This window comes from Paenibacillus sp. FSL L8-0470 (assembly GCF_038008625.1).
Lineage (GTDB): Bacteria > Bacillota > Bacilli > Paenibacillales > Paenibacillaceae > Paenibacillus_AQ.
This window is the reverse complement of record NZ_JBBOZM010000001.1, coordinates 7,074,339-7,131,273: the sequence shown is the minus strand read 5'-3', so window position 1 is coordinate 7,131,273 and position 56,935 is coordinate 7,074,339. Positions and strand designations below refer to the sequence as shown.

General features: G+C 50.1%; 59 protein-coding genes and 1 pseudogene (2 of these 60 only partly in view). 35 read left to right on the top strand and 25 right to left on the bottom strand.

What is annotated here, in order from left to right:
* From NST99_RS32500 to NST99_RS32475, 6 genes are all read left to right on the top strand, one after another.
* Positions 1–689, top strand: the 3' portion of a protein-coding gene (locus NST99_RS32500) for a hypothetical protein (protein WP_341097225.1). The gene continues 49 nt to the left of window position 1, outside the view; only the last 689 of its 738 coding nucleotides appear in the window; its start codon lies off the left edge, out of view; it ends in the stop codon at positions 687–689.
* Entirely contained in the window at positions 690–890 is a 201-nt protein-coding gene (locus NST99_RS32495) for a DUF4177 domain-containing protein (RefSeq protein WP_341097224.1), read from the top strand.
* Positions 891–1,141: 251 nt separating this feature from the next.
* Positions 1,142–2,059 carry a polyprenyl synthetase family protein gene (locus NST99_RS32490; protein WP_341097221.1) on the top strand — a complete coding sequence of 306 codons (918 nt, stop codon included), beginning with the start codon at positions 1,142–1,144 and terminating at the stop codon, positions 2,057–2,059.
* A 178-nt stretch (positions 2,060–2,237) separates the two neighbouring features.
* Positions 2,238–2,411, top strand: a complete 174-nt coding sequence (gene comX, locus NST99_RS32485) for a competence pheromone ComX (RefSeq protein ID WP_341097219.1) — start codon at positions 2,238–2,240, stop codon at positions 2,409–2,411.
* 26 nt (positions 2,412–2,437) lie between these two features.
* A complete protein-coding gene (locus NST99_RS32480) occupies positions 2,438–4,813 on the top strand; it encodes a sensor histidine kinase (RefSeq protein ID WP_341097216.1) in 2,376 nt (791 codons plus the stop codon).
* Positions 4,791–5,450 (top strand): response regulator transcription factor, encoded by a 660-nt coding sequence (locus NST99_RS32475; RefSeq protein WP_076113545.1) that lies wholly within the window; start codon positions 4,791–4,793, stop codon positions 5,448–5,450. The genes NST99_RS32480 and NST99_RS32475 overlap by 23 nt, the downstream gene beginning before the upstream one ends.
* A gap of 5 nt (positions 5,451–5,455) precedes the next feature.
* Here the strand turns inward: NST99_RS32475 and NST99_RS32470 are convergent, their stop codons facing one another.
* Positions 5,456–5,911 (bottom strand): VOC family protein, encoded by a 456-nt coding sequence (locus NST99_RS32470; protein ID WP_341097215.1) that lies wholly within the window; start codon positions 5,909–5,911, stop codon positions 5,456–5,458.
* Positions 5,912–6,069: 158 nt separating this feature from the next.
* Here NST99_RS32470 and NST99_RS32465 point away from each other — a divergent pair, with 158 nt between their 5' ends.
* Positions 6,070–6,504 carry an Lrp/AsnC family transcriptional regulator gene (locus NST99_RS32465; protein ID WP_341097212.1) on the top strand — a complete coding sequence of 145 codons (435 nt, stop codon included), beginning with the start codon at positions 6,070–6,072 and terminating at the stop codon, positions 6,502–6,504.
* A 659-nt stretch (positions 6,505–7,163) separates the two neighbouring features.
* Positions 7,164–7,535 (top strand): RidA family protein, encoded by a 372-nt coding sequence (locus NST99_RS32460; RefSeq protein ID WP_341097210.1) that lies wholly within the window; start codon positions 7,164–7,166, stop codon positions 7,533–7,535.
* Between the two features lie 66 nt (positions 7,536–7,601).
* Here NST99_RS32460 and tlp read toward each other — a convergent pair whose 3' ends face one another.
* From tlp to NST99_RS32445, 3 genes are all read right to left on the bottom strand, one after another.
* Positions 7,602–7,826 carry a small acid-soluble spore protein Tlp gene (gene tlp, locus NST99_RS32455; RefSeq protein ID WP_341097209.1) on the bottom strand — a complete coding sequence of 75 codons (225 nt, stop codon included), beginning with the start codon at positions 7,824–7,826 and terminating at the stop codon, positions 7,602–7,604.
* A gap of 139 nt (positions 7,827–7,965) precedes the next feature.
* A complete protein-coding gene (locus NST99_RS32450) occupies positions 7,966–9,258 on the bottom strand; it encodes a sensor histidine kinase (RefSeq protein ID WP_341097207.1) in 1,293 nt (430 codons plus the stop codon).
* Positions 9,258–9,935, bottom strand: a complete 678-nt coding sequence (locus tag NST99_RS32445; protein WP_341097206.1) for a response regulator transcription factor — start codon at positions 9,933–9,935, stop codon at positions 9,258–9,260. The genes NST99_RS32450 and NST99_RS32445 overlap by 1 nt, the downstream gene beginning before the upstream one ends.
* A 252-nt stretch (positions 9,936–10,187) precedes the next feature.
* Here NST99_RS32445 and NST99_RS32440 point away from each other — a divergent pair, with 252 nt between their 5' ends.
* From NST99_RS32440 to NST99_RS32430, 3 genes are read left to right on the top strand one after another with little or no spacing between them, the layout of a single operon-like run.
* Positions 10,188–10,931: a polyphosphate polymerase domain-containing protein gene (locus tag NST99_RS32440; RefSeq protein WP_341097205.1), complete on the top strand. Its 744-nt coding sequence runs from the start codon at positions 10,188–10,190 to the stop codon at positions 10,929–10,931.
* On the top strand, positions 10,924–11,607 hold the full coding sequence (locus NST99_RS32435; RefSeq protein WP_341097204.1) for a DUF4956 domain-containing protein: 684 nt from the start codon (positions 10,924–10,926) through the stop codon (positions 11,605–11,607). Before NST99_RS32440 ends, NST99_RS32435 begins: the two co-directional genes overlap by 8 nt.
* A gap of 22 nt (positions 11,608–11,629) precedes the next feature.
* A complete protein-coding gene (locus NST99_RS32430; protein ID WP_341097203.1) occupies positions 11,630–13,786 on the top strand; it encodes a carbohydrate-binding domain-containing protein in 2,157 nt (718 codons plus the stop codon).
* 68 nt (positions 13,787–13,854) lie between these two features.
* On the opposite strand, the gene NST99_RS32425 is transcribed toward NST99_RS32430, so the two are convergent.
* A complete protein-coding gene (locus tag NST99_RS32425; RefSeq protein WP_341097818.1) occupies positions 13,855–14,769 on the bottom strand; it encodes a phosphatidate cytidylyltransferase in 915 nt (304 codons plus the stop codon).
* 96 nt (positions 14,770–14,865) lie between these two features.
* Between NST99_RS32425 and NST99_RS32420 the strand changes: the two genes are divergently transcribed.
* Positions 14,866–15,408 (top strand): hypothetical protein, encoded by a 543-nt coding sequence (locus tag NST99_RS32420; protein WP_341097202.1) that lies wholly within the window; start codon positions 14,866–14,868, stop codon positions 15,406–15,408.
* 34 nt (positions 15,409–15,442) lie between these two features.
* Here the strand turns inward: NST99_RS32420 and NST99_RS32415 are convergent, their stop codons facing one another.
* Positions 15,443–16,339, bottom strand: a complete 897-nt coding sequence (locus tag NST99_RS32415) for a diacylglycerol/lipid kinase family protein (RefSeq protein ID WP_341097201.1) — start codon at positions 16,337–16,339, stop codon at positions 15,443–15,445.
* Between the two features lie 101 nt (positions 16,340–16,440).
* Positions 16,441–17,298: an alpha/beta fold hydrolase gene (locus tag NST99_RS32410; RefSeq protein ID WP_341097200.1), complete on the bottom strand. Its 858-nt coding sequence runs from the start codon at positions 17,296–17,298 to the stop codon at positions 16,441–16,443.
* A 225-nt stretch (positions 17,299–17,523) separates the two neighbouring features.
* Here NST99_RS32410 and NST99_RS32405 point away from each other — a divergent pair, with 225 nt between their 5' ends.
* The gene (locus tag NST99_RS32405; RefSeq protein ID WP_341097198.1) at positions 17,524–18,282 is read left to right on the top strand and encodes a MerR family transcriptional regulator; all 759 of its coding nucleotides are present in this window, start codon (positions 17,524–17,526) and stop codon (positions 18,280–18,282) included.
* Positions 18,283–18,583: 301 nt separating this feature from the next.
* On the opposite strand, the gene nudK is transcribed toward NST99_RS32405, so the two are convergent.
* On the bottom strand, positions 18,584–19,546 hold the full coding sequence (gene nudK, locus NST99_RS32400; protein ID WP_341097196.1) for a GDP-mannose pyrophosphatase NudK: 963 nt from the start codon (positions 19,544–19,546) through the stop codon (positions 18,584–18,586).
* A 38-nt stretch (positions 19,547–19,584) separates the two neighbouring features.
* The gene (locus tag NST99_RS32395) at positions 19,585–20,793 is read right to left on the bottom strand and encodes a MerR family transcriptional regulator (RefSeq protein ID WP_341097195.1); all 1,209 of its coding nucleotides are present in this window, start codon (positions 20,791–20,793) and stop codon (positions 19,585–19,587) included.
* Positions 20,794–21,107: 314 nt separating this feature from the next.
* Here NST99_RS32395 and NST99_RS32390 point away from each other — a divergent pair, with 314 nt between their 5' ends.
* A complete protein-coding gene (locus tag NST99_RS32390) occupies positions 21,108–21,320 on the top strand; it encodes a hypothetical protein (protein WP_341097194.1) in 213 nt (70 codons plus the stop codon).
* A gap of 348 nt (positions 21,321–21,668) precedes the next feature.
* Here the strand turns inward: NST99_RS32390 and NST99_RS32385 are convergent, their stop codons facing one another.
* Together NST99_RS32385 and NST99_RS32380 are read right to left on the bottom strand one after the other, a co-directional pair.
* Complete coding sequence (locus NST99_RS32385; protein WP_341097192.1) at positions 21,669–22,715, bottom strand: C40 family peptidase; 1,047 nt, start codon at positions 22,713–22,715, stop codon at positions 21,669–21,671.
* Between the two features lie 95 nt (positions 22,716–22,810).
* A complete protein-coding gene (locus NST99_RS32380; protein WP_341097189.1) occupies positions 22,811–23,239 on the bottom strand; it encodes a MarR family winged helix-turn-helix transcriptional regulator in 429 nt (142 codons plus the stop codon).
* Positions 23,240–23,359: 120 nt separating this feature from the next.
* Between NST99_RS32380 and NST99_RS32375 the strand changes: the two genes are divergently transcribed.
* Complete coding sequence (locus NST99_RS32375) at positions 23,360–23,947, top strand: NAD(P)H-dependent oxidoreductase (protein WP_038597923.1); 588 nt, start codon at positions 23,360–23,362, stop codon at positions 23,945–23,947.
* A 68-nt stretch (positions 23,948–24,015) separates the two neighbouring features.
* Here the strand turns inward: NST99_RS32375 and NST99_RS32370 are convergent, their stop codons facing one another.
* Entirely contained in the window at positions 24,016–24,564 is a 549-nt protein-coding gene (locus NST99_RS32370; protein WP_341097187.1) for a hypothetical protein, read from the bottom strand.
* Between the two features lie 264 nt (positions 24,565–24,828).
* Here NST99_RS32370 and NST99_RS32365 point away from each other — a divergent pair, with 264 nt between their 5' ends.
* Positions 24,829–25,695 (top strand): SDR family oxidoreductase, encoded by an 867-nt coding sequence (locus NST99_RS32365; RefSeq protein WP_341097186.1) that lies wholly within the window; start codon positions 24,829–24,831, stop codon positions 25,693–25,695.
* Positions 25,696–25,856: 161 nt separating this feature from the next.
* On the opposite strand, the gene NST99_RS32360 is transcribed toward NST99_RS32365, so the two are convergent.
* The 3 genes from NST99_RS32360 to NST99_RS32350 form a co-directional block, all read right to left on the bottom strand.
* Positions 25,857–26,528, bottom strand: coding sequence for a hypothetical protein (locus NST99_RS32360; protein ID WP_341097185.1), 672 nt, complete (start codon positions 26,526–26,528; stop codon positions 25,857–25,859).
* A gap of 66 nt (positions 26,529–26,594) precedes the next feature.
* Positions 26,595–27,182 carry a hypothetical protein gene (locus NST99_RS32355; RefSeq protein WP_341097184.1) on the bottom strand — a complete coding sequence of 196 codons (588 nt, stop codon included), beginning with the start codon at positions 27,180–27,182 and terminating at the stop codon, positions 26,595–26,597.
* A 175-nt stretch (positions 27,183–27,357) separates the two neighbouring features.
* On the bottom strand, positions 27,358–28,461 hold the full coding sequence (locus NST99_RS32350) for a UvrB/UvrC motif-containing protein (RefSeq protein WP_341097182.1): 1,104 nt from the start codon (positions 28,459–28,461) through the stop codon (positions 27,358–27,360).
* 203 nt (positions 28,462–28,664) lie between these two features.
* On the opposite strand from NST99_RS32350, the gene NST99_RS32345 reads away from it, so the two are divergent.
* The 6 genes from NST99_RS32345 to NST99_RS32320 all read left to right on the top strand — a co-directional run bounded on the left by NST99_RS32345 (position 28,665) and on the right by NST99_RS32320 (position 35,459).
* Complete coding sequence (locus tag NST99_RS32345; RefSeq protein WP_341097181.1) at positions 28,665–29,471, top strand: MerR family transcriptional regulator; 807 nt, start codon at positions 28,665–28,667, stop codon at positions 29,469–29,471.
* 201 nt (positions 29,472–29,672) lie between these two features.
* On the top strand, positions 29,673–31,661 hold the full coding sequence (locus tag NST99_RS32340; protein ID WP_341097179.1) for an FAD-binding protein: 1,989 nt from the start codon (positions 29,673–29,675) through the stop codon (positions 31,659–31,661).
* A 197-nt stretch (positions 31,662–31,858) separates the two neighbouring features.
* Positions 31,859–32,554, top strand: a complete 696-nt coding sequence (locus NST99_RS32335) for a DUF6033 family protein (protein ID WP_341097177.1) — start codon at positions 31,859–31,861, stop codon at positions 32,552–32,554.
* Between the two features lie 71 nt (positions 32,555–32,625).
* Positions 32,626–34,038, top strand: a complete 1,413-nt coding sequence (locus tag NST99_RS32330) for a hypothetical protein (protein ID WP_341097817.1) — start codon at positions 32,626–32,628, stop codon at positions 34,036–34,038.
* Between the two features lie 78 nt (positions 34,039–34,116).
* Positions 34,117–34,398 (top strand): hypothetical protein, encoded by a 282-nt coding sequence (locus NST99_RS32325; protein ID WP_341097175.1) that lies wholly within the window; start codon positions 34,117–34,119, stop codon positions 34,396–34,398.
* A 224-nt stretch (positions 34,399–34,622) separates the two neighbouring features.
* Positions 34,623–35,459, top strand: a complete 837-nt coding sequence (locus NST99_RS32320) for an EcsC family protein (protein WP_341097172.1) — start codon at positions 34,623–34,625, stop codon at positions 35,457–35,459.
* Positions 35,460–35,579: 120 nt separating this feature from the next.
* Here NST99_RS32320 and NST99_RS32315 read toward each other — a convergent pair whose 3' ends face one another.
* Together NST99_RS32315 and NST99_RS32310 are read right to left on the bottom strand one after the other, a co-directional pair.
* Positions 35,580–35,891 (bottom strand): putative quinol monooxygenase, encoded by a 312-nt coding sequence (locus NST99_RS32315; RefSeq protein ID WP_340896028.1) that lies wholly within the window; start codon positions 35,889–35,891, stop codon positions 35,580–35,582.
* A 36-nt stretch (positions 35,892–35,927) separates the two neighbouring features.
* Positions 35,928–36,158 (bottom strand): SunI/YnzG family protein, encoded by a 231-nt coding sequence (locus NST99_RS32310; RefSeq protein WP_341097170.1) that lies wholly within the window; start codon positions 36,156–36,158, stop codon positions 35,928–35,930.
* A gap of 272 nt (positions 36,159–36,430) precedes the next feature.
* Between NST99_RS32310 and NST99_RS32305 the strand changes: the two are divergent.
* Together NST99_RS32305 and NST99_RS32300 are read left to right on the top strand one after the other, a co-directional pair.
* Positions 36,431–37,543 (top strand): annotated as a pseudogene (locus NST99_RS32305) (nitric oxide synthase oxygenase); the annotation flags it as partial.
* A 1,004-nt stretch (positions 37,544–38,547) separates the two neighbouring features.
* Complete coding sequence (locus tag NST99_RS32300) at positions 38,548–39,096, top strand: TetR/AcrR family transcriptional regulator (RefSeq protein ID WP_341097166.1); 549 nt, start codon at positions 38,548–38,550, stop codon at positions 39,094–39,096.
* 163 nt (positions 39,097–39,259) lie between these two features.
* Here the strand turns inward: NST99_RS32300 and NST99_RS32295 are convergent, their stop codons facing one another.
* Entirely contained in the window at positions 39,260–39,394 is a 135-nt protein-coding gene (locus NST99_RS32295) for a hypothetical protein (RefSeq protein ID WP_341097164.1), read from the bottom strand.
* A 654-nt stretch (positions 39,395–40,048) separates the two neighbouring features.
* Between NST99_RS32295 and NST99_RS32290 the strand changes: the two genes are divergently transcribed.
* The 4 genes from NST99_RS32290 to NST99_RS32275 all read left to right on the top strand — a co-directional run bounded on the left by NST99_RS32290 (position 40,049) and on the right by NST99_RS32275 (position 43,710).
* The gene (locus tag NST99_RS32290; protein ID WP_341097162.1) at positions 40,049–41,023 is read left to right on the top strand and encodes an NAD-dependent epimerase/dehydratase family protein; all 975 of its coding nucleotides are present in this window, start codon (positions 40,049–40,051) and stop codon (positions 41,021–41,023) included.
* Positions 41,024–41,125: 102 nt separating this feature from the next.
* Positions 41,126–41,482, top strand: coding sequence for a nucleotide excision repair endonuclease (locus NST99_RS32285; RefSeq protein WP_341097160.1), 357 nt, complete (start codon positions 41,126–41,128; stop codon positions 41,480–41,482).
* Between the two features lie 237 nt (positions 41,483–41,719).
* Positions 41,720–42,442 carry a hypothetical protein gene (locus NST99_RS32280; RefSeq protein WP_341097157.1) on the top strand — a complete coding sequence of 241 codons (723 nt, stop codon included), beginning with the start codon at positions 41,720–41,722 and terminating at the stop codon, positions 42,440–42,442.
* Positions 42,443–42,447: 5 nt separating this feature from the next.
* Entirely contained in the window at positions 42,448–43,710 is a 1,263-nt protein-coding gene (locus NST99_RS32275) for a polysaccharide deacetylase family protein (protein ID WP_341097156.1), read from the top strand.
* A 129-nt stretch (positions 43,711–43,839) separates the two neighbouring features.
* On the opposite strand, the gene NST99_RS32270 is transcribed toward NST99_RS32275, so the two are convergent.
* Entirely contained in the window at positions 43,840–44,382 is a 543-nt protein-coding gene (locus NST99_RS32270; protein WP_341097155.1) for a GNAT family N-acetyltransferase, read from the bottom strand.
* A 387-nt stretch (positions 44,383–44,769) separates the two neighbouring features.
* Here NST99_RS32270 and rlmN point away from each other — a divergent pair, with 387 nt between their 5' ends.
* Positions 44,770–45,867: a 23S rRNA (adenine(2503)-C(2))-methyltransferase RlmN gene (gene rlmN, locus NST99_RS32265; RefSeq protein WP_341097154.1), complete on the top strand. Its 1,098-nt coding sequence runs from the start codon at positions 44,770–44,772 to the stop codon at positions 45,865–45,867.
* 124 nt (positions 45,868–45,991) lie between these two features.
* Positions 45,992–46,279: a DUF6509 family protein gene (locus NST99_RS32260; RefSeq protein WP_038597869.1), complete on the top strand. Its 288-nt coding sequence runs from the start codon at positions 45,992–45,994 to the stop codon at positions 46,277–46,279.
* Positions 46,280–46,386: 107 nt separating this feature from the next.
* On the opposite strand, the gene NST99_RS32255 is transcribed toward NST99_RS32260, so the two are convergent.
* Both NST99_RS32255 and NST99_RS32250 read right to left on the bottom strand, forming a co-directional pair.
* Positions 46,387–47,136, bottom strand: coding sequence for an esterase family protein (locus NST99_RS32255; RefSeq protein ID WP_341097153.1), 750 nt, complete (start codon positions 47,134–47,136; stop codon positions 46,387–46,389).
* A gap of 13 nt (positions 47,137–47,149) precedes the next feature.
* Entirely contained in the window at positions 47,150–48,319 is a 1,170-nt protein-coding gene (locus tag NST99_RS32250) for an ATP-grasp domain-containing protein (protein ID WP_341097152.1), read from the bottom strand.
* Between the two features lie 250 nt (positions 48,320–48,569).
* Between NST99_RS32250 and greA the strand changes: the two genes are divergently transcribed.
* A complete protein-coding gene (gene greA / locus NST99_RS32245) occupies positions 48,570–49,055 on the top strand; it encodes a transcription elongation factor GreA (RefSeq protein WP_038597863.1) in 486 nt (161 codons plus the stop codon).
* Between the two features lie 153 nt (positions 49,056–49,208).
* Here the strand turns inward: greA and NST99_RS32240 are convergent, their stop codons facing one another.
* The gene (locus tag NST99_RS32240) at positions 49,209–49,928 is read right to left on the bottom strand and encodes an SDR family oxidoreductase (RefSeq protein ID WP_341097150.1); all 720 of its coding nucleotides are present in this window, start codon (positions 49,926–49,928) and stop codon (positions 49,209–49,211) included.
* Positions 49,929–50,127: 199 nt separating this feature from the next.
* On the bottom strand, positions 50,128–50,466 hold the full coding sequence (locus NST99_RS32235) for a winged helix-turn-helix transcriptional regulator (RefSeq protein WP_341097149.1): 339 nt from the start codon (positions 50,464–50,466) through the stop codon (positions 50,128–50,130).
* 178 nt (positions 50,467–50,644) lie between these two features.
* Here NST99_RS32235 and NST99_RS32230 point away from each other — a divergent pair, with 178 nt between their 5' ends.
* Positions 50,645–51,574, top strand: a complete 930-nt coding sequence (locus tag NST99_RS32230; RefSeq protein ID WP_341097147.1) for an AEC family transporter — start codon at positions 50,645–50,647, stop codon at positions 51,572–51,574.
* Positions 51,575–51,729: 155 nt separating this feature from the next.
* Here the strand turns inward: NST99_RS32230 and NST99_RS32225 are convergent, their stop codons facing one another.
* On the bottom strand, positions 51,730–52,656 hold the full coding sequence (locus NST99_RS32225; RefSeq protein WP_341097145.1) for a phosphotransferase: 927 nt from the start codon (positions 52,654–52,656) through the stop codon (positions 51,730–51,732).
* A 683-nt stretch (positions 52,657–53,339) separates the two neighbouring features.
* Here NST99_RS32225 and NST99_RS32220 point away from each other — a divergent pair.
* Positions 53,340–54,176, top strand: coding sequence for a hypothetical protein (locus tag NST99_RS32220; RefSeq protein WP_341097143.1), 837 nt, complete (start codon positions 53,340–53,342; stop codon positions 54,174–54,176).
* A gap of 127 nt (positions 54,177–54,303) precedes the next feature.
* Here the strand turns inward: NST99_RS32220 and NST99_RS32215 are convergent, their stop codons facing one another.
* A complete protein-coding gene (locus NST99_RS32215) occupies positions 54,304–54,435 on the bottom strand; it encodes a hypothetical protein (protein WP_341097141.1) in 132 nt (43 codons plus the stop codon).
* A gap of 109 nt (positions 54,436–54,544) precedes the next feature.
* Here NST99_RS32215 and NST99_RS32210 point away from each other — a divergent pair, with 109 nt between their 5' ends.
* Both NST99_RS32210 and NST99_RS32205 read left to right on the top strand, forming a co-directional pair.
* Positions 54,545–56,005 (top strand): glycoside hydrolase family 32 protein, encoded by a 1,461-nt coding sequence (locus NST99_RS32210; RefSeq protein ID WP_341097139.1) that lies wholly within the window; start codon positions 54,545–54,547, stop codon positions 56,003–56,005.
* Between the two features lie 15 nt (positions 56,006–56,020).
* On the top strand, positions 56,021–56,935 hold the 5' portion of the coding sequence (locus NST99_RS32205; RefSeq protein WP_341097138.1) for an ABC transporter substrate-binding protein. 435 nt of this gene lie beyond the right edge of the window; only the first 915 of its 1,350 coding nucleotides appear in the window; it begins with the start codon at positions 56,021–56,023; the stop codon falls past the right edge of the window.

Genomic DNA, 56,935 nt, shown 5'->3' with positions numbered 1-56,935 from the left:
AGCGGCTGGCACTGAAGTATCATTCCAATTCCAATGTGAATCCGCAGCTTGAGGTGCTGACCCGTTCGCGGATGAAAATGCTGAATCAACTGTTTGCCCAGAGGAATGTTGAGGTGAAGCCCGCAAAACGTTATTTCTCTTCTCCTTCCTTCGGACTGCAGAAGAGCGAGCTGGCAGAGCATCCGTTCATGATGAAATTGCTTGTCCATCTGCAGGAGCTTCAGGTCCAGTCCAGACCGTTTCTGGATTATGAACCCTTAAGAGAGCTGGGCGGGGCCAAGCTGAACGGTCCGGGGCTGTATATCTTTTCGAGAAGTCCGGTATCCGGCAGGCATGAGCTGTTCTACTGCAATCCGGCAGAAATGGTCGTTCAGCGAGTGAAGGAGACAGACCCCGGCATTTGGAACCGGCTGTTCCATTCCGATCTGATCCAGGGAACGGCGGAGGCAGCCGTATTTGTAACGGCCAAAATCCAAAGCTCCATGAAGTTGTTCGGAGAACGGGGGTACCGGCTCAGCTTGCTGGAAGGCGGGCGGTTAACGGAGCGTTTATCACAGTGCACCCATAAATTCGGATGGAAATTCCAGCCTGTCGCCACTTTTTATGACCGGGACGTTCAGGAGCTGCTAGAAATAGACGGGCATTCTGAAGTGGTGCTTTCCTGTCTGATTCTGGAGGAGGTGAAGTAGATGTACCAATACAAATTTGTCAAAGTCGATTTAAAGGGAATCCTGCAAAGCAAGCCTGAGGAGGATTATCACGAACTTATTCATGAGCATGCCCGTGAGGGGTGGAAACTGTTTCAAATTTTCGCTCCGAATACCTATGGATTCGGAACTGCCGCCTTTTTGGAATTGATTTTTGAACGTTCGATCACTGACTATCACTGAAGCTTTGAGGCATATTCCTGAACCGGTAACCCGGTGTACGGGCTCGGCCGCATAATGGCCGGGTCCTTATTGTGCGACAGTGGAAGCAGGGCGGTTTTGACAAGAATACCCCATGTTATACCACTCAGAAGAAGGAAATACTAAGAGAATATAGAATACCCTTCTATTAGAGGAATCTGCTTGACGCGTGGCAACTTTGACGTACCCCATGATGCGTTTAGGAGACCGAAATTGATTGGGGGCTTCTGAGGATGGATGGCTGTGCAGAAATGATAGAGCTGGAAATCAGAGCGGGTTTGCGGTCGTTTTTTACCGTGCCGCATTTATTGGAGCAAGGAACAGCCTGTGTGGAAGAAAAACTGCGGGAATCACTGCTGTTCAGTAGAATGACAGTGCTTCATTACCGGGCGTTTGGCGGAAGCGGTAAGGCGATTTACCGGACCGCCGCCGCTGTGGAGCTGATGATCCTGAGTCTGGATATCATTGATGATCTGCAGGACAAGGATAACAAAGAAACGGTATGGAGCCGGATGAGTCCGGAAATCGCCCTGAATATTGCCCTTGGGCTGTTGACGCTTTCCCAGCAGATGCTGTTGACCAGCGATTTCCCGGAGGAGCGGGCAAGCGGTGCCGCGCGGCTGATGAATGAGCAGGTGCTCTCTGCCATTAATGGCCAAACAACAGATCTGCTGAACGATATTGAGAGCGAAGAGGAATACATAGAGATGGTAAGGCAGAAATCTGCCGGTCTGCTTGTGGCCGCCTGTATGATTGGAACACTGCTGGCAACCGGCGAAATCCATGAAGAGGTAAGGAAGTATGCGGAGGAGCTCGGAATAGCAGCTCAAATGAAAAATGATATCCGTGACCTGCTGAACTGGGACAACAAAAATGATTTCTGGAACCGCAAAAAAACACTGCCGACACTGTATCTGCTTCAGTCCATCCCGGAGGGAGAGGGCTGGATCACTGATTATTTTGAGGCACGCCTGGAATTGGAGGAGGTGGCACACCGCAAAGAAGAGATTGAGCGCATTATCGAGCAATCGGGAACGTTCCTGTATTCTTCTATCCGAATGAGAACCCACTATTATAATTATCTGGATTTAGTAGGCAAGCTTGGGCTTGCCCCCGTCTGGCAGGAACAGATGCTTGCGATGGCAGACTGAGTCAGAGGGTACCGTAAAGCCCGCTACAAACCGCCACAAATCACCGCAAAAGCCCGCAATCACACCGCAATTACATTTGCGGAAAGTACTAGTATGGTTGTCGTTTCCAGTTGGGACAACACCTGATATATTGAATTCAAGAGGAAGATCTCTTATAAACCGATTGGGGGAATGTTAAATGTTGAAGGAAATGGTTCAAAAGTTGATGGCAGATCCAAGTGCGTGGACTCGTGTACAGACTGGACAACTTCAATTGGCGGGAATGAGTGAAACTGAACATAGAGCATTTATTGACGTGCTGGGCAGCAAAGAGGGCAAAACTGAACCCCGCATGGCAATGTATTGGACTTAATCTAGCTTTATTTGGAGGAAACCGGATTGTCGAGAAGAATGAACGTTACCGCTTTCTCAGTCATTGTGATTATCCTTGCCGTCTACCTATCCCAGAGCATATTGCAGCATAGAATGATTGGGACTGATATCGAAAAGGATGGCCAGGGACGTTACGTGGCGGCAGATACACCTGTCGGTTACTGGGGATATGGAAAGATTCTTCCGGGCGATATTATAGAAGAAATTGATGGAAGATCCGCCTCTTCAGTTCAGTCTATTAAGAGATTTGATGTAATAGAAGGGGCTTCCACCATCACTTTGAACCGGAATCAGCCTGATGGCGGTCAGGAGAGAATCACACTTGTTGTAGCGAAGGGAATTGGATCTGAGAACCTGCTGCTGGAATTTATTTTGCCGTTATCCTCCGTGCTGTTATTCGCCGGATTCTCACTGTTTGTTTACAAGCGCAAGAAAGAAGACAAGGCGGCTATATATCTGATCCTGTTTTTCTTATCGACGGGTTTTGCCTACTTCAGCGCGGCTTCTTCGGGGCGAGCCGATATTCTAGGCAACATAATCTTCACTGCCACCTTCGTCCTAGTCCCGGTATTTTTCCTGCAGTTTCTCAACCGGTATTTGATACAGTATCAGGAGCCTCTGGTTCCTAGAAACTGGTTTATCGGTATCTATTGTATTGCGGGTGCGGTTGTCACCGTGCGGGTTATCACAATATTAACGGGTTACTACTTGCCTTTCTTTATAGAAGTATCACCCATTTTACCTCTCTTTATCTTAACAAATCTCTACACTATTTATAAATTGATTCAGAAATTTGTGGTACACCGCCGGGATTCACTGCGAAATTTATTTAAGCTGACCTTGCTGGGTCATTTGCTTGGATTTATGCCGTTTATCCTGTTATTTGGCGTGCCTAGCTTATTTGGTATAACTCTGCTTACTCCGCAGGTGGCCTCAATTTTTCTATTGGCAATTCCCGTAGTGTACTTGTATATGTTCACTACAAGACAGCTGTTTGATATTGATTTTGTTCTGAGCCGTTTTCTTTACCATATTATTATTGCGTTTATCCCAACTTCGCTAATTACCACCTTCGGGATTCTGATTACCCAGCAGCACAATTATACGTGGGTTCGATGGGTACAGTTATTTCTGATGGTGTATTTTATTGTTACGATTCTGTTATTCAGCAAGGAGTATGCCGATTTTCGGTTCAGACCAAGTTTTAACAAGAACCTGTACAGCTTCCAGGGAAGCCTGGACCGGTTCTCTACCCGTATTTCGCGGGTGATGAAGCGGGCCGACCTGGAGCGGTTACTGGAGCAGGAAGTACTCTCTATATTACTGGTCAAGAAAGTGGCCTTTCTGGAGGTAAACCGAGAACTGGGTCCCCGGGGAAGCTCAAAGTCAGACTCCGGTTCAGTGCCTATCTCTGTAATTTCTGCCCTGCGGGATGCTGCTCATAAACTGGCCGTTGGGGAGACTATGGCCGTTCCTTCAGGATTATGCGTTGTTATGGGGCAGAAAGGCTCTACCTTTCACGTCCTCTGGCTGGCGGATAAGGAGAATCGTACCAAATATAATCTGGATGAATTGAGCTGGCTGAAAACCTTGGCTAATTACAGTGCCATCGTGTATGAGAATCTATATCTGATCGAAAACTTGATTGAAGATCTTGAACAGGAATTTCAGAAGCAAAAGGGAGCTTCACCGTGGGTGATGCGTCTGATCTTTAATCTCTCGGAGACGGAACGGCGCCGGCTGGCTGCCGACCTGCATGATTCGGCGCTGCAGGACCAGCTGATCTGGTACCGCAAGCTGGAAACGGTCATGCTCGACCATCAGATGCCGGAGGATATCTATCACGAGCTTGAGACTGTACGGGAAGGCCTGCTGGATGTTATCCACCAGATTCGCGAGACCTGCAATGAGATGAGACCGCCGCTGCTTAAGGAAATGGGCATTGTCGAAGCGCTCGGGCAATTGTTCGAGCAGGCTCAGATCCGTTCAAATTATGTGATCAATTTCCAGGTAACGGATCATATAACAGAATTAAGTGATGAACAGACATTGGCGCTGTTCCGCATCGTTCAGGAACTGCTGCGCAACGCCAATAAGCATGCCAAAGCTACAGTGGTTGAGATTGGACTTGAGCAACGGGAGTCGATCCGGCTGATGTATAAAGATAACGGGGTTGGGATGGAACTCGGCGAATTGAATGATTCCTACCAGCACATGGGTCTGTCAGGCATTAAGGAGAGAGTGCGCAGTCTGGAGGGCGAAATCTTCTTCCAATCGGTAGTCGGTGAAGGACTTGAGGTCTGCATCACACTGCCGCTGGAGTCAGCAAATATGACAAGAGAGGGTGGGGACGATTTAGATGATAAAAATCTTGCTGGTTGATGACCATCCTTCCGTGGGTGAAGGAACCAAAAATATGATTGAGCAGGACCCGGAGATGAAAGTCACGGTGATTCTCTCAGCGATGGAGGCACTGGAGCTGGTCAAGTCGGAGAGCTTCGATGTCATGCTGTTTGATCTGAATATGCCGGTAATCAGCGGTCTTGAGCTGACCAAGCGGATGATGAGCGTCCAGCCCGAGAGCCGGGTGTTAATCTATACAGGGTATGAGATCAGCCCGAACTTCAACTTGCTGATTGACTCCGGCGTATCTGGCTTCGTGAGCAAGACAGTTACCCGCGAGCAGCTCCTTAACGCGATCCGCTGCGTTCTCCGGGATGAGGCAATCATTCCGGTCTCCCTGCTGAGGCAGCTGCGGCGCAGGGATATCCGTCTCAATGAGTCCAAGGAAGAGAAGATGCTGGAGGAGGTATCCATTAACGAACGGGAGCAGGAGATACTGCAGGAAGTGTCCAACGGGAACAGCAACAAGGATATCGCTTCCAAGATGCTGATGAGCCAGCGGACGGTAGAATATAACCTGACGCGTATCTTTGAGAAGCTGGGCGTCCGTTCCCGCGCCGAGGCGGTAGTGGAAGCCCGGCGGCTGAAGCTGATCAATTTCAATGATTTTATGTAAGGAGATCATCCCTCAGTGGAACGAGTCCAATCCACCTCTTCAATGAATTCGATGATCTCCCCGTTCGGGCTGTGAACGAGCGCATTTCGCACAATGAGCGCGGGTTCACCGAGCGACAATTGGTCGGGCTCTATACAGGCCTTTGCTCCATGAGCAAGGGCTTTTTGATATGTTTCCCGGGCATTGCCGACATAGAAGGCCAGATGCAGCAGCGCACCGTGAGCAACATCCTCTTCGCGCTTCGCTTTTTTTCCTTGAGCCGCAATCACCGCTTCATCGTCAAAAAGCTCAATGCAGGTTCTTTGATCCGGTGAGAGCAGCATGCAAGCCTCGTTGATCTTGAAAGCAGGCAGACTCCAATGATGCGCCACCTTGAACTCTAACACTTCTGTATAAAAAGCAAGTGTTGCCTGATAATCCTTCGCTTGGATTGCCACATGGGCAAGGCCTTTAATACTCACATCTAATCTCCCCCTAACTAAGATGCAATTAATTATAGGGGAAAGAAACATTGAATTACATACGAATAATAAGGGTTTTATAGTAAAATGATTATTTATTATAAGGTTTTTCAGCTGGAAAGCATTATTATATTAAAACTTGCTCAGGAGGTGCCTATATGGAGTATCCAATGGATGAAACTGATAAACAGATTATGCAGTTGCTGCAGCGTAACGCACGGATGCCTGTGTCCCAGATCAGTAAAGAAATTTCTATGTCCCAACCCTCCGTAAAGGAGAGGATCATCAAGCTGGAAGAGCGGAACATCATTTCCGGGTATACTGCGGCGTTTAATTTAAATAAGCTGAACCGGGGCACGACTACGTTCATCCTGCTCAAAACAGAATATTGCCAGGAGCTCGTTGATTTCTGCGAACAAGCCTGGGAGGTGACGGACTTGTTCCGCATCAGCGGAGAATACAACTACCTTATCAAAGTGCAGACGGCATCCATTGGCGAACTGGCGGAATTCCAGGACTCCCTGATGAAGCTTGGACCCTCCAAGTCGCATATCAGCCTGAAAAATATTTTGGAAAACCGGATTCTGCTCTAGAGCATGTCTTCAAACTGGAAGAGCTCTGGGGAAGCAGGGATTTAGTATTGAAAGTAGGGTCCCTAAAAACCCGCAGCGGGTTCGTGTACTCGTAACGGACTCAGGAGGCGCTATGGAGAGTAAAACACCTGTTTATTCTCTTTGGCGGACCCAGGCGACCTTATTTGCTCTGCATTCTATCTAAAAACGGCCAGCAGGGAGAAATAACTGCGCTGGAGTCCGTTTTCCTCCTGTAACAGGCTAAAAGCCCCAAATAGTTGCAACTCGGTCCGTTCGTGCTCAGAGCCAGAAATACACTTTCCGCATGCACACACACGCCTTCGGAAAAAGAGCGAAGTCTTTGAAACACCGAGACGTAAGCCTCTACCGAAAAAACTGCCTAGTGGTGAAACGCCTTTCTTACAGATTGAACTTGAAATTTAAAAAGGGTGGAGGTGTCGGAGGGGAAGTTTGGAACTTACGGAGCGATAGCGTCCGCCTTTGTCTGTAGATTTCAACCGCAAACAGCGGCCGGAAGTCCAAACAGTCTCCGCAGTTACGACAATAACCCAAACCAGAAAGATCTTAAGTTCAAACTATATAATTGAGATCTGCGACATTCTGTTGTCCGATATCACCCTATATAATCGGTGTATCTTGTATAGGGAGATGGTAATTAGATGAGCGAAATCGTTAGACTTGATGTAAATGAAGAGTATGCTTATTCGGGAATTGTTGAAGCGGGGGATTTTATCTTTCTCAGCTTCTGTGTCGGCAATGTGGGCGGATCGTCAGGGGAGCAGGTTGAAGGAGCGCTGAATGATATGAGCCAGAGATTGCAGCAGGTGAATTTGCAGCTGGATGCTGTCGTAAAGGTGGATATCCTGCTTAGGGATGTGTGGGATATTCCGGTCATGGAAGAGGTGTTCAAACGCAGGTTCAAAGGTAAATATCCGGCCAGAAAAACCATTTCCACCGAGTTTGCCCATGTGGGGGGTCCGGATGGACTCAAGGTGCAGATAGACGCAGTGGCCTATAAACCCCGCAAATAGTAAAATATCGACATACAAACGGCGGTCCAGCCCGGGTAAACCGGGTGGGCCGCCGTTTGCCGTCAACTACTCCTGGGAATGAGCTGCCTCGTCCTTAACTTCCGCGCGGAAGCCCCGGATGCTTTCCTTGCGCCGTTCATTTTTGGCTTCGATCTGGCTGCGTTCCTCGCTGCTGATCTCTGAGGAAAATTCGTTAAGGTAGTCTTCCGCTTCCCTCAAATTCCGCTCTGTATGCTGAATGCTTTGTTGTAAATGCTCAACATTGTCTGCCCGGTTATCCGGTTTTGCCATAGGTTGATCGCCTCCTGTTATTAACGCGCCCCAAAGGAACGCTAACCAGTAGGTTGACCTTTATCGGATAATTTCATGCATGGGAAGCAAAAAAGTCGGACCACCGACATAAAGGGATAATCGTAGTCTATGTTTCTTCTCAAGACAGCTGGACATAAAATGTAGTGGATTCTCCCATCACACTCCGGGCGTAAATTTTGCCCTTATGCTGCTGCTCGACAATGGATTTGGCAATGGCCAGGCCAAGCCCGTACCCGCCTTGCTTACGTGCCCGGGAAGCATCGGTGCGGTAGAACCGGTCGAAGATCCGCGGGAGATGCTCCGGGGCGATGCCCTCTCCGGTATTGGTAACGGCCAGCACCACATCGTTATGCTGTTTGCGCAAGGATAGGCTCACCTCACCTTTCGGGCCGGTATATTTCACAGCGTTGTCCAGTAGAATCATGACCACCTGCTTGATCTGCTCACTGTTGCCCTGAACGGTCAGATGAGGCTCAATATCATACTCCAGAGCAACGTTCTTCTCGAAGATTACCGCTTCCATCGTCAGAATGATATTCTCGACCGCTTCGCTGATATCAAAAGGGGTATGGATCATGCCCGTCCGCGAATCATCTATCTCCGTTAAATAGAGCAAGTCATTCGTCAGCTTGGCCATCCGCTCTGTCTCCGACTTGATATAGTGCAGCCACTTCGACTGCTGGTCAATCGTGTCCTCCCCATTGGAGAGCAGCACATCGGTATTGGTACTAATGATGGCGAGCGGTGTCTTCAGCTCATGGGAGGCATCGGCGATGAACTGTTTCTGTTTATCAAAGGCTTCTTTGACCGGCTGGATGGAGCGGTTGGCAAAATACCGGCTGGTGAAATAGAGAATAATCAGCATGACCACGCCTACGATAGTAAAGGTATAGTTGAGATTGGTCAGAATCTCCTGCCGGGCGGTGATGTCGAGGAAGACCAGCATATGCCCGGCAGTGGTTGGCTGTATCTCAAAGGTCCAGTCGCTGCCGTCGAGGGTGAAGCGCCCGGTATTTTTGCCTGCGGATACCGCTTCCTGCAGCGCCTGCTGATAGAACTCGTCTTCCATGGTGAATTGTGATTTTGGCGTCCCTGTTTGGTTCCACTGATCATCCGTTTCAATCATGAAGGACACGGATCGTTCCGGCGGGGGATTTCCGCCGCCCATGCTGCCCATGTCCCCGCCATCCGGCAGCGGCATTCCGGTGACAGTGCCGTTATCCCGCGGCCCGTCAGAATTGTTGCCCTTCCGTTTCTGGTACAACTCTACACTCCGGTGCAGTTCCATTTCATTCTTAGCCTGCACATCCAGATAGGAAATGATGTAGATGGCGGCGAAGGCGGCAAGCATCATCACGGAGATAGTGACCAGATTGACGATCAGGAACCGGTTTCTAAGCTTTTTGAACATCAGGTATTCACCTCTAATACATAACCGACGTTCCGGATAGTGCTGATGCGTATGGCCGAACCCAGGAACGTGAGCTTTTTGCGCAGAAAAGAGATATAGACCTCCACATTGTTATGCTCCGCCTCGGAATCGAATCCCCACAGCTTCTCAATAATCTGCTCTTTGGAGGTTACGGATTGTTTCCGTACGATCAGCAGCTCCAGCAGCTCGCTTTCCTTGAGGTTCAGCTTCATTTCCTTGCCGTTCACCGTAAGCCGCAGATTGGTCGTATTCAGCTCCAAATCCCCGAACTTCAGCGCATCATCCGGCAGAACCTCGCCTTTGCGCCGCAGCACCGCCCGTATCCGGGCCAGCAATTCCTCTGATGAAAAAGGTTTGGCGATGTAGTCATCAGCCCCATAATCGAGCCCAGTTACCATATCCGTAATTTCGCCTTTGGCGGTCAGAAAAATGACAGGTGTAGCCACTTGCTTATTCCGGAGCGCCCTCAGCACGCTGATTCCATCCATCTCCGGCATCATGATGTCGAGCAGCAGCAAATCATAGATCCCGCTTAACGCGTAATCAAGTCCCGATCTGCCGTCATGCACGGCGTCTACCGAATAATTATGTTTCTTCAAGATTTGCGTGACGGCCTCCGCCAGATGCACCTCGTCTTCTACTATTAATATTCTCATAGGGTTAAACATCCTCTGCTTATTATGTGCTTGCTGCTTACGCCATTATAACAAGATTACCTTTAGCGAACCTTAATGGAAGCTCTCTCTTCATATATAGCAAACGCCGCTATATTCCCTTTTGTTAAGCCTGTGTAAATAAATCAAACCTGTGTAAAACCATTTAAGCTTCGCTAAAGGTTTGGGGACTAAGATACATTCATAAGCAAGCGGGACACACGAAATATTCGAATAAGAAAGGATCTGAACCCCATGGCGATCGAAGTTTTCAACCGATATGAGAACAAGTATTTGTTCGACAATGAAGCCTACCACCACCTTTACAATGAATTGCTTCAATATATGGAGCCTGACGATTACAACAAGCAGCATGAATATTACTCCATCACCAATCTGTATTATGACACGGCACACCATACGCTGATCCGCAACAGCCTGGCCAAGCCAAAATACAAGGAAAAGCTTAGGTTAAGAGCTTACGGGATACCAAGTGGAGAGACGAAGGTGTATCTGGAGATTAAGAAAAAGGTGTTCGGCCTGGTCAACAAAAGAAGAACCTCGCTGACACTGCACGAGGCATATGATTTTGTCCGCACAGGAGTTGAGCCGGAATACAAGGATTACATGAACAAGCAGGTTATTGAGGAAATCAAATACTTCCTGACACGATATGATCTGCAGCCTATGGTGTATCTGTCCTATGACCGCAAAGCGATGTTCTGCAAAAATAACCGCGATCTCCGCATCACGTTTGATACGAATATCCGCAGCCGGCGGTACGATCTCAAGATGGAGCATGGCACTCACGGCGAACCGCTGATGGAACCGGGCCAATGGCTGATGGAAGTGAAGGCGGAAAAAACGATCCCGGTCTGGCTCTCTAAAATGCTCTCCGAACACCAAATGTACCGCACGGGCTTCTCCAAATACGGCAATGAATATAAAAAAATGCTGAGAAACAGTAAAACAGAAAGTGAGAGTGTCCTGTATGCTTGATAACCTCTTTTCGGCGGCTCTGACGAGTACAGAATTAACGTTCACAAACGCCATTCTAACCATCCTGACCGCTATCGCCCTAGGCGCGATTATTAGTCTGACCTATATGAAAACAAGCCCGGCGGGATATTCGCAAAGCTTCACGCTCACGATGGTGCTGCTGCCGGTTATTGTGGCTATCATCATCCTGCTGATCGGCAGCAATGTCGCCAGAGCCTTCAGCTTGGCCGGGGCGTTCTCGATCATCCGCTTCCGAAGCGCGCCGGGTGATCCTAAGGATATCACCTTTGTCCTGTTCACCATGGCCTCCGGCCTTGCCTGCGGCGTAGGCGCATTCGGTTACGCTGCACTATTTACCATTATTCTCTGCATTATTATGTTTATCCTGAACCGCACAGGTTTTGGTGTTAGAACAACAATGCAAAAAACGCTGAAAGTGACCATTCCCGAGAACCTGGGTTACGAGGAAGCTTTCGCAGAGGTTTTTGCCAAATTCAATGTCGCTTATGAACTGAAAAAGATCCGCACCACTGAGCTTGGCAGCTTATATGAACTGGTCTACGCCGTGACGATTGATGAGCACACGAGCCAGAAGGAACTGCTGGATGCGATCCGCTGCCGCAACGGCAACCTGGATCTGTCACTGACGATGAGCCCGACTCTCACAGAATACTAAAAGAATGAAGGGATTGATTGATATGAATAAATTTATCATGGGAAGTAAAGTAGGACTGGTGCTGTTGCTCGCTGCTGTAATGTCGGCTTGCGGCGCAGCCAGTTCCGCAACACAATCGGCCTCAACCCCTGCAACATCAGCAGCCGTAACAACGGCATCCGCACAGAGCACAACGGCTTCCAGTGTACAGCTGGCAAGTGTCAAGGCAGCGGATCTGGTTACCTTTGACGAAGAAGATACCGCTATAGCATGGAGCGCGGACAGCTCCACCACGATAGCGTTGAATGGAACGGGCGCAGCCGTTAGCGGTTCCGGCGCAGCAGCCTCCGGGGGAGTAGTAACCATTACAGCGGCAGGTACTTATGTTGTCAGCGGAACGCTGAATGAAGGACAGATCATTATTGATGTTCAGGATAAAGGAAGTGTTCATCTCGTGCTGAACGGCGCTACGCTTCATAACAGCAGCAGCGCACCGGTCTACATTAAGGAAGCAGGCAAGGTCATTATGACCCTGCAGGAAGGGACGGACAACAAGATTACCGACGGCACCACCTATATCTTGGCTGATGACACTACCGATGAGCCAAGTGCGGCTATCTTCAGCAAGGCAGACCTGACGATTAACGGAACAGGCAAGCTGTCGGTTACCGCCAGCTACAAGGACGGAATCACCAGTAAGGATGACCTGAAGATTGTGTCGGGCACGATAGAAGTGCAGGCAGCCGATGACGGGATTGTCGGCAAAGATCTGATCGCCATTCAAGACGGCACAATGACTATCAATGCCGAGGGAGACGGGATCAAATCGACCAACGATGAGGATGCCGACAAAGGATTCATTGCCATTACGGCCGGAACGTTTGATATTGTGGCCGGCAATGACGGAATCCAGGCCGAGACAACGCTGGTTGCTGATGGAGGGACATTTAACCTTCTGACGGGCGGCGGCAATGCTAACGCTGAAGTGAAGACGGGCGACCAAGGAGGAGGTATGGGAATGGGCGGCGGCCGGGGTATGAGAGGTACTCAGGCTCCCGCAGCCGGTACGGGTTCGGGCCAGGCACCGGCAGATACGGCAGCCGAACCTGCCGCAACCGCTGCGACGACCGCAACGACTGCAACGAGTGACACGACAGCGGCATCCGCTGATACGGCAACTGTAACAGAAACCGAATCCACGAGCGCTAAAGGGCTGAAAGCCGGGGGAGATCTTACGGTGAACGGCGGAAGCTTCACGATTGATTCCGCCGATGATGCGGTGCACAGCAACAGCAATGTCTCCATCGCAGATGGAGAACTCCAGATTGCCGCAGGAGATGACGGTATTCATGCGGACAGCCTGACAAGCCTGTCGGGTGGAACCGTTAATATTACAAAGAGCTATGAAGGAATTGAAGGTGCGAATATCACCATTGCAGGCGGTGAGATTGATGTGACTGCGTCCGATGACGGTGTGAATGTTGCCGGAGGCAATGACGATAATTCTGCGGAAGGAACACAGAGACAGGATCAGTTCACCAGCTCCGGCAACAACCTGCTCACGATTAGCGGAGGCACATTAACCGTTGATGCTGCAGGGGACGGTTTGGATTCGAACGGATCGGTCGTGATGACAGGCGGTACTGTGATCACCAATGGTCCAACTGCTGATGGCAATGGCGCTTTGGACTATGACGGAACCTTCGAGATCACCGGCGGTTATCTGGTAGTAGCGGGAAGTGCGGGGATGCTTCAGGCTCCAAGTGATGCATCCAGCCAATACTCGATCACCATGACGTTCACGGATTCCCAGGAGGCTGGACAACTGGTTCATCTGCAGGACAGCGACGGCAATACGATCGCTACGTTTGCTCCATCGAAGAGCTACAGATCAGTAGTCGTCAGCTCGCCGGATCTTAAAGAAGGCGGGTCGTACACTCTCTTCACTGGCGGAAGCTCGACAGGTACGGCAGTAGATGGCCTGTACACTGGCGGCGCTTATAGCGGCGGTACCGAAGGGGTATCCTTCGACATCTCCAGCAGCGTAACCTGGTTGAATGAATCCGGAGTAACCACTGCCACGAGCGGTATGGGCGGCGGCATGGGTGGTGGCCGAGGCGGCGGCGGAACGAGACCTGAAGGCGGATTTGGCGGCGGGGGTACTCCACCGACCGGAGCTGAGGGCGAAGTTCAGCAGTAAAAGACGGTAGTATAATGCAGCAAGCAGCACATCTCCGGCCAGCGGAGGCGTGCTGCTTGCTGTTTCTCCTACATGAAATCGAAGAAATAACGGATGACATGGAAGAAGACCGGCGAGGTGTAAGTCAGGCTGTCGACCCGGCTTAAATAGCTTTTTTTGAGCGCATCGAACTTGTCATCATCTCCGATCAGCAAATCCCGTTTCAGCACCGAAACCGTTAAGCTGCCGAAGTAACCGCTGAGACTGATCAGCATGCCGGACAAAAATCCGAAGGCCGGGTTAAGCGGCGTAAGGTAGGGATAGATCAGATAGGATACCCCTGTTGTTACCACAAATGCGCAGATGAACCCTTCCCAGGTCAGGTTGGGGTTGGCGGTCGGAACCACCTTGTGTTTGCCGAAATAGATCGAGGCCAGATAATGTATGACGTCATTGAGCTGGGTTAATACGACCAGGAACAGGACGAGTCCGGCTCCGTATTCCGGAGTGGCAAATTGAAAGTAGGCCAGATGGCTAAGCCCGAACACCATCAGCATAAGTCCCCATTGGGTGGAGCTGACGCTGCGCAGAAAGCCGAGCGTGCCTTTGTTGATCAGCCGCGGGAGCGGCAGGAGCAGAAATACATACACGGGAATGAAGACGATAAACATCCCGTACCACTCAATATAAATCCAATAGAACTGCAAAGGAATCGCCAGGTATGCCCAGAGGAACAGCCGGCGGTCGGCTTTTCGGGTCCGGATCATCGAGAAATATTCCTTTAGGGCGAAGAAAGTGAGCGCCATCAGCGACAGCAGCGAGACGACCGGATTGAACAAGGTGGCCAGGCAGAAGATAAGGAGCATGCCCCACCAGGTTTTGATGCGGAAGCCGATGCCGGTATAGTCCTTGTTCTTCTGGAGTCTGCTCACTACAACATAAATTAAATGGATGGCCGAAAGGGCAGCGAAAATAAGCACTAATGTTAATAAGGAGCGGTCTATAGCTATCACCAACTTGTCGCAGGGTAGGATTCCATTAAAGGAATCATATGTTATTATGAAGGAAACTTCCAAACTTGATAAGGGGAAATTTTGTAAATGACAGGTAATCAATCGGTCTTTATCCTGCTTACGAATACCGGCACGTTGTTTACGAAGCTCATTCAAGGCTACACGAAAGCGCCGTATAATCACGCCTCGATCGCTTTTGACCGCGGGCTTTCGGAAATGTACAGCTTCGGGAGAAAGCATCCAAGCAATCCTCTGAATGGCGGATTTGTGAAGGAGGATATTCAGACAGGCACATTCAGCAAATATCCGAATACAACATGCGTCATCTACGAGCTTCAGGTCACGGACCGCGAGGTGGAGAAAATGAAACGTGTGCTGCACATCTTTATCCGCAGCCAGCAGAAGTATCTATATAACATCCTCGGTGTTATCGGTATCGCACTGAAGGAGCCGGTCGAATTCAGCAACTCCTACTTTTGCTCGCAATTTGTTGCGGAAGTTCTGGACCGTTCCGGCATCAAGCTATGGAACAAGCTTCCAGCGCTCGTTACGCCCGATGATTTTCGGCAGAGCGACCGGCTGCAGTTGATTTACGAGGGGAAATTAAACCAGTATAAGCCTGAAGTATGAGGAGGGGGATAGGGCATTCCCCTGGGAGTGCCCGCTACTCTTCTTCAGGAACGATTACCTGAACATAACGGGGAAGGGTGCTTAACCGGATCGGCAGAGCCGGGCCCTCTTCGCCATCCACATTGGTCCGGACGGGGGCGGGTGAGCTTAGGGTGACATGGCTGGCCGTGAAATAAATGACATCCTTATGATCCTTCAGGTTGCCCAGCAGCAAGGAGATGCTGACTGTAAGCGTATTGAAGATATTGAGGTCTTTGATGATAAAGCAGTGAAGCAGGCCATCGTCAACTTGAGCACCCGGCGCCAGCTTTTCGAATCCGCCTACGGAGTTGGTAAGAGCGGCGACGAATAGTGGAGATTCGCCTTCCCATATCCCGCCATCATACTGGATGGTCAAGGAATGAGCCGGGTTGCCGCTTCCGGCAAGCTCTTTGAAGCCTTCCTTGAAATAGGCAAAGGCTCCCAGCCTCGATTTGTCATCTGACGATACGCCTGACAGCGTTTCGGCGAGTGAACCGGCGGCGACGACGTTTCCGAATAACCGGTCATTTAGGCGGCCGGCATCGACTGGTTGAATCCTGGAGGAGGTGAGTGCAGCGATGGCCTGTCCGGGATCCAGGGGAACCTGCAAGGCGCGGGCAAAATCATTGATCGTTCCAAGCGGAACTATACCCAGCCGCGGGCGGTGCTCCTGATCAATCAGCCCGTTAATGACTTCATGGAGCGTGCCGTCGCCGCCGATGGAAACAACCAGCTCATAACCTTCCTGGCATGCAGTAATGCAGAAGCGGGTGGCGTCGCCTTCTTTTACCGTCTCATTGACCGTAACCATGTATCCGTTATTCTGTAGAATTTCTTCTGCCTGACTAATATATTCAAGCGCATCCTCCTTGCCGGCGGAGGGATTAATGATGATCATAGCCTGCTGCATGCACAACATCCTTTCTGTCCTGCTGATATAGGATTCGTTGCATACCTTTACCCGAAAATACCGGCTTTGATCCTGCGCTCAAATCATTTATTTCCGCATGGCTACAGCAGCTTGGAATCCAGCCAGGGAATCAGGATAGGAAGGACGTGTGACGCCTGCATGGCCCCGGTATGGTCGAGCTCTGGCAGCACCGAGATCTTCCAGCCCAGCGCTTCGAGCACTTCACGCTGCCGGAGAAAAGGTCCGGCGATGTCGACCCTCACACCTCCCCAGCGTTGATCATAATCAATAGTATCGGCAGCACCGGCAAAGCACATCCGGGAACAGCTGAGCACGGTTTGCGCGGCACGGTCATCGAATGACTGTAGTGCACCATACAACGTGACGAACTGCCGCGTCTGGGCTTCGGTCAGGGTGACTTCCACCGTGGACCAGTCGAAGTCGTCCCAGGTTTCGCGCTGGCTGTCCGGCGAAGGGGCCGGATGCTGATGTGAGGCTTGAGACAGCTCATGCGCAGCCATCGTTACCCGGAGCATCTCCTTGTAGGGTCCGCCGATGGGAGGGAATCCTCCCATGACAAGCGCGGTGATGCGTTCTGTGCGAAGAGTCAGCTGCAGTCCGCTAAGCGCCAGCCAAGAGTAGCCGTAATAGGCGAATTGCGGCGCTTGTGCAGCATCGGCAATAGACAGAAAGTCCTTGGCAATGTTGGCGGGTGTCAGCGTATCCGGCTTCGGCTTGCTCTGGACATGCCCTTCATAGTCAAAGGCAATGACCCGGTATTTACCGCTGAGCGCGTCGATCAGTGAACGTCCCAGTGCCGGATCGGCCCCCCATTTGAGCATTTCCGCTGCCTGGGGACCTATAACAGGATACGGATTAACCGGCAGCAGCAGGTTCGGTCCTTCACCCGTAATTACGACCTCAATTTCACTTCCATCATGTAATTTTGCTGTAAGCATGATCAGCCCTCCATTTCAGCTATTAGTTACTGCTTAATCTATTACACCAACCAATATACAACATTGATGCAAGAGAGAAGCATTAGCGGAAGGCCCCTTGTCCCCAGAGGTTGTATTATTCCCGAAGGCTGTCAAAGCACTTTAAGGTTATGATTGAAGGTTTGCCATCACGGGGGAGTTTTGCTACTGTTACAATCATCAGGTATGCAAAGAGGTGAACGGCAGATGGTTATATACAAACCCGCTGAAATTGCCAAGTCGCTTGGTATCAGCACCAGTGCATTAAGACATTACGAGGCTTGGGGCGTGGTTCCGCCACCGGAACGGGCTCCGAACGGCTACCGGTTGTACACCGGGCTGCATATGGCGTATTTCCGTTGTCTTCGGTCCATGCTTCCCGGCTTTGGCTACCCGCTGACCTATGAGGTGCTTCGCCATATTCAGAAAGGGGAGCTGGACACTGCCTTATGGCTGGTAAGCGCCGAGCAGGCCCGTTTGCAGGAAGAGAAAGTCACCGCCGGCAGAACGCTCGCCTTGCTGCAGGACCCCGGACTCCATCCGGTTATGGGCAAAGGAATGAAGCATAAGATGAGCATCGGAGAAGTGGCGGCTATCACGAATGTGCAGACCTCCGCCATCCGGCACTGGGAGAAGGAAGGGCTGCTGTCCCCGGAGAGAAATCAGGAGAATGGTTACCGCCTGTACACTCCGGTACACGCAAGGCAAATCATGCTGATTCGAACGCTTAGAACCACGGTGTATTATTTGGATAAGATGAAAGAGCTTGTGCAAGCCCTGGAGCAGAACAGTGTGGAGAAGGTGAAGGAAGTTACGGTAGAGGCACTGGTTAAGATTGACCGGCGCAACCGCCAGCAGTATAACGGTGTTCATCAATTGGTGGAGTTATGTATAGAGGCCGGGTTCATGGACGGGAGCGAGGCGTCGCTCACGCTGAACAGGCAACCTTATAATAAAGAACATTAAGGAATAGATAGAAGCGCCGAAACACCACAGGTGTCTTTGACGCTTCTTTGTTGTGGAGGGCACAGATATATATTTCCCTGCTGTGTCTCTGATGGGAATCAGCATAAACGGTGCGGCGGAAATTCAGGATCTGGCACCCATTCGAACTTCACCGGCCGGGCCGTTCCTTCCTGGTCCTCCGAGCAGCATCCGCGTTTATGGATGAGATTCAAGGAATGTCCGAGAAACTAAATGAGTTCGCCAGGAAACTGTAGACAGGGGAGCAGGGAGTTGTTCCCTATGGCCTTAGGTGGACAGCTCCTTACATATGGCATAAGGAAGTGTTCGCATCCTCTAACCCATACAGGATTCTTTTCCCGCTCTCCTTGGCGATCCGCACCATTTCATCGGCGCCTTGGGAAGGCCCGCCAATCCGCAGGACGGCATCGCAATGACCGAGCAGCCGCACGGAGGAAGGGTGGAACATTTCATTGAACACCTTGTCGCCGATGGCTGTTGAGCCTGCCGCCTCCATCAGCGGCAATGCATACCACTCGCCCAGCACCGGCAGATGGCCGAGCCTGTACACCAGTAAGGCAGCTTCATTCATGGCTTGCATATTAGCTGCAATTAATGCCGGATCGTCTCCGGTTCCCGAGCGGTAAGGACCGGCAATGAGGATGTGCAGAGGTTTCGGCTCCTCCGGTTCGAGCAGCCGGTGAAGCTTCGCATGCTGCAGCAAAAGAATGGTCTTGGCGTCCCGGATTTCACCGCTCTCCACCAGCTCCATTGCTTTGGTAAAAGGAAGCTCCAGCACTTCGATGTTCTCCTGTTCCTCATCCAGTCCGCCGCCCCGCCCCGTCTTCATCTCGTCGGAATATTCCGCGACGAATAAATGCAGCATCTCCGTTACCGAGCCCGGCGACATATACACTCCGCCGATGCCGTGCACCTCCGACAGGCGGTAGCCGGTTTCCTCCTCGGCTTCGCGCTGGATGCATTCTTCCGGGCTGTCCTGATCCAGCAGTCCGGCACAGGCTTCAATCAGCATGCCGGATGTATTGCCGTTAATATAGGTGGGCAGACGGAATTGCCGGGTCAGGACAACCGTCTGCTTTTTGCGGTTGTAGAGCAGAATGGCCGCGCCGTTACCGCGGTCATAAGCCTCGCGCTGCTGCTCTTCCCAGGTCCCGTCGCTGCTCCGGTAATCCAGGGTGTATTTCTTCAGTGTATACCAGTTGTCTGATAACAGGTCAATTTGCTTGATTCGCACGTTAGGGTTCATAGGTGAAGCCTCCTTTTTAGTTGTATCCAGCCGCTCCGTCATAGTTTACGGCATGTAAACACGCCCATATCCTTGGCAAAGGCCAGGCTTCCCTGGTCCGCCATCTTACGCTCTACAAAATCTATAAATTGTTCCAGCGTCTCACCCTTCAGCACCTTGCCCGCATTCATGGGCGTAGAGGTCATATAGCTGATCAGCGGACCGGTTTCCGTCACAACAAGAGAATCTGGATAACGTTCAACCCGTGCAGCCGGGAACCAGGGCTGCAATAGCTCTGCGCCATTATCCAGGTTGAATTGTTCCAGTGTGTCATCCAGTACCCGGAGGGCTGGATCGAATTCGCGGGCGAGTTCTTCCATCTCCCGCAAGTGCCGGCTGCTCATCGTGGAGGCGAAGAAGCTTCCCCGGGGGCTAAGCACTCTGGAAATTTCCGCGAATGCCGGCGTCAATTGCTCCACATGGTATAACATGTGATTGGCAATCACGATCTGAAATTCGTTATCCGCAAAAGGCATGGCCATAACATCGGCCTGGCGGAACTGAAATCCTCCAGCCGCCGCCCCAAGTGCGCTGCGCGCAGCTTCCAGCATCCCCGGGGAGGCATCAGCAAGCGTGATCTCCAAGCGGGGCGGAATCCGCTCCCGGTTTCGAACCCAAAGAGCCGCATCGCCGCAGCCGATATCCAGCACCCGCAAAGGAAGGGTAGAGGATGAAAGCAGTTCCTGCGTTGCCTCCAGCATGTATTCAAAGAACCAGCGGTGCCACCCTTGCGGGTTCGTACTGAACTCATCATACAACCGGGTTCGCGCCTGCAGCCGGGCGGCATTCTGATACTGCCGGCCCCAATCCCTTTCCGTGCGGATCATGTGGATGATCCGGGCCAGCTCTTCCCAGTCCGCTGCCTGCTCTTGTTGCTCCATATAGTCCATGGAGGCATCGATGGCCTGGACTACACTCTCCATATGATCTATTTTCTGACGGATAAGCTGCTTCTGGAGCTGCAGAGCGCTGCGCAGATCACTCCCGCTGCCGATCTCCATCACGGTGCTCATTTCTTCCAGGGAAAGCCCAATAAATTTAAGCACCGAGAGCTTCTGGAGTCTGGCGATATCCTCCTCGTTATACAGGCGGGTGTCTCCTTCGAATTGGGAGGGCTTCAGCAGCCCGATCCGGTCATAATACCGCAGCGCCCTGACGGTCACCCCGGTTATCCGGGAGATTTGTCCGGTGGTTAAGCCTTTGTGCATCCTGTCCATCACCTCAACTTTGCGGCAGAATAACAATCATTACTTCAAGTATAACGGGTGACGCAACGTCACCTGCAAGAGAAAAATTCATTCGGAATGAATGGCTGGAACGGTGCCACCCACAGTCTTGATTTAGCTGCTGTAAAGCTCCTGTAAAGGCACCTTTGTTTGTACAAATTATGCAATCTAAAAAAGGGTGTAGATAAAACTTGGTGATACGTAGGCGCGTTGTGTTTCAGCTCGCGTTATGGTGAACACTGTGAGGAATACTGCACGTAAAGAACCTTACATCCCCTACAAGTTGCTAAAGTGAAATGAGAGGTAAAGATGCATTTGAATTCACCGCATGCGGGCCAGATGGCGGAATGAGAGGTAAAGATGCATTTGAATTCACCGTATGCGGGACGGATGGCGGGATGAGAGGTAAAGATGCATTTGAATTCACCGCATGCGGGCCAGATGGCGGAATGAGAGGTAAAGATGCATTTGAATTCACCGTATGCGGGCCAGATAAAATAAGAGGTTAAATAATATTAGAGGTCCCGTTGCCGTTATCTCTCTAGTGAACCAGCTTATTCGCCCGTTATATAGAATGAACTTGAAACTTGAAGAAAGAGAGCGGAGCGACGGTGGGAAATTTTGGAACTGTGGCAGCGATAGCGCCCGCCTTTGTCTTCGGATTTCAACCGCAAACAGCGGTCGGAAGTCCAAATATTCACCGAAGTTGCGACTGGCCCTTTACTCTAAACTTTTCAGTTCAATCTATATATGGGGCTTTTGTTCGCTTAGTGCTGCGAACGGCCGGCAAGACAACACCCCCTCAAAGGGCGCAATAAGGATCTAATTCATGCGCCTTGGAGGGGGTGTTAATTGTTCTATAGAATTCTGCGGGCAGTCACAAACCGTTTTCTCCACTGGCCGTCAAAGGCTTCAACGTGAACATTCAGGTCTTTGGAATAGGTATGCAAAATCTGATTGTTTCCGGCATAGATGGCCACATGGCCGATATCGAGGCCGCGTGCACTGAAGAACAGCAAATCACCTTTGCGCAAGGAGTCGATGCCGACTTTCTTGCCCTCTTTGGCCTGGTCGTAGGATACGCGCGGAAGCTCAATGGACAGGGTGTCCCCGAATAATCGCTTCACAAACGAAGAGCAGTCAAAGGTTTTCGTCTGATCCGGAGAAGCCCCGAATTCATACGGGGTGCCCAGATAGGTCTTTCCGTAAGATATCAGCGCTTCGGTCTGCTTATCCAGCAGAGAAGCACTGGTATAATCGCTGTATTTCGGTTTCGCCGATATGTACCCTCTTTGGTTGTCTTCGGTCCGCACTTCCAGCCATAAAGCGTTAACCTCACGGATCACATGAACCTTCGCACCGCTAGGCAGCATTTCTGACTGGACGGAGCCGCTTTGGGCGTCCGGGGCACTCCGCAAGTTAACACCCCAGAGGATGGAGGTTTCATAGGTTATTGGAGAAAAGATCCGCACTGACTGGGTAATCGGCTCCCATGTTACGCTGCTTCCGAGTGCTTCGCTGACGAAGCGCAGTGGAATTAAAGTGTAGCCATCCGTAATTTGACCGGGAACATCCAGCGTGAGCGATTGCCCGTTCAACTGGGCGGTGGTATCCCCGATGCGGTAGGTTAGCTTCTTGTCACCTTTGGTGGCAGTAACGATCTTTGCCGTGTTATTCCAATTCAGCTTGGCCCCTTGCTCTTCGAACAGTCCGCGCATTGGAACCAGCACAGCGCCACGTAGGCTGACCGGCGGAACCTCGGCTTGGAGTTGCCTGTCGTCCAAATAGATGGAGATCTTCTTCGGTGTGATTTGCGTCTGGATCACCGAGTCTGCATGAGCAGAAGCCGAGTAGAAGAGGGACAGGCCCAATAAAGAGAATAGTACAGTTTTGCTTTTCGTCATGTATTCATCACCTTACTGATAGATTTGATTCTATACAGTTGGACGATGCCAAGCCGAAATGGTTTTGTGTTAAATGTTGGTAACGGAGATTCCGCTCAATAAAATACTTTCTCCTGCAGCAGATCGAGCGCGTGCTCGATCTCTTTGCGTTCCTCTGCTGTAACATGTGCGAGGCGGTCAGCAAACCGGACGGCAATGTGCTGGAAGGCCTCGTTCATCATGGTTTCGCCTTCAGGAGAGAGGGTGATGCCCTGCTTGCGCCGGTCGGCGGGATCGGTGATTTTGTGACATAGATGTTTTTCGCTTAGTTTCTTCAGCTCACGGCTCGTGTTGGGCATGGACATATGCATGCAGTCGCTGATTTCGCTGAGCGTGACGGGCTGGCTCACGGCAATGTATTCAAGAATTTTATACTGAACAGGCGTTAGCGCCTCGGATTTCACGCCTTTGGATATATCGCTTGTTATTTGATGGACAGCGGTGGTGAAAGTCACGAATTTCTGGAATAAATTATTCTGGTCCATAGGATCACCTCTATAGGACACCATAGCAAAATAATTATCAAAATACAATTATCATTTGACAACTAAAATTGGGATGTGTTACTCTTTTGTTATCAAATGATAAGTAAAGGGGCAGCGAATATGAACACACTGGTTATCTATACACATCCGAATCACAAGAGCCTCAGCTATGCTTTTTTGCAGGAAGTGATCCGGGGGAGCAAGGAGAATGGCAAGATCAAGGAAATTAAGGTGCTGGATTTATATGAGGAAGGTTTTGACCCAGTGCTGGTCTTCAATGAGCACAAACGCAGGAGGGATATGCACAGTGATCCGGCATTGGCGAAGTATAGGGAACAGCTGATCTGGGCGGACCAAATCGTGCTGGTCTACCCGATCTGGTGGGGACGGCCTCCGGCAATGCTAATGGGCTATATTGATCAGATGTTTGCTTCGGGATTTGCGTACAAGGATAAGGGCGGGCTTCTGCCGGAAGGGCTGTTGAAGGGGAAATCGGTGGTATGTGTATCCAGCATGAAAGGTCCGGCGCATTATCCGCTGCTGTGGCTGAATAATTCGCACAAAGCCCTGATGCGTAAAGCGTTGTTTAACTACGTGGGTATCCGCAAGGTGAAATTCTTCGAGTTCGGCAGCATGGAGAGCCCGCGGGGTAAGCACGCGAAGAAGCTTCAGCAGGTGTACCGCTATTTCAAAACGGTGAGTGCATAATCGGCTCTCCGTTCTAAAAGATCACTCCCCGTGCCCGCCGTCCTTTGGCGGGCACGGGAGCCGGGCGATTAATCAATCGCCCGCAAACTCCAGTGATTGTCTGCGTCCTTCATGAAATAGTAGAACAAATTAGGCTCTTTTATTTCACCGCTGTCTTTAACTTTCCCTCTAATTTCTACGATTACTCTTCCTTCTTTATCTTGTTCAACGGTACCTATAGTATCAAAATAATAATCTTTCCCGAACAAATACATAAATGCATCCGCGGACTGACTGTCTTTGAACACGCTGCGGAAGGCATCCTCCTTTTTATTAGCCAAGGCTTCCAATGTTGTATTCAATAGATTCTTAATCTCCTCGTTAAATAAGGGATCTTCGATCGTATCTAAATCTAGAAACACCCCTGTAGTAAAAGTCCCCTGACTGGGCTGAGGAGTAGTTACGGGCTGATCAGTCGCATGTGCGGTTGGTTGAGCCGTTGCCTGAGGGGCTGCCGAAATCTCAGTTTCAGCACTCACCGCTGGCGATGCAGCATTTGTGCCGGATTTATCACCACAAGATGCCATAATTCCAATTGTTAAGATCCCAGCCAACGAATAAACAATCAGCTTGTTCATGAATAACCTCCTAAAAGTTTTGTGAGCAAATCCTTGAATCGACTTTGTACAAACTCACTTCGGAAGCATGAGCTTCAGAATTTATTTATACAGACGCAGTAAAAGCGGAGTAGTTCCCTTTTTTTGAAAATAATAAAGGCGGAAAACAATATATTTGACATTTTACCTACATGTAACTACAATGGTTACAGGATCAACAAAACCTCAACACAGCATGAAATGCAATACGTCATTCAAATAAATATATCCAATGGAGGAATTAACATGACAATCGCATTAACAGGAGCAACAGGACAATTTGGTTCTATCGTAGCAGAAACCTTGCTGAAATCCGTACCGGCTGAGAAGCTTGTAGCCAGTGTAAGAAACCCGGAGAAGGCTGAGAGCCTGCGGGCTCGTGGAGTCGACATCCGTCATGGTGACTTCGATCAGCCCGAGACGCTGGATGCGGCATTTGCCGGTGTGGACCGTCTGCTGATCGTATCAGCAGACGGCGACAATGATACCCGGATCCGCCAGCACAAGGCAGCAGTTGATGCCGCTGTGCGGGCAGGCGTAGGTTACATCGTGTACACCAGCGTTGGCCATGCCGACAACAGTACTCTGTTCCTTGCTCCGGTACACCGTGCAACGGAACAATTCATTATTGAGTCAGGCATTCCTTATGCCTTCCTGCGCAACAACTGGTATCTGGAGAATGAGATCGGCTCCATTCAGGCCGTTCAAGCCGGAGCCCCTTGGCTGACTTCGGCCGGCGAAGGCAAGGTTGGCTGGGCTACCCGCCGCGACTATGCAGAGGCAGCAGCCGTTGTTCTGGCTGGCGAAGGTACAGAGAACGCCGTGTACGAATTGTCCGGCAAGCCGGCAACCCAGGCAGAGCTGGCTGCAATAGTCGGCAGCGTGCTGGGCAAGGACGTTGCTGTGCAGCAGGTGGATGATGCCACCTACTCCAGCGTTATGGCCGGAGCGGGCGTGCCGGAAGCAGCGCTCCCGATTGTGGTCGCGATTCAAGCCGCGATCCGCGAAGGTGCTTTGGACATCGAGAGCGACGATTTCGGGAAGCTGCTGCAGCGTCCGCTCACGCCGCTTAGCGAAGGCATAAGTGAAATGTTGAACGGTGCGAAGGCGTAAACACTGGCCTGAACCGCACAAAGCCAGCCTGTCAATGATCAGCCTGGCTTGAATATAAGAAGAGTCTGCCCTCGCCGGTCATAACCGGAGGGCAGACTCTTTTTTGAATACAGGGCAGCAATGCCATGCCGCATACCTGCATAGTTAGTTAACTTAACAGTTCATCGAAATCTGGCCAAATAAGCTACCCTTCTTTTAGCAGGCTTGATTTGGATAATATGTGGCGGATTTGCAATTCTGCGAATGACGATTACAAGTGCAATGAACAAGGCAATCCCGGTAAAAACCATTACCCAGACGGGGTTAATCAGGCCCAGTAAATAATAAAGAACACGAACCCTAGCTTTCAAAATGCGACCTTCCTCAATAGGTTCAGTTTGAGCATTGATTGAAAGTTTAGTCATAACAGCCCCTACCCCCAGAATGATTAGCACAAAAAATAAGGGCTTTAAGGAAGCTGTGACGCTTGTTAGCTGCTTTTTGTTAAATTTATATTCACTACCCATATGTATGTGTAATAACCTGATGAAATCTTCGCGAATGTCGGGATCCGTAATTACGATAAAGTCAGTCTCTGTTTTTCCGAAACTAGATCTAGTTACAATATTCGTAAACATTCCCTTTTTGTTCGAGGATACGGATTCAATATCCCCGATTGAAAATATTTTTCCATGACGGACTTCTGCCGGAAAATCCTCTCCTCTCGCAAGTGCTTGGACGACAAGTGCTTCGTTCTCTTTTCCAATCTCAGAATAGATGTACTCCGGTGTCAAAATATGAAATTCTTCCGCATTGCTCTCGATCAACTTAAAATCCTGGAAAAAATCGCTCATACCAACCTCCTAAATAATGTAATACAAATTGTTAGTTTCTGTATTTGTGTACTCCTTCTCAAGGAACTATTTCATAGTAGTAGCTGCCTGCCTATCCATCAGTATGATTATCGTGGCCTTTCCTTCCTCATCATAGACTGTCGAAACCATATGTATGCCTCTGAGCGCTTCCCCCGAGAGCGAATTCAACTCCTGTACAGAACTTTTCACAAGTTGACGTGTTTCTGTATCGTAGTAATAATCCATATAATTCTCAGCATTCTCTATCGCATATTTCTCTCCATATAACTCTTTAATACCCGCATGGCTCATGCCGGCTTCAGCTCCCCGGGCAGTTCTATATACCCCTTGGGATTCTTTCCGCAGCGCTATGGATACGACCTTATCATCCCTGTAGATCACGCTCACTCCGGGATCATATGTATACGAATTCGGAATCCCTTTATTTCCGGTCCCCAGCACCTTCTCCGCATCCTTGCGGCTCATGCCGTAGCTGACGCGTTCCTTGCTGTTAACCGCCTTGTAGATGGCCATATCCTGCTGGGAGAAGGTATCCGGCTCCATGGTGACGGGCTCGGCATTGCTGCTGCATCCTGCCAGTACAAGAAGTAGAAGAGCTGCTGTTAATAAGGTATAAGTTCTTTTGAGATTCAAGTGTTTTCCTCCTATAGATTGAATTTAAGATTTCCCATTTTGGCGAGGACGTAACTGCGGTGAATATTTGGAGTTCCGGCCGCTGTTGTCCCCAGATTTCTTGATATAACCTGCTATACGCGGTGGAAATCCGGTGACTGGTTATGCTTCCGAAGCGAGCTTTCCTATGGAAAGCTCATTCAGCCGTTTTTGTTACAGCACGAAATTTCTCCAGCAGTTCACGCACCGCCTCGCGAAGAGACGATTGATGCTCTGGATGAAGCAGCTCATGGGGAACAAGGATATAGCTGCCGGAATTGCTTTTTAAATAGCTGTAGATGATTTGAGCTTCGTCAATTTTATGGCGGTTGACCGCTTCCGGCGATTCCCGTGTCAACTGGGTGAAAGTCTCCGCAATAGCGGATTGGATGCCGGCCTGCAGCTGCGACATATCCGGATGTCCGGTTTCCAGCTTGGCCCGGAAGAGAATGCGGCTGCCTTTTATCAGAATAAGCTTTAGAAGTTGTTCGTTCACCGGCTCCAGGACGGCGATGTTCTGGTTCTCTGACGTGAAACGGGTAACCTTCTCCTTCTGCAGCAGGGACTGGACAGCTCCGACATAGTCGCGGTATTTGGCCGCCGCCTCGAAATCATATCTCTCCGCCGCCTCATCCATTCGCCGCTCCAGATCCTCAAGGATACCCGTGTCCTCTCCATTCAGCAGGGCGATGATCTGGTCGATAATGCCATTGTATTTCTCCAGCGCTTCTCCGCCTCCACACATCCCGATACATAGGCCCAGAGAATGGTTGAGACAGAGCGTCTGTTTGGCATGCGGACTGCTGCAGAGGATCTTCTGACATTCCTTAATACCCTGCACCGCACGTTCCACCGTGCTTCTGCTTGTAAAGGGACCAAAGGATAGGCTGTTCTCAGCCTGTCCTGGATCATAGCCCACTTCAAGCTGCCGGTAGGCGGTATCATTGCGAATGGTGATATAAGTGTAGGCGAGCGGATTTTTCATTTTTTTATTGTACATCGGCTTAATTTCCTTAATGAGCTGGCACTCCAGCATAAAGGCTTCAAATTCCGTATCGGTCACTCTATATTCAAGATCCCTGATGTTGCTGACCAGCCGGTTTACCTTGGGCGAATGCCCCTTGGAATTGTAGAAGTAGGACTGCACCCTTTTCCTCAACTGCTTGGCTTTGCCGACATAGATGATATGGCCGAGGCTGTCCTTCATCAGATAGACTCCGGGCGATAAAGGGAGGGCTGCCACCTTTTCTGTTAGATTCATAGGCATGAAATCTCCTCCGCTGATTACGTTCTCTAGTAGAGTCTAGTATAAACGATGCTATTGGCGGCGGCGACTGGAAAAGTCCGATTTCTGCTCTACGGTGTGAGAAATATGGCGATGTGATATAACCCACAAAGGCTCCCGTCAAAACCCCTTATCATTAAGGATATAAAATATAAATTTCGACAAACTGGGGGGATTTCATGAAATATTCAATCGGGGAGTTCGCATCCATTCTAGGGATAACGGCTGATACGCTGCGGCTGTATGAGAAGCATGATATTGTCAGACCCATGAAAGATCATCATAACAACTACCGTTATTTTGATGATTTGGATGCCCGGAATCTGCTGTCCAGCCGGTGGTACCGCAGTATGCAGATTCCGCTTCAGGATGTCGCCGAGCTTATTAATGATGCGCCTTCGGAGCAGGTAGTGGAGTCGATCGCCGCCGCGCAGCTGCAATTGGAGGCGGAAATCAGGCGCAGCACGATGCTGCTGAACAAGATCAATGAGATCCATAAGGAGCTGAAGGTAATCAGCCATTCTTTCTATAAGTGCCGGATCAAGCATCTGCCGGGAATATACAGAATCCAGCAGACGAACAAAAATCATTTGCTGCAGAAGGATTGCCTGAAAAGAACGGTCCAAGCCTGGATGGAGCTGCTGCCCTTTACGTTCTATTCCTTCCGGATTGAAAATACGGAAAGTATCTACAGGAGCGCGGAGCTGGATTACAGCTGGGGCTTGGCCTTGCTGGAGGAGGACCAGGAGAAGCTTGAAGTGAGCCTGAATGAAAGTGTTGAATATCTTCAGCCGGCGACCTGCATATCTTCGGTGATTGCAACCTCTTGTGAAGAGTACATCGAACGGAGTGCTTTTCAATTCATGCTGGATTATGCCGAAGAGCACCGCTATGCCATCACGGGTGACATTATCGGAAAAATTCTGTTCACAGAACGAAGGAGCGGAACGAACAAAACCTATCTGGAGATTAATATCCCGATCTAAACTTGCCTATTGAATAACAACCTGACTGCTTCTTCAAAAAGCAGAGGGTTTCCCGTCCTACCCCCCACTTTGAGAAAAGTTTCACATATAATTCATTGACCTTGGTGCTGCACCAAGGTTTACACTCTGGACATACGCATGGGCGGTCCGGGAAGAGAGAAATAAGGACGGCCACAAAACTATACTGGGGGCAAATAAGCAATGCGCAAGCTATCCATTACCAAAATATTCATGTTATCGCTGTGCCTGGTCATGATCCTGTCGATCATCGGAGGCTGCAGCGGCAATTCAAGTGAACCGGCCGCTTCGGAGCAGCCGTCTGCATCGCCTGAAGCGACGCAGCCAACAGCCGATTCGGGTGAAATCCCGGCTTCTTTCAAAGCGGGAACGTACAAGGCGGAAGCTGATGGCAAAGACGGCAAAATTCAGGTGGAAGTTACACTGGATGCAGCCCAGAAGATTACGGACATTCAGGTCGTAAGCCAAAATGAAACAGCAGGCATCGGCGTTGAAGCTATCAATAAAGTGAAGGAAGAAATCATAGCCGGTCAAACCTTGGCCATCGATGCCGTCAGCGGCGCTTCCGAATCCAGCACAGCGATCCTGACTGCTGTTGAAGATGCGTTGAAGCAGGCAGGCGGCAATGTGGAAGCCTTCAAATCCAGAACTGTTGCCAAAGCCGGCGAAGGCAAGACAGAACAGCTGGCCGCCGATGTTGTCGTTGTGGGCGCGGGTGCCTCTGGCGTGTCTGCGGCGGTATCCGCAGCGGATAAAGGCGCAAAGGTCATTATTATCGAGAAGACGGCAACGATCGGCGGAGCGAGCAATTTATCCTGGGCGGGTAAATTCTACAATTCCTCTGCTGCCGTCAGCAGCGGGCTTAAGATCAGTGTGGAGAAAGAAATTTCCGACTGGATCGTCAATAACCATTGGCGTGTGGACGCCGCGGCGATCCGCCAGTATGTGACGAAGTCCGGGGATACTTATGATTGGCTGAATCAAAAAGGCTACAAAACCACCTTTATTAATTTCGCAGGTGAACAGCTGCATATGCTTCCGGCCTACGAGACCCGCCAGGACCTGCTCCGGGCGATGCTGGCAGAATCGGTGGAGAAAAAAGGCGGACAGGTTATCACAGAAACTACAGCCAAGAAGCTGATTACAGGCAGTAATGGAGAAGTGACCGGTGTAGTAGCCGAGAAGGCAGACGGTACAACGCTGGAGATTACCGGCAAAAGCATCGTGATGGCCACCGGCGGTTATGCTGCCAACAAGGAAATGGTTAAGGAAGCCTTCGGGTTTGAGGGTATAAATGGCGGACTGGGCCAGAATATCGGCGAAGGCCTGGAAATGTCCTGGGCTGCCGGGGCCAAGGTTCCTGATAACTTCGGCGGACAAATGCTTCACCAGACGCTGGCCAGAGCAACAGAGAAGCTGAAGACACAATATGAGCCGTTTGAGGCCAGCTACCCGCTGATGCTTTCCTACCTGCCGAACTTCATGAATGTAGGCTCGTCCGGGGCGAGATTCAGAGACGAAGCGGCTACGCTTACTGCAGTGGCAGCCGCCAATACGAGTGCATTTAACGGTGCCTATCATTACGTGATTGTCTCCAAGTCACAGATCGACGCTTTGAAGGCTAAAGGGATGAACGGTGTACAAGCACCTAGTCTGCCGGGAATGCCGCCGGAATTCTACGCAACATTTGCGAAGCAGTTCACGCTGGAGAACCCTTGGAAGGATGCGGACAAAGTCTTTGACTCCATGGTAGAGAATGGAGATGGCTATAAAGGCAGCACCATTGAAGAGTTGGCTAAGAATGCCGGAATGGACGCGGCTGTATTCGCAGATGCCTTCAGCAAATACAAGGAAGCGACCAAGACAGGCGTAGATACTGAATTCGGCAAAGCGAAGGACTATCTGCTTCCTATGGGAGAAAGCGGTCCGTACTATGCGATTATTGCCGAGATCAACAACTTGGGCTCTGTCGGCGGGTTGCTCGTCAACACCCAATTCCAGGTGTTGAACGACAAACGTGTGCCTGTTAAAGGCCTGTACGCTGTCGGACTGGAGTCGGAAGGCGTGTTGTTCAACGATACCTATGTTGGTAATGGTGTCGGCATCGGCTATTCATTCACTTCCGGCCGTCTTGGCGGTGAAGATGCTGCCAGCAGCGCTTTAGGGAAATGAGTTTCCCCAATACTTTTCTTAATCAACCATTTCGGCTAAGCGCCGGGTGGTTTTTTTTGCGGATTCAGCGCAGTTACGACGGCACTGTTGGTTAGTCTTATAGATTTTGCCGGGAGCTTGCACGGTTTAATAACTCTTTCTTATGCGCCGATAAATAGGGTATAGTGCATTGTTTATGCAGGAAGGAGGAATGCTGAATGAACATTTCAATATCAAGAGTTCAGCGAAGCTCAATTAAAAGACCGCCGCAGTCCAAGATCAAGGATACCACAGCAGCGCCCTCCCTTGGCTTCTCTGAAACCTTGGCTTCCGTTACGGCTATGACTGAGGAACAGGCGCAGAAGATTAGGGATATTTACGACTTTACAGTCAGTATCGAAACCATCCCGGCAGATGATAAGGACATTACCAAGCGAGGTATAAGCGGCAGCCTGCAGGAAGTGGTGGTGGCACCAAACATTCTGCATCTAATGAGCAAGGACCCTTCCATAAAGAAGAAGGTTTACGGTTATATTGATAGCTATATCCATGAAGATTTGAAGAGTCTGGCCCAGATGGAAGAGCTGCATGGGGTCACAGTGACAGGGCACAGTCTGATTATACACAAAGATGGTACATATACGGTTTGGTCTGCATCAGTAGCTTCTCCCGGGGAAGTGGAGAAAGGCAGACGAATCGAGGCAGATAAGCTGAAGGAAAAAGCGGAGCAGGCACATATTGCTGCAGTAGCGCGGAATGAAACCGAATGGGTCATGCCGGAGGGTAGCGGGAAGCAGCCTGTTACCCAGCCAGGGGAGCCAGCGCTTCCTGCTGCCATCAGAGCTCTGTCCTCCAGGGATTTGCTAAAGCTAAGTTTGCTGATCAGAAACAGCAAGTCAGACAAGAGGCAGTAGAACAATAGCCCAACCCTCCGCATAGCATATAGCACCATCTTGCTTGAGGAGGAAAGGGGGCGCCAAAGATGATGAGCATTCAATTATCTGCGGTTCACTGGGTGTATCTGGTCTTTATTGTGTTTATTATGACGCTGCTGATCAGGCGGCGCGATACAACGATGATTTGTGTGACCGGGATTTTTGCCCTGGGGCTGCTTGCAACAAGTACGCTCAGCGGTTCGGTGTCGGGAATCTTCAATTCATTTGTCTATGCGACCAAAGAGCTGATGAGCACAATTATGATCATCTCCATTATTGTGGCCATGAGCCGGATTCTGAGGGCTACCGGCATTAATGAAACGATGGTGGCTCCGCTTACCCGGTTCCTGCGCACACCAGCGATGGCCTACTGGGGGATCGGGCTGATTATGATGGTTACCTCGCTCTTCTTCTGGCCTTCACCTGCGGTGGCGCTGGTCGGGGCGGTACTGCTCCCGGTGGCTGTCCGGGTGGGTTTGCCCGCGCTTGGCGCAGCGATGGCGATGAACCTGTTCGGCCACGGGATTGCCTTATCCGGTGATTATATAATTCAGGGGGCACCGAAGCTGACCGCAGATGCCGCAGGCCTTCCGGTGTCCAGTGTTATGGAGGCGAGCCTGCCGCTCGTTATAGTGATGGGACTGGTCACTACGGTCACGGCGTTCTGGATGATGCGCAGAGATCAGAGAAATGGAACCTGGAGAGACGGGCTGGTGTCGGTCAAAGGTTCTTCAGGTCCGTTGTCAGCAGGAGCGGAGGAGACCGCTCCGGTATTGATGAGCCCCGGTCTGAAAAAAGGGCTGGCAATCACCATCCCCTTACTGTTCCTGCTCGATGTAGTGGCGATGTTTATCCTTGACTTGCAGGGTGGCGATGCTACGGCCCTGGTTGGCGGAACCGCCGTGCTGATCCTGATTACGATCACTTTGCAGGCCCATCATAACCAGGGGCTGGAGAAAATCACCTCTTACCTGATCGAGGGATTTATCTTTGGTTTTAAAGTATTTGGCCCGGTCATCCCCATCGCGGCCTTCTTTTATCTCGGTGATTCGGCCTTCACCGAGCTGTTTGGGAACACACTGCCCGGCGGCTCACACGGCATCGTGAATGATCTTGGCGTCGCCCTTGCAGCGCACGTTCCGCTGAATGGCGCGGTAGGAGCCGTAACATTAACGGCGATCGGCGCGATCACCGGCCTTGACGGCTCCGGCTTTTCCGGCATCTCGCTGGTCGGCCCGATTGCCCAGATGTTTGCCGCCGCGATTCATTCCGGCGCGGCGACCTTGACCGCCCTTGGACAGGTGGCCGCCATCTGGGTCGGCGGCGGTACACTGATTCCGTGGGCGCTCATTCCGGCAGCCGCCATCTGCGGCGTCAGCCCGTTCGAGCTGGCCCGGCGGAACCTGAAGCCGGTGCTGCTGGGCCTCTTGGCGACGACGATTGCTGCCATGTTCCTGATGTAGATATTGTGTATAAGAAAACCTCCCCTTATCCATGCTAAAGAGGATCGGAAGCGTGACAGAAGGGGGAGTATTCAACTTATGAGGCACTATGAATCCAGTTTGCGGACGAACAGCACGGTGGACCAGGCACAAGATTCTGTGACCAAGCTGCATAACTCAGTAACGCAGGCTTTAAGCCATCCGAATGAACAGACTCTTGCCCAAGCGGGGAATAGTCTGGAGCATGCCGAAAATGCAGTCAAGCATGCCCCGGAGGGCTCGGTGGGCGGCCATGGCGTTGATCTAACCGAAGAAAGACTACAGGATGAGAAGGAAAGGTTAGCCGCTCTGGAAGTGCAGCAGAGCCAGATTAAGGATTAGAGCCCAGCTCAATGATGGTGTTTCCCAGGCAGTATGTGCAGCCGCAGGCATTTCCGGTGAGTCTCCGGAAATGCCTGTTTGGCTTGACCCGGAAACGAATAGTAGGATGAGGCAATCAATAGCCGTTAATTCGGTTATAAAGATAAGAGGCGCTGTTGCGTGTGGATTTTGTACGAAGTAAACTCAGTGAAGAAACGCTCACAAAACTTTTAGGAGGTTACCCTATGCCGGAAACTGCCGAAGGCTTGCCACGCTTTGAAACGGCTGCGGAGCTGCGGGCCGCACTTGCCGTAATTGTAAAATGGGAAAAAGAGCAGAACAAGCTGATGATTTGGGACCGGATCACCCGCTTGCCGTTCAAGCTATTGGACAAAATCACACCAAAGGTGATACACGAGAAGCTGGGCAGGCTGCTGGATGAACTGGGCAGTTATATCCAGAACGGGGGCAACTATCTGGTGGCTGGACGTAAGGTGGGCTCGCTCCTGGAGTCGTCCAGCCGGGCTGCCGGGGGAAGCGAGAAGGGACCGTTTCCGCTCGCTGTGATGGATGAGGCCGCATTGAAGCTGAGTCAGAGCAGCCGGAATGTAGCAACGGCGCAAGGGGCTACAACCGGGTTCGGGGGTTTCTTCACGCTTGCTGCCGATATTCCCGCTATCTTGGGCCTGTCGCTGAAGGTCATTCAGGAAATCGGTCTATGCTATGGCTATAATCCTACGGACAAGGCGGAACGGATTTTTACGGTGAAGGTGATGCAGTTCGCGTCTTCGGATATTGTGGGGAAACGGACCATCCTGCAGGAGCTTAATCTGCAGGCCGGAGGCAACGGCGATATCACCCCCGGAACGAATGCTGCCGTCTCTAAGATCCAGGGCTGGAAGGAGGTTATTACGGTCTACCGCGATAACTGGGGCTGGAAAAAGATGCTCCAGGCCGTTCCCGTCGCCGGGATGTTTTTTGGCGCATATCTAAACCGGAAGGCGCTGGAGGATGTGGCTGAGGCCGCGCGGATGCTGTACCGTAAGCGTAGAATTATTGCCAGGCTGGCTGAAATGGAATAAATCTATGGTTATAGATTTTTTTGAATAGCTGAGTTGAGATAACGCTAAAAAGGCAATAAATGCAGCCGCTGCAGGCTGCGTTTATTGCCTTTTATATTCTTCACTAAGTTCGTCTGCGTTTTAATTAAACGACAGCCCTTTGCCGCCAACAGGCTTGAGCTTTGTGGACTCCACACCGGCAATCAGCGGCATGGCGCGCTGGATAGCCGCTTTGGTAGCTTCCAGGCTGAGCGAGGCCGCATGTGCCTCAGGATTGCTCCATACCTCGGTAACCCAGAGAATATCCGGTTCGGTCTCCGAGAAATTGATGATGTAAAGCTCACACTCTTCGACAGTCTCAGCAGCTGCCGCGCTTTCCAGCAAGATTTCTGCCAAAGCATCGCGTTTGCCGGGTTGTGCAGTAAATTTAGCGTACATCCCATATTTGCTCATATGTATCACCCCAGATTCTTATTTTAACAGAAGCGGTTAACTTTCAGAATTCCCTAGATCCTCTATTTTTTTTATAATTGCCACTGCATCCGAGGTAAATAAAATATAAATGTTGGACTGTGTTTTAATGACAACCCTGTCCGTTGTGCCGTAAGGAGTACCGATTCGAATGGCATTTTTTTCGGAACCGCCATAAGTATCGTCCTGTGTAACCTCCACAATCTCCGAAAGAGGTATTTCAAACTTTGACAGCTGCCACTTGATCACATAATGCCAACTGAAGACTCCATACTATAATATACAAAATTAGATTTTTTTTCAGTTTATATTTTTATAGAGCTGGCTGGTCTCCGGTATATAACCATTCAAAGGATCGCTTGAGTCTCCTTGCCCACAGCCTGTCCGATTCTTGCTTATTCCCGCAGGAGTTACTATGATTATGCTATTAACTTCAGGGACACAGGAATACAAATTCATCCCTCTTTGAGAAAAATATCACGAACATCCGGCAGAACGGATCAAGCAAGGGAGTGGACGGTATGGAAAATAATAACTGCGGAGTTTTGCGCGAAGACTTAATAGGTCAGGCCGAATCGTTCATCCGGTTATGCTACGGGGAGCTGGAGAAATCCGAGCCTGAGATCCTTGAGCGGATATCGGCCATACATGAAGAAGTGCTGCAAAGCGGTACTTATAAGCATACCGAAGAAGAGTTGACACATGGAGCAAGGGTAGCGTGGCGGCATAACAGCCGCTGCATCGGGCGTCTGTTCTGGCATTCGCTCGAGGTGATTGACGCACGCGGGAAGGAAACCGCAGAGGAGGTGGCCGAAGCGCTGCTGGCCCACATGGAGCGGGCCAATAACGGAGGACGCATCCGTCCGGTGATGACCGTGTTCCGCAGCGGTGAAGATCCTGCGAAAGTGATCCGCATCTGGAATCATCAACTGATCCGTTATGCCGGGTATCCCGGGAATGGAGAGGATCCGCGCGCTGGCGACCCAGCGTCCGATGCTTTTACTTCGCTCTGCCGGAAGCTTGGCTGGCAAGGGACCGGCGGCGACTTCGATGTGCTGCCGCTCGTAATCAGTATCGGCTGTGAACAGCCGCGTCTGTTCCCCATTCCTGAGGGAATCGTGCAGGAGGTTCCGCTAACCCATCCGGAAATCGAACGTTTCCCGGAGCTTGGGCTGCGCTGGTATTCGGTGCCGATCGTTTCGGACATGCAGCTGGAAATTGGCGGGATCCGGTATACAGCTGCTCCTTTTAACGGCTGGTATATGGAAACGGAGATCGGTTCCCGCAATCTTGGTGATACCAGTCGCTATAACCGGCTGCCGGCTGTAGCGGATCTGCTTGGACTGGACCGTTCGACCAATACTTCGCTTTGGAAGGATAGGGCTCTGCTGGAGCTTAACTGTGCCGTATTGCATTCCTACAAGCTGGCCGGAGTAAGCATAGTGGATCATCATACCGCTGCTGATCAGTTCGTCCGCTTTCAGGAGCAGGAGAAGCAGCGGGGGCGGGAAGTATCGGGGAAATGGCATTGGCTGATCCCGCCAATGTCACCCTCGGCTACGCCAATCTGGAATGACAACAAGCTGAAAGAGCTTAACCTCAGCCCGCGCCTGGTCTACCAAAGTTCTGCTTATGCAGGGTGGCTGAAGGAGGCGGATGGTATGCTGAAAGGTGTGCAGGAGGGCGCGCTGGAGGGTACGCGAGAGGGTGCGCAGGGAGTGGCGCTGGAGGGTACGCAAGAGGGAGCGCAGGAAGGGGCGCTGGAGGGTACGCGAGAAGGTACGCGAGAGGGTGCGCGAGAAGGTATGCAGGAGGGTACGCAAGAAGGTACCCGAGGAAGTACGTATGTGGGGGCACTGGAAGGTGCGCGAGAAAGTGCGCGAGAATGTGCTCAGGAGGGTATGCAAGAAGCTGAGCAGGAAGGTAGGCGAGATAGCACGGGGCATACCAGTTCTACCACTGCGGCGGGCCTGGACGCCATGGAGCATCGGAGCGAAGAAACTCCTGCTGGACCTGGACATGCAGCGGCGGAGATGGCTTGCCCTTTTCACCACCAGCAATAGTTCCTCCGGGCTATCAGCTTCTCGTTTTCTTTAACTGCATCTCATACATCTAAAAACCAGCATTTTGGAGCAGTATGGGAGATAGCTGTATTCTGTACAATTATTTAGGGGTGATTTGGGCAAAAGGTTGCTTTTCGCCAATTCTAGTTGTACGAAATACATCTATCTCTAAAAAAAGCTCTATTGTACCCCTGAATAGTTGCAGTAAATACATTTATTTTGAAGGGGGCACCATAAGTTGATTCAGCGTTCATCTGCAAGTGTGGTGTCGGACAGAATGCTCAGCAGGGGAAATCCCAAGCGTAACTATAATTCGAAGAAAACTTGCGGACTATTTCCTAAACGGCACTCTGGCTGCAAGTGATACAGACATTTCCATCCAGTCCTTCATCTCTGCTGAGGATGACAGCCGAGCGATTGTAAGGGTGGAACAGCCGGCTAGGCTTTTAAAATACGGGCTTGATAATTTAAGGATTGGAGTATATACTTCTAACCAGGAAAGTGATTGATCAATAACCACCGATTGAGGCGAGAATCACTTCACTATTCATCAGAAAAGGAGGCATAAGGCCATCATGAACAAACAATCCAGTACGGTCCGGTCTAAGGCAGCTGAAGCAACCTCCGTTAACCGGCGGGAGCAGATTTTGGAGGCGGCGGTTGTGGTTTTTGCCGAACTTGGTTATTACCGGGCGACCACTGCACAGGTGGCGGAGAGAGTGGGCATCTCCCAGCCGTATATTTTCAAGCTGTTCAAGAACAAGGAGGAACTGTTTGTAGCCGCACTGGACCGTGCCTTTGAGCGGATTATCCGTACCTTTAAGAGTGTTGAGGCTCCTGCAGATCAGCTGCTTGCGGAAACAATCCGGGTATATGAGCAATTGATGGAGACCCATCCTAATGAGATTCTTCTGCAAGTGCAGGCATTGGGCATCCGTGATGAAATGATCCTCCGTGCGATGCAGAAGGGAATGCTTGAGGTCACCAGTCTGGTTAAGGGGAAATTTGTGGCTGCCGGAATGGAGCATCCCGAGGTTGAGGTCAGCACTTTTATGGCTAACGGCATGCTGTGCAATATCGCAATGGCGCTGGGAATGCCGGAACTAAAGCCAAAGCATCTGTAAGCACCAGCGAGTACTAGGGTGAGTTTGGTTAGTGACCAGGATCTAAGGGCGGAGTCCCTTAGATATTAATGAATTTTAGTTAGTGATTAGCCAATAACAAAAGTGCCCTGTTAGAAACTAAAGTACTAAGGAGCAACGGTATCTTGAGCCGCTCATCAACTGGTTAAATAGTCAATCGCCAAGCATTAGTCTCCATCGGTATGCCGTATGGCAATATGGTTAAGTTAAGTACCCGAATCGCCGTAACGCCGATCTCATAGCCTAGTGCTAATCCGAATCGCCGTAACGCCGATCTCATAGCCTAGTGCTAATCCGAGTGGCCGTAACGCCGATCTCATAGCCTATTGCTAAAGCCGATTCGCTATCTCGCCGTATCACCCTAAAGCCAATCCTCCTGATGGTTCGTCAGCATGGTGTTCCGGACACCAGAGCTCTTATTTCGGAGAAATTCCTGTTTGCAGCAGTGATCGGACCTCAGTGCAGCTATTGTTCACAATAACACTCAATTTGTTGATTTTCACACTCAATAAGTGCACCTGAGTCCGAATGGAAGTCAAATAGACTTCGATCAGCAAGATAACGTCTCTCCAGTCCGTGACAGTCAGAAACCACGAAAGTGTTTAATTATTGATTAATCACTACCCAATCCGTTGAAGCCAAGAGCAAGAGCCAAGAGCCAAGAGCCAAGAGCCAAGAGCCAAGAGCCAAGAGCCAAGAGCCAAGAGCCAAGAGCCAAGAGCCAAGAGCCAAGAGCCAAGAGCCAAGAGCCAAGAGCCAAGAGCCAAGAGCAAGAGCCAAGAGCCAAAAACCCAAACCCAAACCCAAACCCAAACCCAAACCCAAACCCAAACCCAAACCCAAACCCAAACCCAAACCCAAACCCAAACCCAAACCCAAACCCAAACCCAAACCCAAACCCAAACCCAAACCCACTAATCAGGAGGTAATTAAAATGTTAAACAAAGCTGTCGTGTTAGGTGCAACCGGAGGAACAGGAATGGTCATTATTGCCGAGCTGCTGAAAAGAGGGGTGGAAACGGTCGCCTTTGGGCGATCGTTTCCAAAGCTGGAGCAGCTTGCAGCGAAGCTGGGGAATCCAACAGGACTCCGCTTGAAGACCGGCAACGTATTTAAGGCGGGCGATGTACAGGAGGCCGCGCAGGGGGCTGATGTTATTTTCCACTGTGCTTCGGTGCCTTATCACGAGATGAGCACCAAGCTGCTGCCGATGGGGGAAGCGGTCTTGGAGGCGGCAAGCAAGCTAGGGACCCGGATTGTTGCGGTGGACGGCATTTATCCGTACGGTAAAAGACGGAATGAGCAGCCGATCAATGAGGATTATCCGAAGAATCCGCATACCAAAAAGGGGAAAGTCAAGCTTGAGTTTGAGCGGATGTTCTTCAGCCCGCGCTGGAATTGGGCCAAAAGAATGATCGTCCGCTTGCCCGATTATTACGGGCCGACCGCCAACGAGGCATCGTATCTGGGTTCGACGCTGGAGGCGATTGCCGCCGGGAAACCAGCGATGTTCATCGGAAATATGAGCGTTCCGCGTGAATACGTCTACCTCCCGGATGCCGCAGTGATGATGGTGGAGCTGGCGGGCAGGGAGGAAGCGTACGGGCAGAATTGGAACATTCCAGGTGCGGGCATCATCTCGGGTAAAGAGATTGTCCGGATAGCCCGGACGGCTAGCGGATTATCAAAACCTGTTATACCCGTCGGTGCCGCCGGCTTGTCGCTGCTGGGACTGTTCATCCCGGTCATGAAGGAGATTGTCGAGATGCTCTATCTAACGAAGGAGCCCCTTATTTTAAGCGGCAACAAATATGAACGTACCGTCGGGCCGATTCCGGCCACACCGTTTGAACAGGGAATTACGGAAACGATCCGCGTGCTTAAGGCCCGGCAGAATAAATCTTTGTGAACACGCTTATAAAATACATCAAAGCCGCAGAAGATAGAAATAGTCAGGCCACTTGATCTGTGATACTATTTATTTCTATATACAAGAGGGAAGTGAGCACGAATGATCAGCATTACCATCCCGGCACCGGATGTTACGATTACCAAGCAGGAGAATCCTGTGCTGAGCCATGTTTACGGATTTACGGATTTCCACCTGATTACGCGTGAAGCCGGCGGTATCTTTATGTTCTATAACGACAACGACGAGCTGTTGTTTGTAGGCAAGGCCAGAAAGCTGAGACCCAGAATCAAAAAGCATTTTGAAGATAACGTATCCGTAATGAAGCCCCATCGCGACGAAGTCACCAAGATTGAGGTATGCCTCGTTGAGGATCCGGTCGACAGAGAGATTTACGAAACCTACATTGTGAACAAGCTGAAAGCCAAGTACAATGTGGAGAAAGTCCTGTATAAATAATGAATTTAGGGCAAAAGGCGTGGTCCAATAGGGCTGCGTTTTTTTGTGCGAAAAATCCGGCAACCGCGGAAATCCGGCCTTCTGGCGTGGTTAATCCCTTCTGTGGCAACAAATTGGGTCTTTAGATGTATTTAGGAAAGTTAGATATTAAGGCTCACTTACATCCAGGACAAATCATCTATAATAAACTCGTATATGCTCGACATTTTTTGACATTTATAATGAGGTGATTTATAGATGGCTGCTCCTTTTTTTAAGAAAAGAGACGCGGTGGACAAAACGCTGAAGCCGGGCATGGTTCAAAAGGTACAATTGGCAGAAAGTCCTCCTGAAGATTCGGAAAGCTATGAAAAGAGTGACAGCCAGAACAGCCTGATTTCGACGGGCAAAGCACAGCTGGACAAGAAATCACTGGATTTGATTTTTGCGGTTGAACAGATGATTCAGGACCGGACACATGCCGAGACGAATAACCGTGAGCTTCAGGACCGGCTTGCGCATTCCAGCGGACATGTGGAGCGGTTGAACAAGGATCTCAAGAACCTCAACAAGGTGATTGAAGACCGGGAGAAGAACATTATGGAGCTGGAGCAGAAGCTGGTAGAGCGTAATCTGAAGGTGGATCAGGTGCTGGAGGATTACCGCGAGCTTCATATCACCTTTTCTGCAGAAATGGATGAACTCAAGAGCACCATTGATCTGGAGCAGCAGAAATACGTTAACCTTGTGCAGAAGCACAATGAGGTCCATGCGGAGAAGCTCAAGAAAATGAATGAGCTGGAAGAGAAGATCGGACGTCTGGAGACTGAAAATGGCCATCTTCGACAGAAATACGAAATGGTCCGGCAGGAGAAAGCCTACCTCTCCAGCATGATCAGCGATTTCACCAACCGGATGACAGCACCTTTTGGCGGCAGCAGCCTGCCTGCAGAGCGCAGTGATGAGAATGGGGATACATAATATTTATGCCAGTTGAGGAAAAAAGCGCCGCTCTGATGATAGAGTTGCTGTCGCTTGAGCACGGGCAGGACGGTTATCGGATGGAGGTAGGTCTAACCCGCAGCGGTGCCTTTACCAGACAAATGGTCCACATAGATGAACTTACATATCTGCAAATGAACGCACTCCCCCCTTTTGAAGGACAGCGGATTCGGCTGTCACTGTATGCGAAGTGGGATCCCTTCCGCCAGACACATTTCAGCTCGCTTATCAAAATGAACCGGACTTTCAGCGAAACGCTGTATTTCGCCTGCTCCGAGGAATATATCTCCTTACTTCATCGCTTGAAGCAGCCGGAAGAGGCAGCAGTGATTCCTTCCCCGGCGGTAGCGGCAGTACCGAAACCGGTTAAGCGCAGCAGTTCCAGGGCTGGAGCCCGGTCAATTGCCCTGAGAGGACTTGTGTTGAGCCTTCTGCTGATCGTATTCTTGCTGCGTATGGACGATGGACTGTTCTCGGACAGTGCCGAAGCGAAGGTGGAAGTCACCCAGTCTGAGGCTGGTGCTCATAGTTCCGGGCAGGATGACAACTTGTCTGCTCCTTATGCCCCTGTGGTGCGGCTGACTTCACTTGAGAGCAGTATAGCGGAAGAAGCCACGGTACCAGTAGTGGATGAGAAAGAAGTGCACAAGCTGCTGTACGAGGAGATTGAGCTTGGCGGAGACAGCTATGAATACGCCTTGCCCAAGGGATATGTGGCGCTCTCCTTCGATGATGGCCCTTCGAAGTATACCAAGGAGATCGTGGATATTCTGCAGGCGGAAGGCATTGCGGCCAATTTTTTATTTATTGGACAGAATGTGCTCCACTACCCTGAGGAAGTAATCTATGCGGATACGCAGGGCATGGCGGTCGGCAATCATTCGTGGGATCACAGCGTCATGACCAGGAACAGCGGTGAAGAGAACCGGAACAATCTAAGTCAAGTTAACCACGCGCTGGCACAACTCATCCAGTCTCCGGTAACGGTCTTCCGTCCTCCGTATGGAGCGGTGAATGAAGAGCTGGCGGCTGAAGTTGGCAGACAGCATATGAAGGTGCTGCTCTGGAACCGTGACCCAGAGGATTGGAAGGCGGACAGCCCGGAGGAGATTCTTCATTATTTCCGCGCAACCGATCCGTCGGGCGGCATCTATCTTTTGCATGAAAAAAGCATAACCGTAAAGATCCTCCCTGAAATCATCCAATATCTTAAGAGCAAGGGCTTGAAATTCGCTATCTTTAAATAATCCGCAGGGTTAGAGCGTGTCCATTGTAAATGGGTGCGCTTTATACAATCCTTCTCCGGCTTATAATCATCGGTGGGGACTTCCCCCATTACCGCAATTTGACGTTAAGCCCCAAAGAAAAAGACCATTTCAACGACTATAACAAGTTCCACAAGGTAATTTCATAAGAAATTCAGAGCTGTCCCCTAACTTCCCCAAATTTTCAAAACCGTATTTCTCAAAATACTTCATAGTTTCAGTCGTTTCCGTCCATAATGAACCCGGAATATTTAGGTTACCTTGAATTTGCAGAAATGCCTCCATTAACTTTTTCCCTTCTCCTTTACGGTATGAATGGAGATGAAGTAAATCTACGATTTGTGGAGAGTTATAGTGCTTTAGAAACTTTTTATCCGTTCGATTCAGAGCAACGTGCATAACAGCGTTCAGGTTCTTGGACATTAATCCAACTGAAGGCTCATTTGGATTAAAGGTAGGAACGATGAAGAAATCTTGTTCACCTTGTTTCATGATTTCTTTAATAAAGTTAGTTTCGAGAACTGGTGTTTTTTTTGTACTAATTGCTTTTTTAAATTCAGTCATCATTGCATTTGTAACTTCAATAGCCTTTTCTTGGGTCAATCCTTTTAATACAGCCTTAAATCTAGAGTGCGAAGTTGATGCCTGTGACATATTAAGTCTCCTTTTGAAATGTTAAGTTTATAACAGTAATTCATATATTCGAGATTAGGTGAAATTATCCTCTGTTTGCCCGACACCTAACTGTAGACAGTTTGCTTGATGGGAGTGCAGCAGACATGATGCCGTCATGCCCTCCCTGATCTTCCGGCAGGCCCTGCCATACACTGGACAAGGCTTTTTGCTGGAAGTAATTTTGCAAGGGCTGCGGCAGCTTTATGTGGATGGGCCGGCGGCCTGATTTTGTTAATTTAACTGGGCCACAGGCAGGGATTCCCCTTGTTTTAATAAACGAAATTTGAGACAATAAGTAGATGTTGTTGGAAAAGTCCTGTCAAGGTAGAATAGATTGAACTTAAAGTTTTGAAAAGAGGATATGAAATGAATAAAGAATCCATTTATGGATTAACATTGGATCAACTGGCGTCATGGCTATCGGAGCGCGGCCACAAAAAGTCCCGTGCAGCCCGGGTCTGGGACTGGATTTACCGCAAGCGGATTACGGATTTCACGGAGATGTCCGATCTGAATAAGGATTGTGTGCAGCTGCTGTCCGAGCATTATGTATTTCAAACGATGGATGAGCATGTGAAGCAGGAATCGGCTGACGGTACGATCAAGTTCCTGTTCCGTCTAAAGGACGGCAATCTGATTGAAACGGTACTGATGCGGCAGAAATACGGCTTGTCCGTCTGCGTCACCACTCAGGTCGGCTGCAATATCGGCTGCAGCTTCTGTGCGAGCGGACTGCTGGCGAAGAGCCGTGATCTGTCCAGCGGCGAGATTGTGGAGCAGATTATGAAGGTGCAGCAGCATCTCGATCAGGCCGGACTGGGGCAGAGGGTTAGCCATGTAGTAGTGATGGGGATCGGCGAGCCGTTCGATAACTTCGAACATTTGCTGAATTTCCTGACAATCATCAAGGACCACAAAGGGCTGGCGATTGCCGGCAAGGGCATTACCGTCTCGACAAGCGGTCTGGCCGACAAGATCAGAGAATTTGCCGATGCCAATATGCAGGTCAACCTGGCGATTTCTTTACATGCGCCAAATAACGAGCTGCGGACACGGATTATGAAGATCAACCGTGCGATTCCTATAGAGAAATTAATGCCGGCGATTGATTATTATCTGGAGAAGACGAACCGGAGAATTACACTGGAGTACATTCTGCTGAAGGACATCAATGACCGCGAGGAGCATGCGCTGGAGCTGGCAGAACTGATCGGCGACCGGCGTCAGCTGGCCAATGTCAACCTGATCCCATACAACCCTGTGGATGAACACAGTCAGTACCAGCGGAGCGAGCGGGAGTCGGTACGGGCCTTTTTTGACACGCTGAAGAAGCAGGGAGTCAGCGTCAGCACCCGGCTGGAGCATGGCACGGATATTGATGCCGCCTGCGGCCAGCTGCGCAGCAAGCAGATTAAGAAGACCAAGGACAGCAGCGCGGATAAGAACGGGGTAGTAGCCGGGTAAGACTGGAGACCATTTTCAGCAGGTTGCGGACGGTCTGGTTAGCAGGACATAATCCCTTCCATCACCTGCTAAGGATTTTTGTGATACAATAGCTTGGCAGTGATTAGGAAAGAAGGTATGCGTTGTGCTGACATTTACAAGCTACACCGTGGAAAATTTAAGAGACCCATTCGGTATTTTAAGCGGCAAGCGATATGAGTTCATGATTAACCTGGATGTGCCGGAAGAAGATGAACTGTACGAAGAGAACGGGGTATCGGCCCGCGTGATTTTCAAAGTTGAGGAAGAGAAGAGCGCCATCGTCAGTTACGATCTGCTGGAAACGACGACAGGCCGCGTTTTGGATTTCGATATGGAAGAGGACGAGGAAGCAGCACTGGCCTTGTTCTGTACAGAACATCTGCCGGAGTAAGGAAGTATGCAAGGGAACCCCTGTGGCTATCTGAGGCAGTAAGACGGGTTCTGCATAGGAAAGGGGGGCTGCCACTATGGCAGCTCCCTTTTTGCAACATATAACGACTATAGGCAGCTGCCGACATAATAATGAATCTGTTGATTCCACCAAGGCCAGTCATGGTTCACATCGTGGCCCCAATAGTCAAACCGGGCAGGGATCTCCTTGCGCTGCAGCAGTTCCTGCAACAGGCGGGTTTCATGAAGCATTTCGTCCTCATAATCGCCCTGGCCGACGCAAATGATGATGTTGCTGTCACGGTATTGCTGCAGATAATAATCATCCTGAAGTCCCGGCAAATAGTGGAGCGGAGAGTTGAGGTAGACGTTGTCGCTCATATAGTCGCCAAAGAAATAATAGGTGGAATAGACGCCGCTTAGGGCGATCAAGGTATCGAAATATTGCGGATAACGGAAAAAGAAGCTGGCACTGTAGTATGCGCCCATGGAGCAGCCGGAGATGAGAATGCGCTGGTCACTGCCGCCATTGTTCCATTTGCTCTGGTCGAGAATGCCGGGGATCAGCTCCTGCGTGATGTATTTGTCATACTGCTCATGCCGTTGCACTTTGTCCTCGTGATTCCAGTGGGCAGAGAAGAAGGTCTCCTCATCAATGCTGTCGCAGGCCCAAATCTGCAGCTTGCCGGCCTCAATGAATTCCGAGAGCGTCTGGATCATGCCCGAATCCTCGTATTGATAGAATCTGCCGAGTGACGTAGGGAAGACCAGCATCGGTTTGCCGGCGTGGCCGTATATTTTATACTCCATTTCCCTGTGCAAGTTATGGCTGTACTCCTTATGGTAGCTTGTCCTCATCCGTTAACACATCCTATCCCTCTTCTTGTTGAATATAGTTCACGATGTCTCTGACATCCTCTAATGCGGCGGAACGGAATTGATAGGCGCTGTTCCCCATAGCTCTGCTGAATACCTCTTCGATCTCGGCATAATTCACGATCTTATCGCCATAGGTGAGGTAGATGTCTTCATGGCTGTGGGTGTAATGCTTATGTTTCTTGCGGCTGGCGTAGCCGGTATAATATTTGCCTTCATAGGGTCCGTCAACCTCGTTATGTGCGATCATGCTGGCCCATTCCTTATAGATGTCCACGTCGTACGAGAAGTTTATGGCATCGGTCATCCAGGCGCCGGGCGGACGCATATTTACTTCTAGAGCGATAATCCGGCCATCTTTATTCGACTTGAACAGCTCGATGTGGAAGAAACGCTCTTTGATGTCAAAAGCCTTCAGAATGCTTCTGCCCGCCGCCTCAACCTCCGGACTAATCTCCCGCAGACAGAAATAATACAGATGGTTATCGGTGTTGACGACCTCCATCACGCTGTTCTCGAACAGATGGCTTACGGCAAAGCGCACTTCACCATGGATATCGACCAGTCCGTCATAGGTCAGAATGACCCCGTCAATGAACTCTTCGATAATAAAGGGGACCTCAGCGGGTTTGGTGTCAAAAAATTGCTTCAGCTCATCCTCATTATTGATCTTGTAAGTCATACTGGCCCCGGAGCCGAGATCGGGCTTTACAACAAGCGGAAAGCCGGCTTCACGGATGAACGCATCGACGCTCTCCCGGGTGGTTCCGGTGGAGAACTGCACGGTGTTGACGCCGCTTTTGCGGAAAAATTCCTTCATCTTGGACTTCTGCTTCAGATTGTAGACGAAATCGGTCTTGGTGCCGTAAATGTTGAAGTCACTGCGGATGGCGGCATCCTGCTCCAGCCAATATTCGTTCAGCGACTCGAACCGGTCAATCTTGCCGTATTTATGTGTGAAATAACCTACCGCCCGCAAGATCTCCTCGTAATTTTCCAGATCATTCACTTTGTAATACTCCGTCAGCGCGAGCTGCAGCTTGTCCTCCAAGTGTGCATATTCGGCATCACCAATCCCCAGCACCAGCACACCCTGACGCTGCAGCTGAGTACAGAAATCGGCGCTGTTCCTCGGGAAATGAGGGGAAAAGAAAATAAAGTTCACGGCGATCAACCCCTTTGGCTGGAATATAATTCCGAGTTAAATTGTATGATTAATTTAATTTAATTTATCAGGTCCATCCCTATCCGTCAATGTTTTTGGAGAGTTAAGAGGGATTCACACTTCTTCGGCCTTGGCATCTTCGCATTTGTGCCGGGTAAAGGAGGAGGAGGTAATTTTCTTTTCTTCTTCGCATGTTTGCGCAATATGGGGTAAAATACAATAAAGCAGGCAAAAATAGGAGTTGTAGAACATGTCTAAGTCCAATGAAGAAGTATTCTTAACTAAAGAAGGATTGGCTAAGTTAGAGGAAGAGCTTAGGGATCTGAAGACGGTGAAACGCAAGGAACTGGCAGCCCGCCTTAAGCTGGCAATCAGCTACGGGGACTTGAAGGAGAACAGTGAGTACCACTCGGCCAAGGAAGATCAATCGTTCATGGAAACCCGGATTATGATCCTGGAGAAAATGCTGACGAAAGCCCAGATCGTTGATTCGAGCAAGATGGATTTGAGTGCAGTCAGTGTAGGTTGCATCGTCATCCTGAATGATGTGGAATACTCCGAAAAAATCGAATATAGAGTGGTGGGCCCGGCTGAGGCTGATGTGCTGGACAACAAGATTTCTTATGAAAGTCCGCTGGGCAAAGAGCTGATCGGCAAAAAAGTGGGCGACATCATCAGCGTCAATGCCCCGATGGGCATCATAAAATATGAACTGCTTGAAATCAAAATGCTGTAACAAACGGAAATCCTCATCCCCTTGTCATTTCTCTGGGGATGAGGATTTTTGTTGTAGACAGGTGAGCGCATCTCCGGAATAACGGCATTACGGCGTAACGGCGGCCCGGGGGAATGACGGAACGCAGCTTCCAGGCCTGCGGCTCTGCCGCTTTCAGATCAGGCTATGGCCGCCGTCGATATGAAGTACCGTGCCTGTGGTGAATCCGTTATGGATCAGATAGAGAACGCCCTTAGCCACGTCCGCCGCGGTGCCTACACGCTGGGCCGGCAGCTTGGCAGCTGTGCTGCTGTAAAAGGCATTCCGGGATTCCTCCGCCATCCCTGCCCGGGAAGGCGTGTCAATAATGCCCGGAGAGACGACGTTCACCCGCAGCGGGGCCAGCTCCAGGGCCAAGGTCCGGCCAAGATTTGCGACAGCAGCATTCACTGCGCCCAGCATGGAGGAGCCGATCATGGATTTGAACGCTACAACCCCTGAGAAGAGGGTAATGGACCCATTGGGGTTCAGCATCGGAGCCGCATATTTGGCGGCATAATATTGGCCCCAGAATTTGTTCTCGAACAGCGAGCGGGCAGTGCTTGTCGGCGTTGCCAGGAAAGGCCCGCCGCTTGTTTCGGCCGCACTGACAACCAGATGATCAAAAGTCCCGGTCTGCTCGAAGAACAGCCGCACCTGCTCCTCATCTGTTACATCCAGTATGTGCGAAGTTACTTTCACCCCTGTACCGATGGCAGCCTTGGCCTGTTCCAGCTTATGCCGGGAACGGCTGGCAATTACAATCTCCGCACCTTCCGCGGCGGCCCGTCTGGCCGTTTCCAAACCGATTCCAGAGCTTCCGCCGACAATAACTACTTTTTGTCCTGTTAACATCTCATTTCCTCCTCAAAGGTTTATGGAGCATTACTTTCAGACATCCGCCGCAATTGCTTCGGAAGCATCGCTAAGCATGTTGTGCTTTGTGAGGAAAGTATATGTCTATAACTTCCTTTTGGGAAGTAGTTACCTAATTGTTATACAGTTTCCAAAAGTATAGTTTTGTGCAGTGGAAGGGTTGCCGGATTAAAGTTTTTTAGAGCGTGAGTCCGTATCGTTTTAGCTCGATAAAAATTCCTTCCAGCTGTTCCCCCTTCGCGGTCAGGGTATATTCTACACGCGGCGGTACCTCCGGATATACTGTACGCTCCAGAATGCCATGGTTCTCCAGCTCACGGAGCCGCAGCGAGAGCGTCTTCGGGCTGATTCCCTCCAGGGATTTCAGCAGATCGCTGAAGCGCATCGTGCCTTCGATCAGCAGATCGCGGATAATGAGAAAGGTCCATTTGGTTCCAATAATATCGAGTGTTTTGGCAATGGGACAGGGTTCGCCGGGAGTGCCCTTGGTTATAATAACAGGCTCTGAATGGTTCATATTCAACTAGCCTCCTGAGGAATAGCGATTTTTCTTAATCATATCACAATACTATCCTTTGGGAAGTTATGTGCAGCCATAGGCAGTTTCTATTAAGCATATTGTTTCCATATCTTAGACGGGCCTTACTTCAGCAGGTATAGTAGGGAGTAACTATAGAACAGAGGAGTCCTGGCCCGTGATTGAGACTGTGTTGTCGACGTTATTTAAGGTCATATTGCCGCTGTCCATTCCGGTCATCGCCGGAGCGCTGCTGGGCCGGTTCAAGAACCTCGATACGAAACCGTTGTTAACGCTCTATTTGTACTTTTTGAGTCCGGCGATCATTCTCGATACGCTGGCTACTGCAGAAATTTCCTTCGACGACGTCTATAAGACACTGTCGTTCTCCTTGCTGAATCTGTTTCTCTTATGGGGCCTGGCCAATGTGCTCGGGCGAGTACTGAAGCTGGCTCCGGCAGAAGCCGCCGGACTGACACTGGTCTCCACGTTTACGAACAGCGTCAATTACGGGCTTCCGCTGGTGCTGCTGGCCTTCGGCCAGCTTGGCCTCGATAAAGCCTCGGTCTATGTCATTGGCCAGATGGTAATCGTCAATACCATCGGCGTTTATTTCGCTGCAAGATCACAGTTCTCAGTGCGCAGCGCCGTTAAATCCGTGTTCTCGCTGCCGGCCATCTATGCGGCGATTCTGGCTTTGATGCTGCGGGCGCTCGGCCTGCATATGCCAGATGAACTGGCATCCGGAGTCGCGATGGTGGCCGGGGCGTATTCGCCCGTGGTGCTCGCGATTTTGGGCGCGCAGATGGTCAAGGTCAAAGCGGCCCAGACAGAGCGCAATGTGCAGCTTGCCTTCTGGACCGGGATCACGGTCCGCCTTTTGCTGGCTCCTCTGCTTGCCGCACTCGTTTTGCTCCTGCTGAATATTACCGGCACCTTATTTTCGGTGCTGCTCATTCTGGCGTCCATGCCTGTCGCCGTCAATTCCGTCGTGCTGGCCGAACGGTTCAGCAGTTCTCCCTCCCTGGTATCCCGCTGCATTGTATGGACAACGCTGGCTTCTTTCCTGGTACTGCCGGTGCTCATTGTGGTGGTTGGCAGTGTGTAACGAGCCCGCGCTGCTGCTGCTCCTGTGCCCATAAAGAATAAGCAGCCCCTATTTTATAGCCCTTATGTAGGTTACGGTTCACAGCAATGTATGTAGTGTGATGAGCAAACACCTTAGGAGGGTCCGCTCAAAGAGTCGTCATAAATATGTCCAATTTATACTAATTCAGGGGAGCTCTGGCTATCATATATCAATTCCTCACATAGATTTTCTACATTATTCAGCAGATCAGGTATCCAAGCTTCTGATCCTGGGATTATCTCTATGCCACCGTATACAAGCCAACGTAATGTTTTAATCAGCCAACATAAACCGCCAATTCGCACTTGCCAGTTCAAATGATTAATATGTAAATTAGTTCCCTCTAAGTAAGCTGAAATCATATCTTCTTTTGAGAGATTGCAGAAGGTGTGCGCTTCCGTAATTAAGCAATACAAGTCACCAAGATGAGGACTTAAATAAGCACTGGACCAATCAATCGGCATAATGCCATCTTCTTGAATCAAAAGGTTTTTTGCATGATAATCATGATGAACTAGAGAAGTGGGGACCATCTGATATAGTTTTTCTAAATGAAGAGGTAACACTTTTTCGACTTTTAGTAACACTCTGTTTTCTTCTAACGTATTCGATTTCAATAAATCATCCAACAGTTGAAGAAATCCGCTCATTGAAACTGAATATGCTTCAATGGTCTTTCTTGGTAGCATCCTTAAGTTGGCTGTTGCTCTCACTCTAAGCCTTGCTAATTCCCTCGAAGCCTCAAGAAAATACTCAGGTTCTGGTTGCTGTTCCAAATTTCTTTTTCCGGCATCTTCCATGATGAATACTCCACTGCCCTTCAGTTGAATAAATTCAAAGATGTGCGGAGCTTTGATTTGCAGTGGATGAACTAACTCCTGGTAAATTTCAGCTTCCCCTGCCATCTCACTTCCTCCCCATTTAATAATACGTGATTCACCTGTTCTCAATGTTGCTCTGTAAACTTCTGAAAGAGACCATTTCCTTAAAAGTGACCATTCGGAAATTTCATTTAATAAGGGGATCAATGTGTAATAAGCTGAAAAGCATGTTGGAATCATATGTTCATTCCCTCCCATACATTTGTTAACGAACATATTTTTACATATATAATCAAAAAAATATAGACTTATAATTCCCCGTTTGATATGATGTTGGATAAGGTCTTGGAAAATTTCGGGACTCTTTTTTGCAAGAATTGGTGTTTATAAGTTTGATCTGTTCAAGGTGAAAATATCTTATAAAATGTAGGCCATCCCGCAAAGGATGGCCTTTTTAAACATGCCTGCGATGTGTTTGGAGAGCAGGATAATCAATTTTGCTAGGGCGTGTCTACAAACAGAAGAACTCCGGGGAAGCAGGAATTTAGTATTGAAAGTGGGGTTCCTAAAAGCCCGCAGCGGGTTGATTTACTCGTACCGGACTCAGGAGACGCTAAGGAGGGTAAAACCCCTGTTTATTCTCTTTTGCGGACCCAGCGGACCTTATCTGCTCTGCATTCTATCTAAAAACGGCCAGCAGGGAGAAATAACTGCGCTGGAGTCCGTTTCCTTACTGTAACAGGCAAAAATCCCCGAATAAGAGCAGCTAGGTCCGTCTATGCCCAGAGCCAGGAATGGAGTAGATAGGGGTCCCCAAAAACCTTTAGTTTAACCTATATATCTTTAATAATTCTGATTGATGGAAAATCCATTAATAAATATAATAGTAGCAAATATAGGTTAGCCAGGAAGGGGAAGCTTAAATGATTCCATTAGATGACGTAGACAAATGCTACCCATTAATAAATGAGCGGGCACAACGTTTTTTGAGTGAGCAAGAACTGAAGCAATATCTCTCCCTCCCGCAAAACGAGGTTGAACACCAGCTTAAACTGTTGCTGGAAAGTCCGATTGCCCAATTTACCATTGTAAATGAAGTCTACTTCAGAGCGCGTTGGGCGGAGGTTTTTGAAGCACTGCAGTTGGGAGATGAACTGACATTATTGGAGGTGGCTTCGGGCGATGCAGATATGGTTCCCCAGGTCATGGCACGAACCCATCCGGACAGTACATACATAACGGCCAATATGAATAAAAGCCTCACCACCAGTTTGCTGCAGAAAACGCGGGGCCTTCCCCTGCATATGAAAATCATAGAGGACGATGCAGCTTATCTCGAGCAACATCTGCCTTCCGGGTCAGTGGATCTTATCGTTTTTCAGCATGCGGTCAATGATATCATCCAGGCGATTTTGTGCGGACAGGCTGGAATCGACACCATCCATACAGATTGGATGGAAACTTTGCCGGCCATGATCAAACTTCTTCAGCAGGAGGTTGCCTCGGGTACACTCGAAGTTCATGCCATGCAGCCTTTTATCACCTTGATCCACACTTTATTGATATTTTTGCGAACAGATGGCATTATCGCTATGAATCATTATATGTTCCAATTGGACCTTGACTGGGGCTACCCGGTAGATTTGTTTGAGAATATCATCCCCCTGACCAGACGCTGGCTGAACGGGATTGAGGGGTGCGAAGAGATTTTTATTCCCGGTTTTGACCGGCAATGGTGGATCTTTTTGCAAAAAAGATAAGGATGCTTCACAATCGCGGTGAACCTCAACTACCAGGCCAAGTCTTGTAGCCCTCGCGGTTCACTTGGTTGGTGATTCTTCTCAGCCCCCGGCCCACCGTTCCACCTTCCGTCCCTTACGCGTTGTTTCATCCCCATCTTGATTTTCTCCACGATAATGTTCCATTGGTACTCAGCCCCATCATCTGCATCATCATCCCGCCTGAAGAGGTCGCCATATCGAAATCCTTCTCGTACATACTGATCCACAGTCTTTTCATTAAATTAGGAAAACCAAAAATATTGAACATATGACAAAGAAGTTAGAATTTAAAGCGTTTTCAATCCCTTTTATAATCAAGTTATGATAAAAGAAAGGGGTTACAAAAATTGACTAACTTATTTTACAAGCCGAACGGGGCTTGGGTGGGGGACCTGATCCCCTTTTACAAAGACGGCAGCTTCCGTTTGTTCTATCTTCATGATTGGAGGGAGAACAAGAGTATTCATGGGGAGGGAACTTCCTGGTTCGAGCTCCGCACAAGCGATTTCGTGCACTACGAAGAAATGGGCGAAATGCTGAAGCATGGAAGTGTGAGCGAGCAGGATCTTAACTGTTATACCGGCTCGATCATCGAAGCCCATGGAGAATATCATCTGTTCTACACTGGCCTCAATCCGAATCCGGAATTCATAGAGAACGGAGTGCCACTCCAATGCGTCATGCACGCCGTGAGCACGGATATGGAGCAGTGGCGGAAAATTCCCGAGGATACCTTCTATTCCGACGGAATTCAATATGAAAGGCATGACTGGCGCGATCCCTTTGTATTCTGGAACGAAGAGGCGGGGGAATACTGGATGCTTCTCGCCGCAAGGAACAAAGAGGGCCCTTCCCGGCGCCGGGGAAGCATCGGGCTCTGTGCTTCGAAGGATCTCAAGCAATGGGAAATCCGCGAACCGTTCTGGAATCCGAAAATGTACGTGACGCACGAATGCCCGGACTTATTTCAAATCGGGGAATGGTGGTACCTGGTTTACTCCACGTTCTCGGAGCGATTTGTCACCCATTATCGTATGAGTAAATCTTTAAGCGGACCTTGGACGGCGCCGAGAAACGATGCGTTTGACGCTAGGGCGTTCTATGCCGCCAAAACATGGAGTGACGGAAACAAGCGATATGCTTTTGGCTGGGACCCTAGCAAGGAAAACGAGGATGATTACGGTGATTGGCAATGGGCCGGGAATTTGGTCGTGCACGAACTCGTTCAGGAACAGGATGGAACATTAACGGTTCGTATCCCGGAGACAGTCTCACATCATTTTTCAAATGAACAGGCTGCCGTGTGGGGTTCCCGGCTTGGGGATTGGAAGGAGTCAGAGGGAGGCATAGCGGCGGTGGCAGACGAGACCTTCTCTTGCATATCTGCGGGTTCCATGCCGGAAACTTGCAAAATTTCGGCCCGGTTGTCCTTCTCCGAAGGAACCAGAAGCTGCGGTATTATGCTTCGTGTTAGCGAGGACAACAATGATGCCTATTATATTCGCCTTGAACCTATTCATAACCGCCTGGTGTTCGACATGTGGCCCCGCCGGATAGAGGGTGAGATGCAGTGGCATATCAAAGGAGACCACCCGCATGCGGTAGAGCTGGAAGTACCAATAGAATTGCATGCCGATACGAATTATAATATCGAGATCGTTATGGAGAATTCTGTTTGCGTCGTATACTTGGCCGACCAGGTCGCCATGACTACACGTTTGTATAATTTAAAAACCGGCAACTGGGGCTGCTTTGTTCAGGAAGGCCGGGCGAATTTCGAACAGGCATCCATTTCGGTTCCCAACTAACAGGAGGTCTTATAAATGAAACTTTATGTCAAATGGCTGACTCTCTCGTTATCACTGGTTGTCCTGGTGGCGATGGTGAGCGCATGCGGAGGCAAAAATACTAATAACGGCGCTTCAGAAACCGGATCGGCAAATCCGCCGAAGGTGGACAAGAAAACATACAAGTGGTTCGTGGCCCGCGGTGTAGACAGCCCTCCAGCCGTTACCGTAAAGGAAATTGCGGACGAGTTTTCCCGAACACATCCGGAATTCGAGCTGGTTCTGGAAGGTACGGGTGATCGCCCGTCCTATCTGCAGAAGCTGCGCACATTGATTGCAAGCAATGAGATGCCCGCCATGTTTGATACAGATCCGGATGCCTATGCTTCCAAGCTGGTGGAGCAAGGCAAACTGGTCGATATGAAAAAACTGCTGGAGGAGCTGGGGAAATATGAAGATTTCCGTCCGGTGGCCTTGCAATATCAGCAGTTCGCAGACGGCAGCATGTATACTTTCCCGTTAGAATATGGAATCGAGGTATTCTGGTACAACATCAAGATGTTCAAGGATCTTGGCCTGGAGCCGCCGAAGACGTTCGATGAGTTCATGGAGGTTGCCGAGACGCTGAAGCAAAGCGGGGTTACGGCGATTGCCGTCGACGGCAAGGATAAATGGCCGGTTCTCCGGTACCTGGCGTACAAACCGTTCCGCATGACAGGCAATGATTTTATTGAAAATATAAAGCAAGGGAAGGCATCTTTCAAGGACCCTGCCGGCATGGAAGGTATTAAGTTCGTGCACGATCTGGGCACCAAAGGGTACTTTCAGGAAGGATTCACTGCAACGGATTACACCGCAGCGCGTGACTTGTTCCTGGGCGGCAAAGCCGGCATGTATTACATGGGTTCATGGGAAACTATGAACTTCGTAAATGATAAAGTAAGCACAGAA

Coding starts and splice junctions, on each gene's coding strand:
- NST99_RS32235 (WP_341097149.1), bottom strand. CDS start 50,466: ATGAACCATTCAGAGCCTGTTATTATAACCAAGGGCACTCCCGGCGAA.
- NST99_RS32495 (WP_341097224.1), top strand. CDS start 690: ATGTACCAATACAAATTTGTCAAAGTCGATTTAAAGGGAATCCTGCAA.
- NST99_RS32405 (WP_341097198.1), top strand. CDS start 17,524: ATGGTTATATACAAACCCGCTGAAATTGCCAAGTCGCTTGGTATCAGC.
- NST99_RS32220 (WP_341097143.1), top strand. CDS start 53,340: ATGATTCCATTAGATGACGTAGACAAATGCTACCCATTAATAAATGAG.
- NST99_RS32255 (WP_341097153.1), bottom strand. CDS start 47,136: ATGAGGACAAGCTACCATAAGGAGTACAGCCATAACTTGCACAGGGAA.
- NST99_RS32375 (WP_038597923.1), top strand. CDS start 23,360: ATGAACACACTGGTTATCTATACACATCCGAATCACAAGAGCCTCAGC.
- nudK (WP_341097196.1), bottom strand. CDS start 19,546: ATGAACCCTAACGTGCGAATCAAGCAAATTGACCTGTTATCAGACAAC.
- NST99_RS32435 (WP_341097204.1), top strand. CDS start 10,924: ATGCTTGATAACCTCTTTTCGGCGGCTCTGACGAGTACAGAATTAACG.
- NST99_RS32285 (WP_341097160.1), top strand. CDS start 41,126: ATGATCAGCATTACCATCCCGGCACCGGATGTTACGATTACCAAGCAG.
- NST99_RS32300 (WP_341097166.1), top strand. CDS start 38,548: ATGAACAAACAATCCAGTACGGTCCGGTCTAAGGCAGCTGAAGCAACC.
- NST99_RS32415 (WP_341097201.1), bottom strand. CDS start 16,339: ATGCAGCAGGCTATGATCATCATTAATCCCTCCGCCGGCAAGGAGGAT.
- NST99_RS32350 (WP_341097182.1), bottom strand. CDS start 28,461: ATGAATCTAACAGAAAAGGTGGCAGCCCTCCCTTTATCGCCCGGAGTC.
- NST99_RS32370 (WP_341097187.1), bottom strand. CDS start 24,564: ATGAACAAGCTGATTGTTTATTCGTTGGCTGGGATCTTAACAATTGGA.
- NST99_RS32340 (WP_341097179.1), top strand. CDS start 29,673: ATGCGCAAGCTATCCATTACCAAAATATTCATGTTATCGCTGTGCCTG.
- NST99_RS32270 (WP_341097155.1), bottom strand. CDS start 44,382: ATGTCACAGGCATCAACTTCGCACTCTAGATTTAAGGCTGTATTAAAA.
- NST99_RS32385 (WP_341097192.1), bottom strand. CDS start 22,715: ATGACGAAAAGCAAAACTGTACTATTCTCTTTATTGGGCCTGTCCCTC.
- NST99_RS32440 (WP_341097205.1), top strand. CDS start 10,188: ATGGCGATCGAAGTTTTCAACCGATATGAGAACAAGTATTTGTTCGAC.
- NST99_RS32390 (WP_341097194.1), top strand. CDS start 21,108: ATGAGAGGTAAAGATGCATTTGAATTCACCGCATGCGGGCCAGATGGC.
- NST99_RS32380 (WP_341097189.1), bottom strand. CDS start 23,239: ATGGACCAGAATAATTTATTCCAGAAATTCGTGACTTTCACCACCGCT.
- NST99_RS32430 (WP_341097203.1), top strand. CDS start 11,630: ATGAATAAATTTATCATGGGAAGTAAAGTAGGACTGGTGCTGTTGCTC.
- NST99_RS32320 (WP_341097172.1), top strand. CDS start 34,623: ATGCCGGAAACTGCCGAAGGCTTGCCACGCTTTGAAACGGCTGCGGAG.
- NST99_RS32460 (WP_341097210.1), top strand. CDS start 7,164: ATGAGCGAAATCGTTAGACTTGATGTAAATGAAGAGTATGCTTATTCG.
- NST99_RS32490 (WP_341097221.1), top strand. CDS start 1,142: ATGGATGGCTGTGCAGAAATGATAGAGCTGGAAATCAGAGCGGGTTTG.
- NST99_RS32345 (WP_341097181.1), top strand. CDS start 28,665: ATGAAATATTCAATCGGGGAGTTCGCATCCATTCTAGGGATAACGGCT.
- NST99_RS32240 (WP_341097150.1), bottom strand. CDS start 49,928: ATGTTAACAGGACAAAAAGTAGTTATTGTCGGCGGAAGCTCTGGAATC.
- NST99_RS32475 (WP_076113545.1), top strand. CDS start 4,791: ATGATAAAAATCTTGCTGGTTGATGACCATCCTTCCGTGGGTGAAGGA.
- NST99_RS32445 (WP_341097206.1), bottom strand. CDS start 9,935: ATGAGAATATTAATAGTAGAAGACGAGGTGCATCTGGCGGAGGCCGTC.
- NST99_RS32290 (WP_341097162.1), top strand. CDS start 40,049: ATGTTAAACAAAGCTGTCGTGTTAGGTGCAACCGGAGGAACAGGAATG.
- NST99_RS32395 (WP_341097195.1), bottom strand. CDS start 20,793: ATGCACAAAGGCTTAACCACCGGACAAATCTCCCGGATAACCGGGGTG.
- greA (WP_038597863.1), top strand. CDS start 48,570: ATGTCTAAGTCCAATGAAGAAGTATTCTTAACTAAAGAAGGATTGGCT.
- NST99_RS32325 (WP_341097175.1), top strand. CDS start 34,117: ATGAGGCACTATGAATCCAGTTTGCGGACGAACAGCACGGTGGACCAG.
- NST99_RS32365 (WP_341097186.1), top strand. CDS start 24,829: ATGACAATCGCATTAACAGGAGCAACAGGACAATTTGGTTCTATCGTA.
- NST99_RS32315 (WP_340896028.1), bottom strand. CDS start 35,891: ATGAGCAAATATGGGATGTACGCTAAATTTACTGCACAACCCGGCAAA.
- comX (WP_341097219.1), top strand. CDS start 2,238: ATGTTGAAGGAAATGGTTCAAAAGTTGATGGCAGATCCAAGTGCGTGG.
- NST99_RS32215 (WP_341097141.1), bottom strand. CDS start 54,435: ATGAAAAGACTGTGGATCAGTATGTACGAGAAGGATTTCGATATGGCG.
- NST99_RS32450 (WP_341097207.1), bottom strand. CDS start 9,258: ATGTTCAAAAAGCTTAGAAACCGGTTCCTGATCGTCAATCTGGTCACT.
- rlmN (WP_341097154.1), top strand. CDS start 44,770: ATGAATAAAGAATCCATTTATGGATTAACATTGGATCAACTGGCGTCA.
- NST99_RS32420 (WP_341097202.1), top strand. CDS start 14,866: ATGACAGGTAATCAATCGGTCTTTATCCTGCTTACGAATACCGGCACG.
- NST99_RS32295 (WP_341097164.1), bottom strand. CDS start 39,394: ATGAGATCGGCGTTACGGCGATTCGGATTAGCACTAGGCTATGAGATC.
- NST99_RS32360 (WP_341097185.1), bottom strand. CDS start 26,528: ATGAGCGATTTTTTCCAGGATTTTAAGTTGATCGAGAGCAATGCGGAA.
- NST99_RS32335 (WP_341097177.1), top strand. CDS start 31,859: ATGAACATTTCAATATCAAGAGTTCAGCGAAGCTCAATTAAAAGACCG.
- NST99_RS32465 (WP_341097212.1), top strand. CDS start 6,070: ATGGAGTATCCAATGGATGAAACTGATAAACAGATTATGCAGTTGCTG.
- NST99_RS32275 (WP_341097156.1), top strand. CDS start 42,448: ATGCCAGTTGAGGAAAAAAGCGCCGCTCTGATGATAGAGTTGCTGTCG.
- NST99_RS32225 (WP_341097145.1), bottom strand. CDS start 52,656: ATGATTCCAACATGCTTTTCAGCTTATTACACATTGATCCCCTTATTA.
- NST99_RS32410 (WP_341097200.1), bottom strand. CDS start 17,298: ATGCTTACAGCAAAATTACATGATGGAAGTGAAATTGAGGTCGTAATT.
- tlp (WP_341097209.1), bottom strand. CDS start 7,826: ATGGCAAAACCGGATAACCGGGCAGACAATGTTGAGCATTTACAACAA.
- NST99_RS32280 (WP_341097157.1), top strand. CDS start 41,720: ATGGCTGCTCCTTTTTTTAAGAAAAGAGACGCGGTGGACAAAACGCTG.
- NST99_RS32330 (WP_341097817.1), top strand. CDS start 32,626: ATGAGCATTCAATTATCTGCGGTTCACTGGGTGTATCTGGTCTTTATT.